General features: G+C 38.5%; 48 protein-coding genes and 1 riboswitch. Of the genes, 4 read left to right on the forward strand and 44 right to left on the reverse strand.

What is annotated here, in order from left to right; genetic code table 11:
• Positions 1–317: 317 nt before the first annotated feature.
• The 18 genes from AC625_RS23990 to AC625_RS24075 all read right to left on the reverse strand — a co-directional run bounded on the left by AC625_RS23990 (position 318) and on the right by AC625_RS24075 (position 18862).
• Entirely contained in the window at positions 318–653 is a 336-nt protein-coding gene (locus tag AC625_RS23990) for a metal-sensitive transcriptional regulator (protein ID WP_049684046.1), read from the reverse strand.
• 260 nt (positions 654–913) lie between these two features.
• Positions 914–1717: a helix-turn-helix transcriptional regulator gene (locus tag AC625_RS23995; RefSeq protein ID WP_049683941.1), complete on the reverse strand. Its 804-nt coding sequence runs from the start codon at positions 1715–1717 to the stop codon at positions 914–916.
• 84 nt (positions 1718–1801) lie between these two features.
• On the reverse strand, positions 1802–2755 hold the full coding sequence (locus AC625_RS24000; RefSeq protein WP_049683942.1) for a PDR/VanB family oxidoreductase: 954 nt from the start codon (positions 2753–2755) through the stop codon (positions 1802–1804).
• Between the two features lie 24 nt (positions 2756–2779).
• Positions 2780–3580 carry a dimethylamine monooxygenase subunit DmmA family protein gene (locus tag AC625_RS24005; RefSeq protein WP_049683943.1) on the reverse strand — a complete coding sequence of 267 codons (801 nt, stop codon included), beginning with the start codon at positions 3578–3580 and terminating at the stop codon, positions 2780–2782.
• 36 nt (positions 3581–3616) lie between these two features.
• On the reverse strand, positions 3617–4597 hold the full coding sequence (locus tag AC625_RS24010; protein ID WP_049683944.1) for a heme-dependent oxidative N-demethylase family protein: 981 nt from the start codon (positions 4595–4597) through the stop codon (positions 3617–3619).
• 138 nt (positions 4598–4735) lie between these two features.
• Positions 4736–5149: a hypothetical protein gene (locus AC625_RS24015; protein ID WP_049683945.1), complete on the reverse strand. Its 414-nt coding sequence runs from the start codon at positions 5147–5149 to the stop codon at positions 4736–4738.
• A 61-nt stretch (positions 5150–5210) separates the two neighbouring features.
• Positions 5211–5852, reverse strand: coding sequence for a 3-hexulose-6-phosphate synthase (gene hxlA, locus AC625_RS24020; RefSeq protein ID WP_049683946.1), 642 nt, complete (start codon positions 5850–5852; stop codon positions 5211–5213).
• Positions 5853–6085: 233 nt separating this feature from the next.
• Positions 6086–6451 carry a winged helix-turn-helix transcriptional regulator gene (locus AC625_RS24025; protein WP_049683947.1) on the reverse strand — a complete coding sequence of 122 codons (366 nt, stop codon included), beginning with the start codon at positions 6449–6451 and terminating at the stop codon, positions 6086–6088.
• Positions 6452–6992: 541 nt separating this feature from the next.
• A complete protein-coding gene (locus AC625_RS24030) occupies positions 6993–7406 on the reverse strand; it encodes a hypothetical protein (protein ID WP_049683945.1) in 414 nt (137 codons plus the stop codon).
• A 116-nt stretch (positions 7407–7522) separates the two neighbouring features.
• Complete coding sequence (locus AC625_RS24035; protein WP_245645127.1) at positions 7523–8320, reverse strand: IclR family transcriptional regulator; 798 nt, start codon at positions 8318–8320, stop codon at positions 7523–7525.
• Positions 8321–8411: 91 nt separating this feature from the next.
• On the reverse strand, positions 8412–8969 hold the full coding sequence (gene hxlB, locus AC625_RS24040) for a 6-phospho-3-hexuloisomerase (RefSeq protein ID WP_049683949.1): 558 nt from the start codon (positions 8967–8969) through the stop codon (positions 8412–8414).
• Positions 8970–8971: 2 nt separating this feature from the next.
• Positions 8972–9613 carry a 3-hexulose-6-phosphate synthase gene (gene hxlA / locus AC625_RS24045; protein WP_049683919.1) on the reverse strand — a complete coding sequence of 214 codons (642 nt, stop codon included), beginning with the start codon at positions 9611–9613 and terminating at the stop codon, positions 8972–8974.
• 485 nt (positions 9614–10098) lie between these two features.
• Positions 10099–11517, reverse strand: a complete 1419-nt coding sequence (locus AC625_RS24050) for a purine-cytosine permease family protein (protein ID WP_049683950.1) — start codon at positions 11515–11517, stop codon at positions 10099–10101.
• Between the two features lie 111 nt (positions 11518–11628).
• On the reverse strand, positions 11629–12384 hold the full coding sequence (locus AC625_RS24055; RefSeq protein WP_049683951.1) for a hypothetical protein: 756 nt from the start codon (positions 12382–12384) through the stop codon (positions 11629–11631).
• A 366-nt stretch (positions 12385–12750) separates the two neighbouring features.
• On the reverse strand, positions 12751–13191 hold the full coding sequence (locus AC625_RS24060; RefSeq protein ID WP_082191315.1) for a cupin domain-containing protein: 441 nt from the start codon (positions 13189–13191) through the stop codon (positions 12751–12753).
• Positions 13192–13433: 242 nt separating this feature from the next.
• Entirely contained in the window at positions 13434–14870 is a 1437-nt protein-coding gene (locus tag AC625_RS24065) for a PTS transporter subunit EIIC (protein ID WP_156187682.1), read from the reverse strand.
• Positions 14871–15100: 230 nt separating this feature from the next.
• Entirely contained in the window at positions 15101–17269 is a 2169-nt protein-coding gene (locus AC625_RS24070; protein WP_049683954.1) for a BglG family transcription antiterminator, read from the reverse strand.
• 576 nt (positions 17270–17845) lie between these two features.
• Positions 17846–18862, reverse strand: a complete 1017-nt coding sequence (locus AC625_RS24075; RefSeq protein WP_049683955.1) for an ABC transporter substrate-binding protein — start codon at positions 18860–18862, stop codon at positions 17846–17848.
• A gap of 445 nt (positions 18863–19307) precedes the next feature.
• Here AC625_RS24075 and AC625_RS24080 point away from each other — a divergent pair, with 445 nt between their 5' ends.
• Entirely contained in the window at positions 19308–19652 is a 345-nt protein-coding gene (locus tag AC625_RS24080) for a hypothetical protein (RefSeq protein ID WP_053178208.1), read from the forward strand.
• Between the two features lie 347 nt (positions 19653–19999).
• Here AC625_RS24080 and AC625_RS24085 read toward each other — a convergent pair whose 3' ends face one another.
• From AC625_RS24085 to AC625_RS24135, 11 genes are all read right to left on the reverse strand, one after another.
• Entirely contained in the window at positions 20000–20410 is a 411-nt protein-coding gene (locus AC625_RS24085) for a cupin domain-containing protein (RefSeq protein WP_049683956.1), read from the reverse strand.
• A gap of 51 nt (positions 20411–20461) precedes the next feature.
• Entirely contained in the window at positions 20462–21103 is a 642-nt protein-coding gene (gene hxlA, locus AC625_RS24090) for a 3-hexulose-6-phosphate synthase (RefSeq protein ID WP_049683957.1), read from the reverse strand.
• A gap of 213 nt (positions 21104–21316) precedes the next feature.
• Positions 21317–21679 (reverse strand): transcriptional activator HxlR, encoded by a 363-nt coding sequence (hxlR, locus tag AC625_RS24095; RefSeq protein ID WP_049683958.1) that lies wholly within the window; start codon positions 21677–21679, stop codon positions 21317–21319.
• Between the two features lie 1120 nt (positions 21680–22799).
• The gene (locus AC625_RS24100) at positions 22800–24209 is read right to left on the reverse strand and encodes a purine-cytosine permease family protein (RefSeq protein ID WP_049683959.1); all 1410 of its coding nucleotides are present in this window, start codon (positions 24207–24209) and stop codon (positions 22800–22802) included.
• A 51-nt stretch (positions 24210–24260) separates the two neighbouring features.
• On the reverse strand, positions 24261–24494 hold the full coding sequence (locus AC625_RS24105; RefSeq protein ID WP_049683960.1) for a hypothetical protein: 234 nt from the start codon (positions 24492–24494) through the stop codon (positions 24261–24263).
• A 624-nt stretch (positions 24495–25118) separates the two neighbouring features.
• The gene (locus AC625_RS24110; RefSeq protein WP_049683961.1) at positions 25119–27080 is read right to left on the reverse strand and encodes a primary-amine oxidase; all 1962 of its coding nucleotides are present in this window, start codon (positions 27078–27080) and stop codon (positions 25119–25121) included.
• Between the two features lie 219 nt (positions 27081–27299).
• Positions 27300–27869, reverse strand: coding sequence for a DeoR family transcriptional regulator (locus tag AC625_RS24115; protein ID WP_049683962.1), 570 nt, complete (start codon positions 27867–27869; stop codon positions 27300–27302).
• Positions 27870–28108: 239 nt separating this feature from the next.
• Positions 28109–28888, reverse strand: a complete 780-nt coding sequence (locus AC625_RS24120; RefSeq protein ID WP_049683963.1) for a creatininase — start codon at positions 28886–28888, stop codon at positions 28109–28111.
• Positions 28889–29069: 181 nt separating this feature from the next.
• Positions 29070–30482 (reverse strand): amino acid permease, encoded by a 1413-nt coding sequence (locus AC625_RS24125; protein WP_049683964.1) that lies wholly within the window; start codon positions 30480–30482, stop codon positions 29070–29072.
• 403 nt (positions 30483–30885) lie between these two features.
• Positions 30886–32124: a M24 family metallopeptidase gene (locus AC625_RS24130; protein WP_049683965.1), complete on the reverse strand. Its 1239-nt coding sequence runs from the start codon at positions 32122–32124 to the stop codon at positions 30886–30888.
• 211 nt (positions 32125–32335) lie between these two features.
• On the reverse strand, positions 32336–33637 hold the full coding sequence (locus tag AC625_RS24135) for an MFS transporter (RefSeq protein WP_049683966.1): 1302 nt from the start codon (positions 33635–33637) through the stop codon (positions 32336–32338).
• Between the two features lie 508 nt (positions 33638–34145).
• Between AC625_RS24135 and AC625_RS24140 the strand changes: the two genes are divergently transcribed.
• Positions 34146–35855, forward strand: a complete 1710-nt coding sequence (locus AC625_RS24140) for a PucR family transcriptional regulator (RefSeq protein WP_049683967.1) — start codon at positions 34146–34148, stop codon at positions 35853–35855.
• Between the two features lie 192 nt (positions 35856–36047).
• On the opposite strand, the gene fabF is transcribed toward AC625_RS24140, so the two are convergent.
• Positions 36048–37283 carry a beta-ketoacyl-ACP synthase II gene (gene fabF, locus AC625_RS24145; protein ID WP_049683968.1) on the reverse strand — a complete coding sequence of 412 codons (1236 nt, stop codon included), beginning with the start codon at positions 37281–37283 and terminating at the stop codon, positions 36048–36050.
• Positions 37284–37395: 112 nt separating this feature from the next.
• Here fabF and AC625_RS24150 point away from each other — a divergent pair, with 112 nt between their 5' ends.
• Positions 37396–38238 (forward strand): helix-turn-helix transcriptional regulator, encoded by an 843-nt coding sequence (locus tag AC625_RS24150; protein ID WP_049683969.1) that lies wholly within the window; start codon positions 37396–37398, stop codon positions 38236–38238.
• Positions 38239–38322: 84 nt separating this feature from the next.
• Here AC625_RS24150 and AC625_RS24155 read toward each other — a convergent pair whose 3' ends face one another.
• The 4 genes from AC625_RS24155 to AC625_RS24170 all read right to left on the reverse strand — a co-directional run bounded on the left by AC625_RS24155 (position 38323) and on the right by AC625_RS24170 (position 45795).
• Positions 38323–40122 carry a hydantoinase B/oxoprolinase family protein gene (locus AC625_RS24155; RefSeq protein ID WP_049683970.1) on the reverse strand — a complete coding sequence of 600 codons (1800 nt, stop codon included), beginning with the start codon at positions 40120–40122 and terminating at the stop codon, positions 38323–38325.
• Positions 40123–40128: 6 nt separating this feature from the next.
• On the reverse strand, positions 40129–42270 hold the full coding sequence (locus AC625_RS24160; protein WP_049683971.1) for a hydantoinase/oxoprolinase family protein: 2142 nt from the start codon (positions 42268–42270) through the stop codon (positions 40129–40131).
• 390 nt (positions 42271–42660) lie between these two features.
• Positions 42661–44157, reverse strand: coding sequence for an NCS1 family nucleobase:cation symporter-1 (locus tag AC625_RS24165; RefSeq protein ID WP_049683972.1), 1497 nt, complete (start codon positions 44155–44157; stop codon positions 42661–42663).
• Between the two features lie 297 nt (positions 44158–44454).
• Complete coding sequence (locus tag AC625_RS24170) at positions 44455–45795, reverse strand: ArgE/DapE family deacylase (protein WP_049683973.1); 1341 nt, start codon at positions 45793–45795, stop codon at positions 44455–44457.
• A gap of 304 nt (positions 45796–46099) precedes the next feature.
• Here AC625_RS24170 and AC625_RS24175 point away from each other — a divergent pair, with 304 nt between their 5' ends.
• Positions 46100–46984, forward strand: a complete 885-nt coding sequence (locus AC625_RS24175; protein ID WP_049683974.1) for a LysR family transcriptional regulator — start codon at positions 46100–46102, stop codon at positions 46982–46984.
• A gap of 234 nt (positions 46985–47218) precedes the next feature.
• Here AC625_RS24175 and lpdA read toward each other — a convergent pair whose 3' ends face one another.
• The 10 genes from lpdA to glyA all read right to left on the reverse strand — a co-directional run bounded on the left by lpdA (position 47219) and on the right by glyA (position 57146).
• Positions 47219–48619 (reverse strand): dihydrolipoyl dehydrogenase, encoded by a 1401-nt coding sequence (lpdA, locus tag AC625_RS24180; protein WP_049683975.1) that lies wholly within the window; start codon positions 48617–48619, stop codon positions 47219–47221.
• Positions 48620–48676: 57 nt separating this feature from the next.
• Positions 48677–48982: an iron-sulfur cluster biosynthesis family protein gene (locus tag AC625_RS24185; protein WP_049683976.1), complete on the reverse strand. Its 306-nt coding sequence runs from the start codon at positions 48980–48982 to the stop codon at positions 48677–48679.
• Positions 48983–49020: 38 nt separating this feature from the next.
• Positions 49021–49899 (reverse strand): lipoyl synthase, encoded by an 879-nt coding sequence (lipA, locus tag AC625_RS24190; protein WP_049683977.1) that lies wholly within the window; start codon positions 49897–49899, stop codon positions 49021–49023.
• 143 nt (positions 49900–50042) lie between these two features.
• Entirely contained in the window at positions 50043–51527 is a 1485-nt protein-coding gene (gcvPB, locus tag AC625_RS24195; RefSeq protein WP_049683978.1) for an aminomethyl-transferring glycine dehydrogenase subunit GcvPB, read from the reverse strand.
• Positions 51520–52872: an aminomethyl-transferring glycine dehydrogenase subunit GcvPA gene (gene gcvPA / locus AC625_RS24200; RefSeq protein ID WP_049683979.1), complete on the reverse strand. Its 1353-nt coding sequence runs from the start codon at positions 52870–52872 to the stop codon at positions 51520–51522. Before gcvPA ends, gcvPB begins: the two co-directional genes overlap by 8 nt.
• 1 nt (position 52873) lies before the next feature.
• Complete coding sequence (gene gcvH / locus AC625_RS24205; RefSeq protein ID WP_049683980.1) at positions 52874–53269, reverse strand: glycine cleavage system protein GcvH; 396 nt, start codon at positions 53267–53269, stop codon at positions 52874–52876.
• A gap of 94 nt (positions 53270–53363) precedes the next feature.
• The gene (gene gcvT / locus AC625_RS24210) at positions 53364–54473 is read right to left on the reverse strand and encodes a glycine cleavage system aminomethyltransferase GcvT (RefSeq protein ID WP_049683981.1); all 1110 of its coding nucleotides are present in this window, start codon (positions 54471–54473) and stop codon (positions 53364–53366) included.
• A 13-nt stretch (positions 54474–54486) separates the two neighbouring features.
• Positions 54487–55368, reverse strand: a complete 882-nt coding sequence (gene sdaAA / locus AC625_RS24215) for an L-serine ammonia-lyase, iron-sulfur-dependent, subunit alpha (RefSeq protein ID WP_049684048.1) — start codon at positions 55366–55368, stop codon at positions 54487–54489.
• On the reverse strand, positions 55368–55880 hold the full coding sequence (locus AC625_RS24220; protein WP_049683982.1) for a serine dehydratase beta chain: 513 nt from the start codon (positions 55878–55880) through the stop codon (positions 55368–55370). Before AC625_RS24220 ends, sdaAA begins: the two co-directional genes overlap by 1 nt.
• A 15-nt stretch (positions 55881–55895) precedes the next feature.
• Complete coding sequence (glyA, locus tag AC625_RS24225; RefSeq protein WP_049683983.1) at positions 55896–57146, reverse strand: serine hydroxymethyltransferase; 1251 nt, start codon at positions 57144–57146, stop codon at positions 55896–55898.
• Between the two features lie 264 nt (positions 57147–57410).
• Positions 57411–57513, reverse strand: a riboswitch (glycine riboswitch).
• Between the last annotated feature and the right edge of the window lie 158 nt (positions 57514–57671).

Raw genomic sequence — 57671 nt, forward strand, 5'->3', positions numbered from 1 at the left:
ATTCCACAGTAGGTAAGCTTCTTAGAATGATGTAAGAAGTATTGTGCAAATATGAGCGTTGGAAGGCCTTGTTTCATAAGACGATCGTTTTAGGGTTTTACTCTTCAAGTTGGTTCACACACAAACATTTCTGGAAAGACATACAAGGGTGAGATTCCCTTCCAGAAATGTTTGTTTTCTTTTGATACTTATTCACTATCGAAAATCGACGTTCACTTTAGCAACACGATCTTACATTTCCATAATAATGAGCCAATGATGCCCCAAAGACAATCTACTACTATTTCATGTGAGAACGTCTACTTTATTCACGTCTCTTATCGTTTCATTAACTTTTGAACGGTTACTAATACCTCGTCAATAACTTCCGTATCGCCCTCATTCAATCGATCTACTACACAGTTTTTCAGATGGCCTTCTAATAAAATTTTAGCAACACTATTTAAGGCACTTTGAGTTGCTGCTATCTGTGTTATGACATCATCACAGTAGGTATCCTTCTCAATCAGACCTTTAATTCCTCGAATTTGACCTTCTATGCGATTTAAACGTGTCGTTAAATTCTTTTTTACTGTTTCAGAATTGTGACTTTTTCTATTCTGAGTGGAGGTTACATAGCATTCTTCTTTAATAGAATGACCATTCTCCTTCATCTCTTTCTCCATTTCTCATCCACCTTGTATATATGATCCTACCCCACCGTTACTATATAGTTCCACTGGCGAAAGAAGTCACCCCATTAGCTTTAATTGCGTCCTGACTTCCCCTTGATAACAAATCAGGTTCTTTTTGAATATTTCGATTCATGCTATGTATAGACGGTCCAAGTTTCACAGTTGACCGCAAGTGAATGTCCAACTTTTAGCAAGGAATCGTCAATGATTTTTTATTTGACCGTACGTTTCAAACTTTTTTACTGATAAAGACTTCCTATAAATTGAGTTGGAGCTACATGTACAAACTTTTTAAATCCCTTAATAAAATGGGCTTGATCATAATAACCATTTTGATACACAATATCCGCTAGATTATGGTGATTGCTTTCAAAAATCATAGCTAATGAATTTTGGAATCTAACAATTTCACTAAATTGCTTTGGCGAAAAGCCAATAGCCTCTGCAAATTTCTTGCGAATATACCGATCTGAATATCCAGTATCTTCCGTTAAATCATTAATACTTATGTTCCCATTTGCTAAGTAAATTTTTTCAATGCAATATCTCACAACATTGCAACTACTACGAGGAGTCAATATGCTATTAACAAATACTTCGAATAGACGTATTCTCTCAACAAAGCTAGTTGCATGTAATATTTGCTCCATAAGAAATGGATCTACAGATATAATATCATCTAAAGGGATTTTTTTACCTAAAAGATCCCTCATTGAATAATTTATTTTCAGAAGCCCCTGCTCAGGCTGAAATCTAACACCAAAATATTCACAGCCTTCTTGAAAATCAAGTTGCTGCTCTCTCCGCTCGAGTGGACTGGTCCAAAGAAAGATAGTTGGTTTTTTTGGACAACAACAAAATAGCAAGTCAAAACAACCATCAGGTATAAGTGCAAAAGGATTTATGGTTTCTTTTTGAGTTTTAAATTGATAATATAAGGCAATATCTTTACCGATGAGACGGTTTACTGGTCTTTGCTCGATATAATGATCCATCTTATACTGGACTTCGGGTTGAGCCGGGAAATAGGTAAGGGCTTTCATTATGTCGCACTCCCCTGATTTATACACGTTCCATACTGTGTACTAGCATTTTATGATTATTACTAAAAAGATTTTCATTAGAACTTATAAATCCAAAACTAAGCATCCTTTTGCTCGTGAAACACATGTCAAAACGACATTTGCCTCGTTCTTTTCTTCATCTGTAAGGAACACATCCCTATGATCCACTTCACCTTTTAGCACATTCACTTGACAGCTTCCACATCCGCCAACTTTACAAGAATACGGTGCGTCAATATCATTTTCCAACAAAACTTCTAACAAAGTTGCTCCTTCAGGAATTTGAAGAATTTGGTTTCTTTGTTTCAATTCCACTTCAAACGCATACAATGGGCCAAAATCCGGCGGTGTGAAAAGTTCAAAATGAATACTGCTTTCGGGATATCCGTATATTTTTGCAGCTTCTGCGAACTCCTTTACCATTCCTTCCGTTCCACAAAAATAAACATGAGTGCCTATCGGTTGGTTTTTCATCACTTCCGTTGTCATTCTTCGATCCGTTCTTGAGAAGTAGAAGTGAGTCTCTTCTGGATAAACAGATGACAGAAAAGGATAAAACGCGCACAATTCTTTTGAAGGAGCTGCATAGTGTAATTCAAACGTTTTTCCTTGCTTTTTCAAATGAGACGCCATAGCGAGAAACGGCGTTATTCCAATACCAGCAGCAATAAAAACATGATGTTTAGCACCAAAGCTAAGAGGAAAATGGTTTTTCGGATAACTAATCTCTAGTTGATCCCCTTCTTTTATAGAGTCATGCCAATAAACAGACCCCCCTCGCGAGTTTGTGTTTCGGCCGACAGCAATTTGATAGTATTCATTTTGATCGATATCATTTGTTAATGAATAATGGCGTTCAAAGAGGGCTTGTTCACTCTGAATCTTTGTCGTAATATGGGCCCCACCGCTAAAACGTGGCAAGGTAGAACCATCTGCTGCTTTTAGCTGAAAACTTCTAACCGATGGCGATTCAATGGTTATTTTATCGACGATAACATCAATTGTACCAGTGGTCATTTTCGTAGATTCTCCTTTCTAAACTTAGACAACCTGGATATAGCCTAGGTATGCATCCAGTCTTTTTGAAAAGTGATTAGAAACGTCTAGAACTGTATGACAATGTTCACATTTTATTTCGCTGCTGTTTGTTTTCTCATTGTGGTTATAACATTTGACACAATACACTTTTTCCTCTTTTTTTCCAATCTCTTTAGTTTGAATTTCAGCATCTGTAAACCCTGCTTCGTATGCAGCTTGTTTTACATCTCGTACCAAGGGCCAGTCTCCAGATATAAACAGTTTTGTACCAATTAATTGTTGATCTAGTACGGCTTGTATATTATCAGCAGTAAAAGAAGATAGAATTTTAATGTTATTGCCATGCTTGTGTTGAAGATAATCCAAAACAGGATCTTTTTCTTCAGCTATCACAAAAACATTGAACTCTATATTTTTTAATGATAGAAAATCAATTTCCGCTAGATTTACAAAAAGGGCCGATTGATCAATAAAAAGCAGCATTTTTTGGCAACCATGATGAAGTTCAAAGTATGGGTCTTCCTCAACTACTAACTCGAATTCATGGTCTCTAAGCTGTTCTACTAATCGTTCTCTTTTTTCTTCTGAGTAAGTTGTTGTATTAATTAAAAGGCGATATGTTCCTTCCTGTTTACCCGTCTCAACCAAATAAACAGGAAGCTTGAACCTATTCTTATTGCATATAATTTGGTTCGCAAAGCCGATCATTTGAGAATTAGAACCTGCATGCAATTTTACTTCTGCTACATAACCTTGATCAAATGAATTCTCTTCTTGTATTATTTTCCCTTTAATTGTATTCAATTTTCCTCATCCCTTTGGTTAATTTGAAAAAATCTCTTACAGATTTCTTTCCAAATATGTTATTAATTTATCTTTATAGAAAAGTAATCCTTTGTATTCTGCAATGTCATCTGCCAAATCAACTAGTACATTGCGGAGTTGACCCGTCCATTTACGGTTTTGGGATAATTCTTCTAGTGAAATAAAATGGGTATGGATGCTGAACAAAATTCCATTGCTACGTGGGAGTCGGAATAATCTCTGATCTTCAACTCTAAAATATACTAGCTTTCCTGCATTTTCACTTGTTACATCGTCTTTTTTCGGTCCCCAATCATCATACGTTTCAGGTGATGTACCAAGAATTGGCTCAACGGTCATTGTCCAATTATATCGAGTCCACGGTTTTCCAGCTTCCATTCTTAAAATGAATCCGCGGATTTTCTCAGCTAACCCTGTATTCGTAAAACGGGATGGCACAGGAAAATGAATAGATAAAAAGTCCATACCTAGATCGAATGCTAGCGACCAATTGGCTGGGAAACATAATTGTCCTGCGTCAAGGTAAAGATCACCGTCTTTTTGTGCAAGATAAATCAAATCTGCTTGTACATGGCGACCAATAAAATCTAAAGGTTCATATGGTAAACTTGAACTATCTCCGAAAGTAAATGAATATTCTTCTTCAAGGATGTTATTTTGGAACGTCCACTGATTTCCATTTTTAAGGACATTGAAATAATTCGGGTGGATAGATGCCATCTCATCCATAATCATCTCTAAGATTTCCCATTGTGCTTCCATAGAATGAGGGTAAGATTGATAGGTTTGTTCTTTTTTACTATCTAGAAGTTTCCGCTTTAGCTTGATTTCTTCAATATATTCAGGTGTAATATCAAGCACAAACGGCGGATCAAGTGGTGTGGAGTTGTTAGAAAAATCATGGGAGTCTCCCTTAAATGGGAAAGGGAAACGTTCTACTATAGGTTGATTAGGTATTTTTCCTGCTTTTATAGGGGTAGGAGTACTTTTTTCCATTATTTTCTCTCCTTGATAAAAGATTAGTCTTTTTTAGAAAAAACATTCTATAGGAACGATCTACCTATAGAATGTCTTTTAGTACATAATTTTTTTGTCATTCGTACATGCCAGCTAAACTTTTAAATTGGGTGATCCTTATTTCATAAATGCAGCATCAGCAGCAGCATGTTTCGTGTAGATCGCTTCTCCATCACTTTCACCATCAAAAATAACTGGAACATTCGGTGTGAAGAGAACGACATCGCCTGCTTCAGCTATATATTTGTTCCCTTGCTTGTCACGTAAGACAAATTTACCTTTTGTGATTACTTTATACTCTAAAAATTCATATACGAATTCAAATTCATCTCCTGGTTGCATAGAGAAGAATCCAATTGTAAGTGGATTAGCAGTTGCTGTAACAGGGACATCAATGATTTGGCTATTCAAATCTGGCTTGCCTAAAAGTCCATCCAATTCAATCTTGTCAAAAGTACCTGGTTTAAAAATTTGGATTCCTGGTTTTTGGCTCAAATAGCTATAGTTTTTTGCTTCTGTTGATTGGCTCATTTATTAACACTCCTAATATTTTTTATATTATTTTCCTTATATTCACTGTCATCTATTTAATTTAAACGGTAACTGCTTGTTTAATTAAGCGTTGCATTTCTGCTGCTACGGCTTTTTTGTCATCTTTCCCTGTGATGCCTCCGCCAACGATCACAAGATCAGGCTGTGCTTGAATCACTTCAGGAAGCGTTTCCAATTTAATACCGCCTGCTACAGCTGTTTTTGCGTTCTTCACGACGCGTTTGATCGTTCTCAATTGTTCAAATGAGTTTTCACCCGCTGCTTGTAGGTCATACCCTGTATGTACACAGATATAATCAACACCTAGAGCGTCTACTTCTTTCGCACGTTGTTCAATGTCTTTCACATTGATCATGTCGACAAGAATTTCAGATCCGTGTTTTTTCGCTTCTTCTACTGCACCTTTAATTGTCGAATCATCTGTTGCGCCTAACACCGTTACAATACCGGCACCGGCTTCAGATGCTTTCATCACTTCATACCCGCCTGCATCCATGATTTTTAGATCCGCGAGGACTGTCAAATTAGGAAATGCTTCTTTCATTTCTTTCACGGCGCGAAGTCCTTCGTTAATCACGACAGGTGTACCGATTTCAACGACATCGATGAACGCCTCTACTTCTCTAACGACGCTAATGCCTTCTGGAATATTGACTAGATCAAGAGCTAATTGTAATTTCATGAATGGGACACTCCTTATTAAGTAGTTATTAATTGGTACTAAATCTATTATAAATCTTAATTTTCAGAAAACAAAGTACGCACTTTATTATCATATTGTGTCATAAAATATACTATTGTGATTAGTAAGCAATTTTCTTCCTATTATTTTGTCTATATTACTCGAACCAACGCTGTCTCTTCTCCATGTATATGACTATTTTTAGTGCCTTTTTTGCAATAAAAACCACTTTATCATTTAGAGTTAATTCGTTTTTCTAGTGTATTATTTAAAACGCTTTCCGTGTACTCTTTCCCCCATACATACATAGACTCGAGAATTGGTATTAAAGTATGTCCTCGTTCCGTTAGTGAATATTCGACTTTTGGTGGAACGACAGGATACACTTTACGACTAACAATGAGATCTTCTTCCAGTTCTCGAAGCTGACTAACAAGCATTCTTTGGGTGATGGCAGGAATGAGAGATTTCAATTCTCCGAATCTCTTTGTCCCATCTTTCCCTAAATGCCACATAATCAGCATCTTCCATTTCCCACCGATAATAGAAAGTGTTAATTCTTTTTCACAATTAAACGTCTTCTCTCGAGTATGAATCATTTGTTATCCCTCCCCTATAATGATAACATCCATCATTAAAGTATGATTTCTTACACTATATAACAAAAAAGTACGTATTTACAAGCGAAATTCTGATAATAGAATATTTTCTAAAAATATTTTTTCAAACAGAATGAATATATGTATCGCAAACCTACTTTTACGTGATAAATCTTATAGTAAGAGATTACAAGAACAGCTAAAAGACATTTTTCGCAAGAAGGATAAATAGACTAGAAGAAAAACACGAAGAGCGGAAATGTCACTTTCTATTCTATGATTACTAGCTCGAGCTACCCTCCACTTCATTTCCTATGGTGAATATAAAGTGGGGGATCCTTACGAACACTCTATCCACTAGTTTTTGAGTAGACTCCTCGGGTTAGAGATCCTATATCTTATACGTTGCAGCTCTCCTAAAGCCGATAACAAAATTAAGCAACCTTCGCCCGTATGAACTGGACGAAAGCTGCCTAAACAAGCTCATTTATTTCCTGACTTCTAACAAAGACTGATCCTGATGTTTGATAGTCTACTTTTCTTATTTCATGAATGCAGCATCAGCAGCAGCATGTTTCGTGTAGATCGCTTCGCCATCACTTTCGCCATCAAAAATTACAGGAACATTAGGTGTAAAGAGAACAACATCTCCTGCTTCGGCTATATATTTGTTCCCTTGCTTGTCACGTAAGACAAATTTACCTTTTGTAATTACTTTGTATTCTAAAAATTCATATACGAATTCAAATTCATCTCCTGGTTGCATAGAGAAGAATCCGATTGTTAGAGGATTTGCCGTTGCTGTAACAGGGACATCAATAATTTGGCTGTTCAAATCCGGCTTTCCTAATAGTCCATCCAATTCAATTTTGTCAAAAGTACCTGGTTTAAAAATTTGGATCCCTGGTTTTTGGCTCAAATAGCTATAGTTTTTTGCTTCTGTTGATTGGCTCACGTTTGACACTCCTATCAATTTAGTTTTTTAATTTCCTCTGAATCAAGCACTATTTCTTTACAAAAAATATAAAGATATCTATTCACTAAATTTCCGAAAAGTTTAGTGAATAAAAATTAACTGGATTTTAACCATCCTAATTCTTCAGAAATGACCCCTGCTGCTTTCTTCACTTCATTCATCAAATATTTAGATTGGTGATCCTTGAAATTTGTTTCCGAAAAAACTATGCTGATAGAAGCAACCACTCTGCCCTCCCAAGAAAAAATAGGTGCCGCTATGGTGACAGTTCCCTTGAAAATTTCTCCAAAAGAGTTGGCGATTTTCCACTTCGCAATAAGTTTTAATTCGTTTTCCAAATTTTTCACATCACGTATCTCACCCTGCTCAATAAGTTTTTGTATAATCTGCTGTTTGATATCTGCACTTAAATGAGACAAAATAGCTTTATTGGATGCACCAACACATAATGGAGTTCTCATCCCAATCTCATTCTCTTTTGAAAGCACATTCTTATTAAGACAGTCAACAATTACTCCCTCAGTACCTTCTGGAACGGTTAAATAAACGGATTCTCCGGTTTTCTTCATCAGTTTTTCCATAGTGGGAAGTGCACTATTTCGAATAGATAAATTATCCCGTATCAAGAAACCTAGATGCATCAAAGTAAATCCTAAGCGGAACTTTTTGGTTTCATTATTCTGAAATACAAAACCATATTCAGCAAGACTTGAAAGTAATCGATGCACCGTTTGAATAGGAATATCAAGTTGGCGGCTTACTTCAGTCGCACTCCACTCCTCTTTATCCTCAGTTGGCACGATGGTGGTGAGTAACGCAACAGACTTCCGAATAACCTCCGACATACATTTTCTCCTTGATTGAGATATTAATAAGTTGCTGTCTTGATACAAAAGAATACTTCCAAAATGAATGATCTAGAAATTGGTGTGCTAATCCTTACTAGTTAATTAAAGGAAGAATCGAACCACTAAGGATTTGCTACTATTCTAAATTCGCGTGGCGCCCGTACATTTTGTCGGAATCCATGCCTTTTTTCTCCATGAAGCGGAGAATAATAGAATCATAGAATAATAGAAGGCTTTGTTCGAACAGAGAGCCCATTGGCTGAATCGATTTATTCCCCGTATCGACGCCAGACTTCGCTTGAGCAGGAATTTCAATGACGATATCTGCCAAATCACCGATTGTTGAATTCGGGAATATGGTTACCGCGGCCACTGTCGCTCCGATGCTTTTTGCCTTTTCTGCCATGGCAACTAGACTTTTTGTTTCACCAGATCCGGAGCCGATGATAAAGATATCTCCTTCTTCCAAATTAGGTGTCACGGTTTCGCCTACAATATATGGATCTAGTCCCATGTGCATCATACGCATAACAAAACATCTAGCCATGAAGCCTGATCTGCCGGCTCCTGCTACAAACACTTTTTTTGCACTCAGAATGCCATTTACGAGTTGTTCGGCATCTTCATCGCGAACGAGCGCTGCTGTTCGTTGAAGCTCTTGCAAAACGAGTTCAGTATATTGAGTTGTTTGCATAATTAAACGGTCACCGCCTCTTTAATTAAACGTTGCATTTCAGCAGCTACAGCCTTTTTATCATCTTGGTTAGCAATACCGCCACCTACAATGATAAGGTCAGGGTTTGATTTAAGAACTTCAGGAAGTGTTTCTAATTTAATACCACCTGCGATTGCAGTTTTTGCATTTTTCACAACGCCTTTAATTGTTTCAAGGTCCTTAAATGAGTTTTGACCTTTTGCTTGTAGGTCGTAACCTGTATGTACACAAATATAGTCTACGCCCATTGCATCAACTTCTTGCGCACGTTTAGCAAGATCTTTTACAGCAATTAAATCAATAAGAATCTTTTTACCTTGTTTTTTTGCTTCTGCAACTGCGCCTTTGATAGACTCATCTTCAGCTACAGCTAGAATAGTGACGATATCAGCGCCATGTTCAGATGCTTTTAAAACTTCATAACCTGCTGCATCCATTGTTTTCATGTCAGCTAAAACTTGTAATTGAGGGAATGCTTCCTTCATAGCTTTTACTGCTTGAAGACCTTCAATTTTAACAACCGGTGTACCAATTTCTACGATATCAATGAAATCTTTAACTTCTTCCACCAATTTAATTGCTTCTTCAGTATTTACTAGGTCTATCGCCAATTGTAGTTCCATGAATAAGTCACTCCTTCATATAATTTGCGGATTGGTTGATTTATTAGTACTACCATCAGTATATGTCCTAATTTTCAGAAAATAAAGTACGCACTTTATTAACATATGGTGTTAAATATTATACTATTAAGAGTTCCTTCTTAATGAAAGTTGATTGAAGTATTGAATTAATCCATTAAAAGAGTGTTTGAGATTTATTGAATCGACTCAAATCTGTCATATGGAATACACAAAAATACAGACAGTCCTTTGCAAAAGAGAAGAATGTGATGTATTTTTTTTTCGGATACTAAAACCAGTCTTCAACCTTTTCTTTAGGGAAATATCGTTTACATTCTTTAATCAATGTGTCGCATTTTGCTTAATTAAGTGGTCAAAATAAAAATCCTTCTTTTTAAGAAAACAGAAGAAGGATTTTTGTTCATAGCATACAATCATTTGCTTAACTTGATAGCTATGGGGTTATTCACCTTGTCGTTGTGAACTTAAGCGATGTACTCTTCTACTGGAATATCTTTCGCGTCTTCTCTAACATAATATTTCCCTTTTGTAGCAATCGCCATAATAATTGTGACTACAAACGCGATGATAAAGGAAAAGAATGCAGATGTATTTTGTAAGAACGTCCCCATATATCCGAAGCCAGCAATGGAACCAAATATACTCGCTACTACAAAAGCAACGACGCCAACTGGATTCCATTTAAATAAATTCTTTTGTCTATGTTCATAATAAGTAGGGCCGATTTTTAATACTTTTTTAACAATGAATGCGTCACTTATTAAGATGGCCGCCCATGCCATTAGGAAAATCCCTTGAGCGATTAGCACACCACTTAAATGATCTAGTATGCCACCTAGCATTAAAGCGATTGAGGTTACTCCTGATACGACCACCCAAAACGGTCTTCCTGGTTTAAATTTAAACACGTTCTCAAAAAAGCTGGACAGAGATAATGAACCGCTGTATAAATTCGTAATGTTAATTCGGACCTGTGTCAGAATCGTAAAGAATACGCCGCCTATACCTAGGAGTTGAACCATATAAACACCAGGGTTAGCTTCTCCCATACGAACTCCAAACCAGATTCCGATAAGACCCATGATGAAAAAACAAAGAAGCTGAGGGAAAAACCCGATAATATACTTCCCTACCTTAACGTCATCTTTTTTAAGAAATCTCGCATAATCTGATGCAAGTAAAGCCATTAGACCTAATAATCCGTTTTGCATGCCTATGCAAAGAAGCAAGGCCGTTCCTCCAAATTTAACCCCATCTGGCACATAGGTCAAAAAGTTCCCGTCATAAGCTGATGGTTTGAGGAAAGATACAATTAAAGCGATTGTTAACATAATGATAAAGATCGGCAATGTGAATTTTTGTATTTTATCCAGTTGCTTAATCCCAAACCAGTTTAAAGGAATTACAACCGATCCAAAGAAAACAATTAACGCCCACATTGGAATGGCCGGTAAGAATTCATTCACGGCATATACCATGAGAATGCCTTCAAATGCACAGTACATAATAAAGTTTGAAGCATAAACAAGCGAGGTTAATGAAGCACCAATATAACCAAATCCTCCGCCCCTAGATAATAAGTTTACATTCATTCCTGTTTTTGCGGATAAATAAACAATAATTGTACTGATGATTCCGGCAACAATTGTTGCATAAATACCTGATACCAACGCGTTCATCGCGCCAAATTTAATGGCCATGATGCTCCCCATTTGAAAAAAGAAGATGGCTGTAGAAATACCTAACGCGATGTTTGCAACGCTTAGTAAGCCCATATTTCTTTTTTCAGTAGGCACTTTACTTAATGAATAATCATCTTTCATTAATTCTTTTTCACTCAGACCCTCTTTTGGTCCGGTTACATTTACTGACCCACCAGCCATAGTTTCATCTCCTTATGGAATACATTTAAAGATTTTGAATTATCAGTTAATTGAAAGGGTAATTATGAATGAATATATCCATTTAAACCTTACAATCATTTTTTGAGGCGTTTACGCTTCTACTTCAGTTTCCAGTTCTAATAGAGCAAAGTAGCTTCGTGTTGTTGGACCTGGTTCAATATTGTGAGTGAGCATATGCAAAGCGTTCGCTACTTCAATGCGGCGATAGGTTTCTGTTACACGTCCGTTCGTGGTGAGTGATTCTCGTCTTTGAAACAACTCTTCAAGTACTTCATTAGATAGACCTTCTGACATCTTGAATGAGTCCTTAACACATTTTTCTGCTTCTTCACAACTCGTGATCTTTACATCACTATTTTCCACGCAACCTTTCGGTGAATAGGCCAATGCACTAACGATTCGATGTTTAGCAGCATTTAATGTTTCCCTCAAAAAAGTGGGCTGTATAGGCTCCATGTCTTCTACAAGTAGACGTGTAATGCCACGGTCATTAATCGCCTCTAGTATTTGCTCAGGATCGTCTTCTACGATAACTTCTTTATGTGGTGGCCATATGTCCATCCAATAATGAGTCATATGCTGTTCACCGACATGAAAGACGAAGAATTCAGGATAAATAAACTGCTTCCCAGGCTCTACGCCAAGATCAGGTCGAAAAAAATCATAAAATCTTGTTAGCGCTGACATTAGTAAGGCACTTGCCCCTGTTCCACCACCAGCTTCCCTTACAACAACTCCTACACGGTCATGTACATTAAAACCTGGGAAAATATCTTCCAATAAAGCTTTCTGGCCATCTAGCTCAAAATCAAAATCTTGATAGCTCATAGCATTTACTGTATGCATTGTTTAATAACCCCTTTTCGTTTCATAGATTATAAGAACACTTAAATGGAATATCTCTATTTTTTAGATAGGAAAGGAAATATGGCTTCATGTATTTAACTTGAGATTACATATTAATTATTTGTTGAATTAAGTTTAGCCCATGCTTACTTTACCATATATTGTAATCGCTTTCTTTTGAGGTTTGATCATTAAGTGAACTATTTATTTTCTTATTTGATAAAACGACCTTTATTTCCATTGAATTACAAGAATATTCAAAGTTTTCCGATTTCACGAGAGAAAAGTAACCCGTTTGCGCAACGCTTTCATTTGTGCAAACGGGAACATCTATCATTCGACTTTAAAATCTAGTTAAACAATCGATTATGCAAATATAGGTTCTGGCAATCTGTGTGCAACATAAGTTGCTACACCATCACATTCAGGGTGGAACGTAACGGTAGTACCAGCGTTGATAATAACTACATCACCAGCTTCTGCTATCATTCTATCAGTCCCTTGATCATCACTAAGTATAAATTGACCACTAACAACAGTTTTAATTTCTAAGTAATCATATTTAAAATCAAAGCCTTTTTCGGCTTTTTGCATTGCATATAGACCTAATGTTACAGCACCTTCAGCTTGGGTAATAGGAATATCAATAATTTGGCTTCTCACTTCTGGGATTCCTAGTATCGCGTTGACTTCTTTTAGTTCTGTAGTACCAGCTTTAATTAATTGTAATCCTGGACCTTGACTTACATAAGTATAGTTGTCTTTTGTAGCTGTTCTGCTCATTTTTTTCACTCCAATTAATTTCATTATTTTTGTTTGAATATTCTATCTTTTTTAATTCTAGCATTATTAAATGATATTTACTTGCTTCAGTTTCATCAGTTTTGTCGCGTTCAACGTGCGACAAAACTGATGATAGTGCTGATTCTTATGCAAAGATAGAAGGGTATACTTAGACACTAACAGCCATATTACTTTTTAACTGGTGTGGAACCATGCTATATCTACATAACGTATGCCTGAACTTAACTCATTTTGGTCATCGGCTATTAAACAATATTGTTTATACGCTCCACCAGTTCATCATAACCTTTCATATCTGTGAAAGACCTAAGCGAATAGCAGACTTTATTGGGTACCGTTTTTTGTACATCAGAAAGGAACTTCTCGTGGCAAATAATAAGGTCTGCATATTCGGGAATATCACTAATAGAGGCATTTCCAACTTCTATAGTCAAATTTGCTTGTTTGAGCTTCTTTTTTAACATCGCAGCTCCCATTGCACTTGAACCCATTCCTGCTTCACAAATAAAAACGATGTTTTCAAGCTTATCTATATTGGAAAATGCTGAAATAATTTCTGTCTCACCTCTTTCTTTATTCATAGATGGATCAGTCATTTTATCCATCATCTCTTTTGTAATTGGTTTTTCATCTTTCTCTACACGTTGAAACTTTACATATTCACTATTTTCCAATAAAAGAGGAGAATCTGGCACTCGTTTTAAAAGAATCACACTGCAAAGAAAGGTGGCTATAGCTGAAAGCAATATACCTAAAATGATAAAGAGTATATCCTCTTTTGGCGCCAGACCGATAAACAAGAAGATACTGGCTGGCGATGGAATAGCGACAAGACCTACATCAAACATTTGAAATGTAAATACCCCAATCATTCCTCCTACAATAAGTGGAATAATTAAAAGTGGATTCATTAAAACATACGGGAAATAAACTTCCTGTACACCACCAAAAAAATGGATAAAAATAGCCAGTTTTGCACCCTTCCTTTGTTCAATCCCCATTTTCAACCAACAAGCAACAAGAATACCTAGTCCCGGGCCTGGATTTGCTCCTAACATGAAAAAAATAGATTTACCGAGTTCTTCTGCTTGCTGAACTCCAAGAGAGCCTAATACACCAAAATTGATAATATTATTTAAAAATAGTACTTTTGCAGGTTCAATGATTATGGCCGTCAGTGGGAGCCAGCCTGAGTAAATAATGGTTTCTAATAGCTTTGTGAGCCATTCCACAACAGCAGAAAATGTTTGTCCTACATAAAAAAAACATAAAATCGTGAGTATAGTAGCAATCATCGCAGCTAAGATATTACTAATGAGCAATTCATATCCAACACCAGGTAATTTCTTTTTTACGATATGATCAAGCTTTTTTATTAGCCAACCTGTTAATGGTCCGATAATCATGGCACCTAAGATGGCAGGAGTAGAACTTGATAGTATTAATCCATATGTCACGATGGAAGCTACAACAGCTCCCTGCTGTCCCCCTATTAATCGCCCACCTGTATAACCTAATAAAATAGGCAATAGAATGTTATTAATAGGATTCAATAAAAGTAAAATTCTATCATTATACCACCATCCATAAACCCCAAAGACTCCTTGAATGATTCCTGCGACTATAATGACCGCAATATTTTGGTAAACGATAGCGCTCAACAATTGGCCTAGTTTCTTCATCAGATTCACGCAGGAAGACCTCTGCTTCAAACACAGAACAGGCAACGTCCAGTGTTAAACAGAGGAGGAATGGCGCTTTTGCTAGCAATAATATCTCCTGCACTTCCTCCTTTCCGTAATAGAATGGGTAGAGGAGTAAACCGTTGGATGACTGATGTGAACCATTAGGTCAGTAAGGTACTCCTTTGTTTGTTGACAGCTTAAAGTAGGGGCCAAAAGAGTTCGCATTATCAAGAAGTTGACGTTCCCTGAATCTCCTTTAAGGAACGCGCTGCTTTCTTTTCATATGCCTCCGATAATACAGCTTCCAACGAACTGTTCACGACATCTGCCGTAGATTCTCTTAATACGTTAACAAATGATTCTTCTATTAACATGGAACTGATCTTACTGATCATTTCTATATGCTCTTTTGGCGCCCCCTGAGGTGCCGCCAATAAGAGTACTGTATGAACAGACTGTTGTTCTTCATCATCAGCAAAAGGCCATAAAATAGGTTCTTTCATTCGAAAAACGACAACAAGCAAGTTATTTATTCCTTCTGACTTAGCATGAATCATCGCCAAATCATCTATTACAAACCCTCCTTGCTGCTCACGTTCTTCAAGATCTTTGGAAAGCTTCTCAAAATCACTTACTTCCTCAATATCTTTAATCCCACTAAGAATGCTGGAAATCGTAACAGGTGGTCGTACATAAACATCATTATAGACTTTTAAATTTCGTAAAATTTGAATCATACCTTCCCCACATTTTGCAAGAGACATGACAGAAGATGATTTCCCGTTCGTATTTTGTACATTCTTTTGAATTGGCTTTGATTTATTCACTTTGAACAAGGCATTTTGAATTCTTGATATATCTTCTTGTTTGAGAAATGGGCTTACAATGACGACATTATTATGTTTCACAAAAGGAAGGTTTATTGTCGAAATCAAAATATCCACTTCCGCCTTTTCCTGCAGACCTCCTTCAAGCTCATTCATCGAGACAACTGCTTCTACTTTCAGATTCGGCATTTCAGTACGTAGCCTTGAAGCCAGATATGTTGACGTTCCAAGTCCACTAGAACATACAACAATGGCTTTATACTCGCTTTTTAAAGTGTCTTTCTTCCGAATAAGCGCAGCTCCGATGTGCATCGCCAAATAACCGATCTCATCGTTTGGAATAGGGCCGCCTGTTCTATTTGCTAAAAGCTCACACGCTTTCTTACATGCAGAAAACGTTTCCGGATACCTTGCTTTAATTTTTTCGAGCATCGGATTATGTATTTGAAGCCCGTATTTTAAACGGGTAAAAGCTGGAGCAAAATGGGAAACTAACCCATCAAAAAGCAGTTCATCCCCTTCAAACGATTCATCTAGATGGTATTCCACTGCTCGAATAAAGCTTTGTGTCAATTCAATCCAAGTAAATTCTTCTTTTTCATAGTTGTCCCTTTCTTTTCTGTTAGAAAGGCGGGCCCCTGATAAATGTAGAGCAATATAATTCACTTCAATTTTAGGTATTGAAATGGCAAGAACGGTTTCAAGTCGATCAACAATTTTTTCCGCAAGCGAATAGATTAATTGATCAAATTCAGAGTCTTGAGATACAATAGACACATTGGATGTTTGAATAATCTGTCCGCTTTTTATTCTCTCGACTGCAAGCATTAGATGAACAATTAGATTTACATAGTTCCGGTCTGTTAATTCGATATCTGTTTGCTCTTTTAAGACTTGGTGTATAACACGCTCAACATCCAAGATGTTATGAATTTGAACAAACTTTAGTAAACGATTTCGAATCATCATACCTAACTGATCTAGCACCTCCCCCCCTAACTCTGTCTTTTTATGGAAAAGTTCGAGCCATTCCTCGAACATTATATCCTTGTGAAGCAACCTGGACAACATCGTCCTCCGCTGCTTTTCCTGCCCATTGATATATACACCAATTCCTGGCGTTCGAATGAGTGTAATCCCCCCCTTTTCAAGCCAAATACTCACCTTGTCCAAATCAGAGCTGACAGTCCCTTCCGTAATCCCGTACTTTTTACTAAACACAAATTGCTTAATCGGTTCTTTAGAAAGCAATAAATCATAAGTCATTCCATCCTGCCGTTCTTCTGGGGAGTACGCGGAAAACGTTTTCGCCTGCTCTATGTGTTCTCTTAACCATCTCTTTCCTTCCTCTGATCCTTTCAATTCAAAACCATCTCCAATTCGTTTCCCTACTTTTAAATCGTAGGCCTCCAAGATAGTCTTAAGCGCTTTCATTTCTCTTTGAATTGTTCTTGTACTTAATTTAAACATTTCAGATAACTCTTTATACGTAATAGGTTTGTCAGCTATTAGCAGCGTCCTTAACAGCTCTTTTTGGCGAGAATCTAAAATAGGAATTTGTTGTTTCACTTTGTTTATCCCCCTCCAAATATAATCATTCTATTTATAGAAGGCTATACGCTGGCAGTCAAAAGAGTGACTTCCTATTGCTGCATTGACTATCAAAATTAAATATTAACGATAAAAAGGACTTTCCCTTAGTCCCTTAATAGTTTAACAGCTTCCTGAAAGAAGTCCGCTTCCTCAACGAATATGAAGGGCATAGCCTATTGAGTAGGTGGAGATGTATTTCGGTAGGCGTTAGCCTAAACTGTCGAAAAACACGAACTTTCGTTCTTTCCTGTATTTGTACAAATGCTCTTTGAAAACTGAAGATAGGAGGTTGTAACAGGAAAATCGTCTGTTACGCAAAATCTTCAACGTTCTAATTTCTCCGCACGTATCGAAGTAGCGAAAACCAAACAGAGTAGAGCGTGCGGTAAGTCTAACGCACAAGATCCTAAAAGTTTTCACTGTAGGGGACTACGGATAGAGACTACTCAATAACTAGTAGAATCACTGGTGTTCGTAGGAATCCCCCACTTAATTTTCCATAGAAAATTAAGTGGAGGGTAGTTCAATGCATAAAACAACCCTATTGATGTTTTATTGAAGCTTAGCTTTCACTTTTTTACTTACATTATCGGGAACCCAAGTTGTCCATACTTCTTCATATTCTTTTAAAAACCATATAGCCGCCTCATGTGTAGTTGTATCATATTTCTTCATGTAAGCTAAAAAGTCAGTCGTAATAGCATTGCTTATAGAATAGTTGCTTAAAAACGCAAAAACTTCTGGCACCTGTTCTGGCAGCTTGTTGTGAACAGCAATCGTTAATCTTTGTGAAGGGAACTCTGTACGGTACCCATTTAACCAATTTTTTTCATTGTATGGCGCATCTGTCAGTTCGGTAATATCATACAATCCGGCCGTCCATGTCGGTGTCCATATGTAGCCTACCCATGGCTCACCCTTATCATAGGCATTAATGAATGTTTTAATTAATGCTGTCTGACTAACTGATTCGGAATAATTAAATGTTTTGTATAACCCATAGTTTTTCATTTTTTCTCGAAACACTTTATTAGCATTCCATTCTGGATTCGCCCCATAAATACGTCCTTTATTTGGATCATCCGGATCTCCAAAAATTTCCCAATACTTAGGTAAATCATGAATCGATTTCAAATTAGGGGCCTTCGGTTCAATACCACGCTCGAGGTCCCCTTCAATAACATAGGTTGGAACATAAAGGCCTTGCCGCGTACTTTCTGAATTTACAGATGCTTCTATAATATCACCATTTTCAATGGCAGATTTATATTCTACCGGGTAGCTTCCCGACCAAATCTCCATATAAACATCCATACTTCCCGTACTTATCGCATAAAGTGAAGCTGTTTCAGATCCCGGAATTGATTCTGTTTTATACCCATAACCGTCTTCAATAATAATTCTTGCGATCTCGTTGTGTACTCTAATACTTTCCCAACCTGCATCCGCAAATTTAATTGTCCCAATTGCTCTAGTTGGTACGATAGAGCCACTAGAATTAATACAACCAGCGAGGACAAACGATGAAATAAGAGTTATTATGAAAATGAAGCTCATGCTCTTTTCCATTGGAATCTCCCTCTATCTTCACACTTTCTTCATATAATAGCGCTATCATTCGGCTTAATTCATGAAGATAAAGCGCTAGCCTTACACAAAAGCTTTTTGAATTTTGATTGAAGAAATGTCTCCATATTCTATTAGCTTATTATATATCAAACATTCTGTACATTCAGTTTTTTTTAAAAATTCATTGAAACAATAGAATGAAGTAATTTAAAAAATGAGCGAAAAAAAAGAACCTAGCGTGCATATGTAGTGGTGGGACACTCATACACCGTTATCGTAAGCTTCCTGCGAACACTTACCTGGGCCCTTACTCGTACTCTTCTGCCGTTGATTAGAGCGTGTATGAAGGTTCGTTGTAAGGGGGAAACCGTACCAATTACGGAAAGAGGATGTTTTTATCCGATGCAATAGTAGCGTCTTTTGTTTCGTAAAGGAGTCGGAAAAAATGGAGTTTTTAGTAATTGATAATATCGAGACGTTTAAAAAATACCGTCAATTTAAATCGTTGAAAGATTTTAACAACAACATTGAACATTGGTTGATTGAATACAAGCAGCATTTTACCACATCTGAACGGATCGCCTTAAAATGCTTAATCCGATATGTAGCTAAAGTACCGGGCATTTCAACGGCCAAGATCAACACGATTTTGGCAGCCATCGACGACAAGGCGAATGGATACGGGATAAACAGAGCCACATTTAAGCGAATGTTGTGCAAAGCAAAGAAAATCGGTTTGCTGACCGTCAAAGAGACGGTTCGTTCTAATATGTCGCAATCAAACAAATAGAAGGAAAACAATTCAATCTGTTTTCAACGTAAGGCTCCTAAAAGGCAAGGAAAAGAAGGCTGGCCTTCTTTTCCTTGCCTTTCTAGTAAGCTATCTAATACTCAGCTGAATAGTTACAAACTTCTTTTTTCTAGATACGGTAGGAAATATGGATTAATATACTAATAACAACGCTTTCTCTTTAAGATTAATAATTACTTGTACAACTTCTTTAGTAAGATAATCATGAAAACACCCTATAGTGCATAATAAGCTACTATAGAGTGTTTAATAATGTGTTTACTAGTCAGCTATTTCTTCTAGTAATTTCTGAAGAAGACTTTAATCGCTGAGTGTCTCTTTACCTATTACATAAATGTTGGTTCAGGCAGACGATGTGCTGTATAGAAAGCGTCTCCATCGCTTTCAGCATCAAAAATAATTGGGATATTAGGAGTGAAAATAATCACATCTCCTGCTTCAGCTACATATTTGTTACCTTGCTTGTCCCGCAAAACAAATTTACCTCTGTGTACAAACTTCACTTCTAAAAATTCATACAAGAATTCAAACTCTTCTCCAGGTTGCATAGAGAAGTATCCCATTGAAAGGGCGTTTTCAGATGCAGTAACTGGAACATCAATGATTTGGCTTTTCAGTGCCGGAATTCCTAAAATATCATTTAATTCTAGCTTTTTATAAGTACCCGCCTTAATAATTTGGACACTAGGTTTTTGGCTCAAATATTTGTAGTTTGTTGCTGCTGTTGATTGGCTCATTCGTAACACTCCTCTTTTTAATTTATCTTATATTTATTGTCGTTTTTTATATTAAACGGTAACCGCTTCTTTAATTAAGCGTTGCATTTCTTGTGCCACTGCTTTTTTGTCGTCTTTACCTGTAATGCCGCCACCAACGATTACAAGATCAGGCTGTGCTTGAATCACTTCAGAAAGCGTTTCCAATTTAATACCGCCTGCTACTGCTGTTTTTGCGTTTTTCACCACGCGTTTGATTGTTCTTAATTGTTCAAATGAGTTTTCACCTGCAGCTTGAAGGTCATACCCTGTATGTACACAGATATAATCAACGCCTAGTGCGTCTACTTCTTTTGCACGTTGTTCAATGTCTTTTACATTGATCATGTCGACAAGAATTTCAGATCCGTGTTTTTTCGCTTCTTCTACCGCACCTTTAATTGTTGAATCATCTGTTGCACCCAATACTGTTACGATACCAGCACCAGCTTCAGATGCTTTCATCACTTCATACCCGCCTGCATCCATGATTTTTAGATCCGCGAGGACTGTTAAATTAGGGAATGCTTCTTTCATTTCTTTAACAGCGCGAAGCCCTTCGTTAATAACAACAGGTGTACCGATTTCAACGACATCTATGAACGCCTCTACTTCTCTAACGACGCTAATGCCTTCTGGAATGTTAACAAGATCAAGTGCTAATTGTAATTTCATGAATAAGTCACTCCTTCATATAATTTGTGGATTGATTGATTCATTAGTACTACTACCAGTATATGTCTTAATTTTCAGAAAATAAAGTACGCACTTTATTAACATATGGTGTCATAAAATATACTATTGGACTTAATAAGATTGAGTCTACTATCCTTATTACCTGAATGATAGATATTATTGATCACTCTTATATTTATAGCGCTTTTCATTTCAGTGTTCATTTGTTTGTTCTAGTGTATGATTTAAAACGAATTCCGTATAGTCTTTTCCCCATACGTACATAGATTCGAGAATCGGGATTAAAGTATGCCCTCGATCCGTAAGTGAATATTCGACTTTTGGCGGAACGACAGGATAAACTTTACGACTAACAATGAGATCTTCTTCCAGTTCCCGAAGCTGACTGACAAGCATTCTTTGAGTGATAGCAGGTATGAGAGATTTCAATTCTCCAAATCTTTTTGTCCCTTCTTTCCCTAGATGCCACATAATCAGCATCTTCCATTTCCCTCCGATAATAGAAAGTGTTAATTCTTTTTCACAATTAAACGTCTTTCCACGAATATGACTCATTTGTTATCCCTCCTCTATTCTCTCTATCATACACTATAAAAGTATGATTTTTTATACTATATAACAAAATGGTTAGTACGTACAATTGAACGTTCCTTCTTAACGCCCTTACGGTTGTTTGAAGAAGGTGAGTCCTAAAAATACCAATCTATCGACCAGTTTTAGCTTAGGCAATCCCCTTAGTCCTTACAATTAGAAGCCTTCTCGCTTCATTTCTAAGATTTTGTCCTGCCTTACTACCTCGATCATGCTAAAGGGAAGTCTCAAACTTATTCAATTGTTTTTCAAAATCTTTCAACATATCATCCAAACGTGTATTTTCAAATGGAGGATCGGAATCAATTTGTTTTGTATTCTCTACTTTATTTTTTGTACGCTTTAAAACCAACTTTGTACGGTTTAACCTCGATAAATCCCTATATATCAACGGTTTTCGACACCCGAAAACAATAAAAGATTTAAAACAATATATATAAAAACAACAAAAGGAAGATTGCTTGATTAATAACTATTATTTTTTCATTATCAAACCAAATATGTACGTTGATAAGTCAACAAAATCGATTTTAATATGATTAAATCCCAAAACCACTCCTTTTTTTACACGAGCATTAAGATAAAAGACCTAACTCTTGTCGAATTCTTTTACAATCAAGGAAGATTAGACTTGAAAAAGCAATTGATTTCTCATGATGAAAAAATGATTGAAGTTATAGTCATGAAAACAGATAACAATGATTTTATCTTTCCTCCTCAATTATTTTAAATAGAAGTGGTGAATCCAACAGAAAACTTTAGAAAGATGGAATATACAGGTGGCGCGAAATAATAGGATAAACAATACAATAATAGCCTCCACCATCGACACAACCTGACATATACAAACATCTCCTTTTGTGCACACAAACTTCGCTTATTTTAAAAAATGAGGAAAGGGACGAATCAATGATGGAAAACCAACAAATTGGAATGATAGGAGTTTTAAGGGCAAGCTTTTGTTTGAATTGAAAATCGAGGTTGTTTTCTTTCTCAATCGAAAAACGAGAGGTTCGAGATGACATGTCTCAAGAACCTCTCGTTTAGCTATCTTCCATTTCTGCGAATCATTGTTTCTATAAACTTAGCTAGTTTTTCTTATCGCGATATCAATTTGACTAGCTTTATTTGCCTTCGATCGAAAAATATACTTCGACGAAACATAATAACAACCGCCCGCTACAAAGTACGTTGGGATACCAGCCGTAATGTAAACAAAGATCCCACTTGGCTTATCCAATAATGGATTATACACACTCCAATAAAAGATTGTTCCAACGATTACGCTTAATACAGCTGAAGGATTAATCCCATACCAGTATTTATAAATTCCGTTTGTATCATATAAATCTCGCACGGAGATATTTTGTTTTTTGACAAGAAAGAAATCTACTACGACTATTCCACCAATTACGGACATAATGTATGCAATAATGACAATAAAAACATTCCATGAATTATAAAAAGCTGGAGTAAGGACTAACAAGATTACAGGGACATTCGTCGTTAAAGCAATCCCCCATTTTTGTTTAGGAAAGATCGTTTTAAAACTGATCGCTTGGGCGTACATGAAGAAAATAGCGGCCGTAACATTCCCTAAGATTAAAAGGCTTAATCCCATAACAGCAAGCCAGGCACTTCCCAATTGTGTCATCCAATCAGTTGGATTGATTGAACCTGTGACAAGCGTCATAAAAACAGCTAAAATAGCAGCGACACATAAACCGATTCCATAGCTTAGAAACCCGCCGTTAAAGGCTCCCTTTTCATCTTTTGCAAGACGGCTATATTGACCCAAATAAGGAAGCCATGAAAAACCAAGCCCGACATTTAACTCGATCGCTGTCGCTAACGATCTCCCGACTGAATCATAGGGTTCAATCGGGTGAAGGGCAAACACTTTGTCTAAATTTTGGCCAAATAAAACCACTCCCAGCAATACTAACACTAAAACAAACATTGCTGGTGCTCCGACCCAGTTAAAATATTTAATCATAACAGGACCTTTAGATGTGACAAATAGGCATAAAAGAATTAAAAGGACTGAGAAAAAAGGAGCTCCGAAACTAGCAGTTGTCAATATGTTGCTAAAATGAAACATGTTTAATATCGTTACAATTGCTTCTCCTGACATAAACATCGTAAACGCCGTATATCCTAATGTTGTTACAGCAAACAAACCCCAAAACATTTTAGACCCTAGATACCCTAAAGAACTTCTAAAACCGACAATGGTGTCAATTCCATACCGTGCAAAGTAAATGGAAATCGGTATGATTAATATCATTGGAATCGCATTTCCAAATAATATGGCTCCAATGGAATCTTTCGCGTCTAATAAGGCTCCTGTAGCTCCACCAGTAAGCAAACTAAAGCATGATAAACCTGTCCCAAGTTGAATGAGAAGCAGACTCCAAAACCCTAAAACTCGGTCGTTTTTTCTCGCCGGTAAAAATCCAAATGCTACGTCTTTTGATATGCTGTTATCACCCATATACAAATCCCTCTCCCTCAGAAGAAACCGCTTTCAAATTCCGATTCATCATTAGTTCAAATTCATAATTAAATACACTAAAAAAACACTAATGATTTCTACCAAAAACAAAGATAAAGAAGAATCTTTCCACGTCATTCTTTTCACTTCATGGTCTTTATTTTCAATTTCAGCAAGCCTAACGTCCAAATCAATATACAATTGATCCACAAAGGACTGTTCCGGTGGCGTATACGTTATCTCTTCAAAAATCTCCAGTTTCAACATTGCTTCTTGTTCTCTCATCATTTCACCTCATATAGTTATTGTTAAACTTTTCGTAAAAACATTTTCTCTTGGCAAGTTAACAAACAATAGGCTTTGGTGTCTCGAATCATTATGTGAGTTTTCTGCTACCATTAAAAGGATTTTTCATCAGTGATGATGTTCATGGTCATTTTGTTAAACCTGTTTATCGACCATTTTAATTTACAGTTAGACATAAGTGACTAGTAAATTAGCTGAAATAACAGTTGTAATGTTTCATGTATACGTTCTTAGGTATAAGAGGTAGAGTTTCTTTGTCTTTCTTCAATTCCATATTAATAATTGGCACAATGTACGATAGCTAACACGCCTCCCAGCTAAATAGCTGATAATCTGGCTATCATTCATAGAAATCAAAGTAGATAGTTAGATTAATTAACAGAAAATTCAGATAATTTAAGTGATTATTAAGCTGCTCCTCATACATAATACCATTACAACTATCATGCCAGTCATATTCTTTATTTTCCTCCAAATTGGCCTTAACTTCATAAAAAATACTAAAAGAGGGATTACATTAAACAAGACGATCGCACACTCTCTGTAATAAGAAGGTGAAAAGGGAATTGTAATCAATTCCCTTTTCACGCGACTTTTTATTTCTTAATGGCAGCTTTTACTTTCAGTATTAGAACAGCTCTTGCTTTCGCTCTTAATTGAACGTGGAAGATCCAACGCTGGGTTTCCGTCAAAGAAACCATGAGGCTTTAATTTGAATCCGATATGGTGAACTGGCATTACTGGCCAATCTTCAGGGCGAACAATATGGTGAACAGACATGTTATACCAAACAACGATATCCTCATTGTCAATTGAGCGGTTCGCTTTTACATAATGCTCTAAGCTATCGCTTCCGCCTTTATTTTGGTTTGGATATTTTCCAGAAGCATACATTTGATCACTGTCAAATTGTGTAACATGCAAGTGATTTTTAATAAATCCAGCACGTTTCATAATACTTGACTCTTCATTTAAGAATGGAGAAGCGTTTTCACCAGGTACTAGTTCGTATGCAACAGGCTGATCAATAAAGTTCTTAGAGTTTGGATTAATAATTTTCCATCCTCTACCTGTTTCAAGGTTCATTTTACGCTGTGCTTCCAATTCTGTTTTAAATGTTGTTGTTTCATGGTAGAAACCATTTAAATTTGGATTGTTTTCATCAGGTCGTGTCGCAACTGTATTCGTTTCTTGAACAGAGTTCTTTTGACCATCAATATGCGTATCAATACGGTAGTTAAAGATATGTTGGTGAATTGGCGCAAAGACTTGCGGCGCAACTTCTGATCCATATCTTGTTTTTACGCCTTCTCCTAGTGCACCAACATTCAGAATTCCTGTTAACTTCGCTTCATGTTCAATTCTTCCATCTGTATAGAAGTACCAGAAGAATCCATAATCGTAGTTTGCAACAGTTGTGAAGAATGAGATAACAAGACGGCGTGAACGGCGTACTTCTACATCTTCTGTTCTCCAATCTGTATGCTTCCATGCGATTCCAGCATCTTCTTCGTGAAGACAAACTGCATTAGGAATTCGATGAACGCCACCTTGGCTATCAGCCATTACAGCATCAAAATAGTGAATGTTACCGACACAGTCACAGCCTAGCTCTAAAGAGTTTGCCAATTGACCGATTCCGTATTCACCAGCATCAAACGCACATTGCCAGTTATGAGCAGGATCTGTATCCCCGTAAGGAACAACCATTTCTGATAAAGCTGCACGATATAGAACTGGTCTTTTCTTTCCTTTATCCTCATAATCTACTGTATGAAGAACAAGTCCTTCACGAGCTGTGTATCCAATACGGATATCCCATTTTTGCCATTTGATATTATGTCCTTCAACTGTATAGCTAGGACCTTCTGGCTGAACGATTTCTAACGGTTTTAGATCTGTACGTACATTGATTTCATCATTTAGTTCAGGTTTATAAAGTGCGTTTTTAGGCGCAATTGGTTGTACACCATGATCTTCAATTCTTACAATTTCCATTTTGTTCATATCAACAACTGGAAGTAAACCTGTAAGTGGATGCGCATATGCATTATCTTCAGGATATTCTTTAACAAAACATAGGGCACGTAACAGTCTTCTTCCTTCATCTTCTTCGATTCCAAAGTATCCAACAGACCAAGGATCAACCATAACTAAATTTGGATCTTCAATACCGCGCTTTTTAAGAGCTGCATGGAAGTCAGGATGACTCTTTACTAGTGCCTCTAGTTCAGAATATTCTTCAAGAAGGAATGATGGCTGAACACCTGGAACATGTTTAAAAGAAATCACTTCTTCATTTGTAAGAGATATAACAGCCTCATGTGTAGTGCTATCTGTTCTATTAATTATAATGGCAAAAGCTTCCCTATTAATTGGATCTCCCTCTTTAAAGTTTAAAACAACATCTTTTGGAGGTTCGTGTAATCCAATTTGTTCAAATCGGGCACTCTCATTTAAGTTCTTTTGCGCTTTTACAATTGCAGCAGCTCTTGTAATTTCTTCACCTGTTAGTGGTTCTAGAGGGTGGGCAACCTTTTTTAACACCTGTTCTTGAGTTTCCATGCAATATCCTCCGTTTCATCTAGTTATATTTTATTTATACAAACTACTAATTTTGTAACTTCCTCTGAACCGTTAGACTTCAGCACTAGGCTGAAACTATCATTTGTTAACGTGCTTAGGAAGGAACGATTGTTATAACTAGATAATAACGGAGTCATTGTTTCATGAATTGTAAAAATCGGAACCTTTTTAACCCTCAAAAAAATAAAATCAGATTTTTTAACCAATATGGCAACTTTTACCTGACATGACCTGGTTAACCATTTCAATCGCTTCTTTAAATTGATATATATCGCCGCCAAACCCTAATTGAAATTGCTTTGCTTGTTTAATAGATTCAAAAATAAGCACTTGCGGCTGGCATTGATTCAGTTGTATATCTGCATTAAACAAAAAAGTCGCGATTTTGGCACTTATCGTTGTTTCTTTTAAAAAGTCATAACAAATAATTTGTGAAACTCTTTCTTCTATATCTTGGTATCGAAGCAAAGCACAGTGGGCACAACAAGTATGTTCGATTCGATTATTTACTTTGACGAGTTGTACAGATAATCTGCTGTTTGAATGCTTATTGCAATACGAACAATTTTTAGATGTCACATCGCTCTCTGGTGTATACATCACTCCATTTGATGTTTTGATTACTTTCTGTTCTTCAATTAACTGTTTCAAATCACGATAGACGGTCATGACAGATACATTTAACCTTTTACCAATTTCCGTTATTTTCAACATCTCTTCTTCTTCTAACCATGTTAAAATTTGTTGTTTTCGTTCTAACGGCAACATCTTAGCCCTCCGTTCATTTTCAATAATTCATGATCTTCGTTTTATAATATCCTCAAACCCCTAGTTTGAGTTAAATAGAATTTAGGTTTTTGTTCATTCTTATATTATCTAATTGTTCGGATTCGTCATTGTAAAAAACGGAAAGAAATGTTGAACTATAACAAACAGGTGTAAAATTTAGTTAAAATAGAAAGAGACTCCCCTAAGGAAAGCCTCATCGTTTTAGATGCAATAGTTCGTCAATCTGTGATTTCCACTTTTGCGAAAAATTCCTTTTCTAAGAAAGAAACAATATTGTGTGTAGAATTTCCAACAATTAATCGCCCTTTTTCAGCCGTACTGGATCTTGCCGTATGAAGGCAACCTGATTGTGGAATTAATGTTGGCGATGGCGGAAAACATTGATAGGTAGGTGGACCTTCCATTCCTTCATCTATGATAAACTCTTCACGCACAAGCTCTGGGGCAAAATGCATCATCATCGACGTTTCTGTAATGGCGGCGTGTTCTAAAGCCCATCCTGGGAATTCTATTTCATCAAATATTTGCGGCATGATACTCTCATCTAAATTATCCCACCAATTCGTAAGTAGAATTTTAGGGAATTCATCTGTTCGATTTCTCATAATAAGATCTGCTGCTTCAGCAAGGAAGGCTTCATTTTCATAATGACAACTTACCATCAATATCTTTTTCCAGCCGTCATGTAAAAACTCTTCCAATAAATCAGATACTAAAGAAACGACAGTAGCTCCTTTCAAATCAATCGTACCTGGAAACATAGGTCCGCCACCACTAGCAGGCAAGGACTTATAACCGTACGATACAGTAGGGGCGACGACAGCATTTATTTTTTCCGCAATCGCTAAACTCATGTTTTCAGCTAGCATGGCATCGACACCCAGTGGTAAGTGTGGGCCATGTTGTTCTGTCGACCCAATTGGTAAAATTAAAATACTATCTTTGATTTTAGATTGATATTCTTGCCAAGTCATATTTGCTAGTAGATGTTTATTCATTTCTAACTCGCCTCCAAAATAATAATCTATTAAAATATCACTTTAAGTAGCCATTATAAAAAATTCACTGACGTTTTCTATCTGTGATTAGTTGATTGGATGTTCACATAATTCCTGCACCTGCTTATTAAGGGGGAGAGAGAGGTCTACTCTCCCCCACCACAAGTGATCTTCATCGATGTTATTTCGCTTTAACATCTACTTCAGATAATTCCTCATTCAAAGCATTTTTGGCTGCTCTCTTCCGAGAAATATTCGTTTTAATCACATAAAGGAGAATAACAACCATCGCACTCAATAAGCTTAATATTAACTGTGAACGGGTCGACGCACTAAACGCCATACTTACAATAATGGCAACCATTGCTATGATCGATGCGATGGTCAAGTATGGATAGGCCCACATACGTAGCTTCAGACGTTCTGGCGTTTCACGTTCTATTTTTTTGCGAAGTATCAATTGAGAAACAGCAATCAGCAGGTAGACAAAAAGAGCAATGGCTCCAGAAGAGTTTAGCAAGAATTGAAACACTGTTTCCGGTGATATGAAAGCCATGATCACGGAAATGAAACCAAATATTGTACAGGTCAAGATCGCATTTAATGGTACTCCTCTCTTCGTCACATTCATCATCCACTTTGGAGCATCTCCTTTATCTCCTAAAGCAAATAACATTCGAGATGCTGTGTATATGCCTGAATTTAAACAAGAGAGCACGGCTGTAACCACAACTAAATTCATGATTTTATCAGCATAAGGTATACCAATAATTTGGAGGGCACTAACGTAAGGATTTGTAAGCGCTTGAGAATCATTCCACGGAACAATCGTAACAATTAAAAATACAGAGCCTACATAGAACGTCATAATCCGAACAATAACAGAGTTTACCGCTTTTACCACTGCCTTTTCAGATTCAGCTGACTCCGAGGCCGCAATCGTGACGATTTCAGAACCAACGAAGGAAAAAATAATCGTGGCGACAGCGATAAATACTGCAGCTGAACCAAGAGGTGCGAATCCACCGTGTGCCGTCAAGTTAGAAAAGTCCATTGTTGTACCTGGTAAAAATCCTAAAACATATGCCCCACCAACACCTAAGAACAAAAGAATCGCAACAATTTTTATCAATGAAAACCAATATTCAAATTCACCGAAAGCTTTAACCGAAAAAATATTCGTTATTGTTAGTGCTATAAGCAATAATAGATTTAATAGCCAAAGTGAAATATTAGGAAAGATCCAACTTTTCAATATCGCAGCACCAGCGATTGCTTCAACAGCAATGACGATTACCCAGAAGTACCAGTACAACCATCCTACAGTAAAACCGGCCCAATTTCCCATTGCCTCTCGTCCATAATCTGAAAACGAACCTAGTGAAGGCTTTGCAACAACCATTTCTCCTAGCATTCTCATCACTAGAATGACTAGAATCCCAGCCATTAATGCTGTAAAGACCGCTGCCGGTCCCGTAATTTGGATAATGGCACCACTGCCTACAAACAAGCCAGCGCCAATTGATCCGCCAAATGCGATCATCATCAAGTGTCGTATCTTCAGACTTTTCTGCAGCTTTGCCTCTTTATTCATATTAGAAAGCTCCTTTTTAAAGAGATTATTTATCACACAAATGTAAATGAATTTATTGTGAGTGTAATCCACTAAGCATATCTAAGTAGAATTTTTAATTTAGGATCATCATTTCACTATTAGCTGAGAACTCTTCAATTAAACCGTACACTTATGAGATTTAATGAATTTCTTTTTATTATAGTGCTATATACATAGACTTATTGGCTTGTTCTTTTCAAATTAACTTAACTAAAAATCAAATGAATCCGTCAGTTTCTGCTTCAATGCTTAATATTATTTGATCGTAATGAAGGAACCTTCATGAATCATTTATAGTCAGCTCCCAACCTTATAGTATCCCGCAGCTGGGAGCTGCTTATCTAAAATTGATTTTCGTAAATACTGTAAAGATACGAGTGAATTATTTTTTTATAATGTTATATTCTGGACCAAATGGGAATCTAGTGATGTTCTCTGCACCGTTTTCGCCAATGACAAGAATGTCGTGCTCACGGTATCCACCAGCTCCTGCTTCTCCTTCTGGAACCATGATCATTGGCTCCATCGACACGACCATACCTGGCTCTAGTACGGTCTCGATATCCTCTCGAAGCTCCAATCCTGCCTCACGACCGTAATAGTGGCTCAGTACACCGAATGAGTGTCCGTACCCGAAAGTCCGGTTCGCTAAAAGATTGTGCTCACGGTAGATTTCGTTCAATTCAGCAGCAATATCCATACATCTAGCACCTGGTTTGATCAATTCAAGGCCACGTCTGTGTACTTTACAGTTGATTTCCCATAGCTCAAGATGGCGATCCGATACGTCTTCCAAGAACAATGTGCGTTCAAGGGCTGTATAGTATCCAGCAATCATCGGGAAACAGTTTAGGCTCAGAATATCTCCTTGTTGTAACTTGCGGGAAGTTGCCCAGTTATGCGCTCCATCCGTGTTGATGCCAGATTGGAACCACACCCATGTGTCTCTCAGTTCAGCATGAGGGTACGTACGAGCAATTTCGCGTACCATCGCTTCTGTACCTTGGAGAGCTACCTCGTATTCTGGTACGCCTTCGCGAATCGCTTCGACAATAGCAGCCCCTCCGATATCTGCAATACGGGCTCCATTTTTAATCAGATCAATTTCCTCTCCAGACTTAAACATTCGCTGTCTCATGACATCCTGGGAGATATCTATGAGTTCTGCCTCTGGCAGGGCATCCTGCACCTGACGACGTAAAACTAGCGTCAAATGATCATCTTCTATGCCAATACGTCCACGCGTAAAGCCTGATTCTGTTAAGATCTTTTTCACAGCATATAAATAGTTGTCCCTTCTCCAATCCGTGTAGACAATATTCTCATCAAAACTGCGTCTCCATGGCATACCGGCATCAATATTGGCACTCACTGTTACATGCTTGTCTTGCGTAATAACAAGCGCATAAGATCTGTTGAAAGATGTATATAAGAAGTCACTATAATAATTAATATTATGGTAAGAAGTGAACACAATCGCATCGATTCCCGATTTGGCCATATATTGGCGTAAATTCGTATTACGACGAGTCATTTCTTCTTTTGAAAAAGTAGATTGTACTTTTTTGCCGCCGTTTTGTAAAATCTTTGTTCTTTCAAGATCTGTAATTTGTTGTACCATGTTTATCACCTTTCCTTTTCCATAATTTTATTTCTCATTACTATTACTCTTTCAAATTACCAATCGGTAAAATGACCAGTGCGCTCACTGTAATACGTAGGATCACGTGTGCTCAGGAGATAAATGCGGCAATCTTCAAAACAATGAATACTTAGTATGTGCTACATGGTGCACCAACTCTCTCATATTTAACTAGGTATCGTTTTTCCTGCTACATGGATTTGTTCACTGTCTCTTTCGTTCGTAATAATGCGATGAAAGCGATGAAAGCAGCCGCCATCAAGTAGAAAGCTGGAGCAAAGGTGTTACCTGTTTGAATAATCAAGAATGTTGCAACGAATGGAGCTGTTCCTCCGAAAATAGCGTTACCCATATTGAAAGACAATCCGAAACACGTATACCGTACAGAGGTTGGAAACATCTCCGATAGGAAGGTAGCAAGCACACCATCGTTCCCTGCTAATATGGCACCAAGTAATATTTGCGCCAATATGGCAGATACCCCACCTTGGGAAAGAAGTAAAAATGCTGGAATAGTAAATAGCATAAACAGTACGCTAGCACCAATAAGTACCGGCTTCCTGCCGACCCGATCAGCGAGTGTACCCACGAATGGGAGTAGAATTACGTATGTTGTTAATGAGACAATGGTTGTAAGAATTGCCTTCATACTGTCAAAGCCCAACTCATTAACAAGATAAGTTGGCATGTAGCTGAGAATGATATAGAAGCCGACTGCATTCAGACAGATGACTCCAAATGCAACGAGAAGCTGCTTCCGATTCTGGCGAACACTCTTGAAAATCGGCTCTTGTTGTTCCCCGTGCTCCTTCTCAGTAAAAACAGGCGTATCTTCAAGCTTCATACGGATATAGAGGGCGAATAAACCTAGTGGTCCTGATATAAGAAAGGGAATACGCCATCCCCAGCTATGTAAAGCATCGTGCGTCAGATTGTACTGAAGAAGGACCGCAGTCAATGCTCCAAGTAATAATCCAGCAGCAGTACTTGCTGGAACCATACTGACAAGAAGTCCCCTTTTGGAGTCCGGTGCGTATTCCGCAATAAATAAGGAAGCTCCAGCATACTCACCGGAAGCAGAGAATCCTTGGACGATACGACACAATAAGAGTAACAGTGGTGCAGCAATGCCTATCGTGGCATAACTTGGTATGAGCCCGATTGCAAATGTTGCAAGTGACATCATAATGATCGTTAGAGTTAAAATACGCTTTCTCCCAAGCTTGTCCCCATAATGCCCCCAAACCAGACCGCCTACAGGCCTTGCTATGAAGGATACGGCAAACACTCCAAACGTTCCAAGCAATGCCGCCTTCTCGTTACCAGGAGCAAAGAAGACTGTAGCGATGATCGTGGCCAAATACCCATACGAAGCATAATCAAACCATTCGATCAAATTTCCGATAGCCGCCCCAAAAACGGCTTGTTTCACTCCAGTTGCTTGTGTTTTCTCACTTTCTATGTTCTTTTCTACCTGTTGTTGTATAGACATTCACTTTACCTCCATGTCTTCCGGAATCAACTCGTTATTTCAGAAAGTTTTTAACTTTCAGAAAATTAAAGTTAAAAAATCTTTTATTTCTGCTTCCAAAGGCAGGATTACTACAATAAGGGTCAAAAAAATATACTAACGTTGCAGTTGTTTATCAATGAATGGTTTTATCTCAAAAATCTCACAGACACATTATTAACATCATTAGTACAAGTAGCTTTACGGCTAGATCAGAATAAAAACTATCTTCTGAGCACCTCCATTCCTTTTTAATAAAAAACCTTCTATCTATACTTGTTTACTTTGAACACTTCATTCCAAAATCAGAAATAGAAGTGGATGTTTATATTTGTTAAATTTTAGGAAACTTTGTATAGATTTAATGTAAGCGCTGTCTTATAATGAGAATGATATCATTCTATTAAATCTGAATACAATTGGATATTGCGCTTAAAATTATATGTTTTTTTCTCATTTTTTGTATGATTTGCACAAAGGAGGAAATTAAATGATCACAGTAAAAGAAGCAATACTTCTAACAGGGAAGGATAATGTAACAGTTCGTGCAGGAAAAAGAGGTTTGTTTCGTAAAATCCGCTGGGCACACGTTATTGATCATGATGACATGAGACACTTCCTTGAAGGAGGAGAGTTACTTATGACATGCGGACAAGTATGGCCTCAAGATCCAGCATCAGAAGCTAGACTTCTTAAAGGTTTTTTACGGCATCAAATTTCCGGTATTTTGTTTGCAACCGGCCGTTACTTAGATGAATGTCCCCCATCCGTTTTGGAATTTGGTGAAAAATATGCAATCCCGATTTTAGAAGTACCCTTTCACATGCAATTCATTAAAATAACCCAATCCATTCACCAAGAAATTATGAAACGAGAGTTTAGAAAAAAAGAATTGACCACCCAACTTCCTTCAGAATTGGCCGGAGAATTACGAGTTGCAAATAGTGGTATGGATATTTGTCATATCCTATCCCAGCACTTTAATTGTCCGACTATCATCACCGACACTACGAACAAAGTTTTGAATAAAGTCATTCCAACAGGAGGAAAACGTATAAATCTCCCCAATGTAATGGATCATTTATCCAAGATATTACATGAACTTTTGGATCCTAATTTGCCTGAAAACGAATCGATTCTAAGAGAGGGACATCCTCTCAAAGTATCTACTAACACTTTACCATATGCAATAGCTATACCACTTCACATTGAAGGGAACTATTCTGGAACTCTTTGGCTACTCTACCATGATCAGCAGTTGGTAGAAACGTATAAGTATTCCCTTGAGTATGCAGCCACTATTCTTTTAGATATCCACCTAAATCAACAAGTCGTAGGGGTAACAAGTAGGCAAGTTAAAGTAGAATTAATGGAATTACTATTTGAAAATCCTAAAACAGCCTCTATATTAATGGAAGATAGAGTGCGCAAGCTTGGATTGGCTCCGAACGAGAACTGGATGGCAGGTTTTGTCCTTCCTGGAAAAAAGGAGATACCTATTAGCTTATCTATAGAGATGGATTTTTTGAGTAATGAATGTACAATGTGGATTAACCAAACAGAAGGGATTGACGGCTTCTGTGAGGTATATGAAGGTCGATTAACATTATTGATCTCCTCTAGTCTTGAATATTCGGTCATTAAAGCCCATTTAAAAGATTTATACAGTCATGTGCAAAGGATTTATAAGCAAATCATTCCAGTTCTTGTATTTGGTGAAATGAAGGAAGATTGGCTCTCCATAGTCGAAAGCTATCAGGAGGCAAAATCTTTGACTCCACTTGTTCAGTTTTCAGATCCTGCAGGTGGAGCCTATTTTGCTGAAGAATCACGGAAAGAGCTACTTCTTTATAGAGGGATGGATTCTACGAAAGCTCAAGAATTTCGCAATTTAATTTTACCTGATGAACTTCTTTCTGAACGAGGTTTGGTGCTCTATGAAACACTAAAATGTCTCGCCGCTCATAACTATAATCGAGAAATCGTGGCAAAAGCTCTACATATTCATCGAAACACATTACGCTATAGAATTGACCGGATTGAACAGCATTTGGGAGATAGCCTATCTTCTTCAAAGTGCCAATTTTGGATCCAAATCGCTTTAACTCTTGAATCGCTTGCGAATCAAAGTCACGGACCCACTTTAGAAACAGATATCGATGAAAATAAAGAGGAAAAGATTCCGCACTCTATTATGTAAATCCTTCGCAGAAAATAAATTACACATTGTGAGGATATCGGATAAAAGTGATCATCATATTTGCTGCTCATTAAATAAATTCTAACAAAGCAAGATTGTCCCAAAACAAGCTACTAACATGTTCTATACACCGTTTAATAGTAGTTGATAGTAGATTTAGCTCAGCCGTTTTGGGACAACCTGTTGCATCATTTAATCATATTTTTTCAATACAATCGCAGAATTATGACCTCCAAAGCCAAATGAATTAGATATGCCGATATTTAACACAGCTCTCCGTGCACCTTCTGATACATAATCTAGATCACATTCCGGATCGGCAGTCTCTAAATTGATCGTTGGTGGTACAAGTCCTTCTGTTAAACTTTTCACTAGAGCAATAGCTTCAACCGCACCAGCAGCTCCGAGCATATGACCGAGCATCGATTTGTTAGCTGTAATCGGCACTTGATAAGCATGATCCCCAAACAATTTCTTAATCGCCAATGTTTCAGAAATATCGCCTACATACGTACTCGTTGCATGAGCGCTTATAACATCTACCTCATTTGCAGCTATATTTGCCTTATTCAAGGCACTTTTCATAGCTGAATAAGCACCTCTTCCTTCCGGATGTGAGGCTACCATATGATACGCATCTGACCCTGCTCCATATCCGATTACTTCCCCATAGATCAGAGCATCGCGTTTTAATGCGTGTTCTAGTGATTCTAGCACGAGGATCCCCGCTCCTTCACTCATCACAAATCCATCACGATTCACATCAAATGGTCGACTTGCTAAAGATGGTTCTTCATTTCTAGTTGATAAAGCGGTTGCATTTCTAAAACTCGCCAAAGATAATTTCGTAATGGCTGCTTCTGACCCACCTGCAAATATCACGTCCGCCTCACCATTTCGAATCACATTAAACGCTTCCCCAATGGACGTATTACCAATTGAACATGCAGTTACTGGCGACATAGATGGACCATATGCACCAAATCTAATACTTATTTGAGCTGCGGCCGCATTAGATATCATCATCGGCACTAAGCTAGGGCTTACTCTTCCCGGTCCTCGTTCATTTAACACATTAACATTCTCAATAAACGTATTAATGCCCCCTATTCCTGAACCAACATATACTCCAAACCGCTCTCGATCTAGTTTATCCAGCTGTAATTGTGAATGGTTTAGAGCTTGTTCAGCTGCAGCTAGTGCAAATTGACAAAAGCGATCCATATGTCGCGCTTCTTTACGCCCCCATCTTCCTTCAGCATCAAAATCCCGAATACTACCAGCTATTTTCGTTTTTATATCGGATACATCAAACGTATCAATGAATGAAATTCCTGATTTACCTTTCAATAAATGGTCCCAAACCGTATCAATATCATTCCCTAAAGGTGAAATAACACCCATTCCAGTAATGACTACTCGCTTCATTTAAACTCCTCCTCATCTCGTCTTTATTCTAATTTTATCTGTTTTTTATCCTATTACAATTTGTTGTTTATCCTGGTATAATTTACACTACATTAAAAAAAGGAGTAGGATAATGAATTCAGATACTAGACTTCAAGCGCTATCAGAGTTTTTAAAAACGCGGCGCTCCAAACTCCATCCACATATGGTAGGATTGCCGTTCGGTAAAAGAAGAAGAACGCCTGGCCTACGAAGGGAAGAAGTGGCTCAATTAGCTTCTGTAAGTACAACGTGGTATACGTGGTTGGAGCAAGGGAGAGATATTAAAGTATCGACTTCCGTATTAGAAGCTATTTCCAATGCATTGCAATTAAAGCCAGATGAAAAAAAATATTTATTCGCATTGGCTTTGGAAGAAGGGATCAATAACGAGCTATCATTGGAAGATAAAACATTAATCAGCCCTTCTTTAAATAAAATTTTACAGGAGCTCAAATATTGCCCAACGATTATTTCAGACAGACATTGCCATATTATTGGCTGGAATCAAGCAGCAGCACACGTATTTTTGGATTTTGATACGATTCCATTAGAAGAGAGAAATCTGATTCGATTATTATTTGAAAGAAAAGAATTTAAGAGTTTGGCAGTGAATTGGGATCATTTTGTACAAGGTTTTCTTGCCATTTTTCGGACGTATTATGGACAATATTTTGCTGACAATTGGTATTCACAGTTCATTGAAGAAATGGAACAACGCTTTCCGGAATTTCAAGAACTATGGAATCGGGGCGAAGTGAGCTCGGCTCCAGAAGTATTAATTGAATTTCGGCATGCCAAAGCCGGTAAAATGGTATTTAGTCTCACCTCTTTACAAGTACAAGGGGATCTCGACTTAAGATGCAGTGTTTATACACCGGTTGATCACACTGGCACAGAAGAAAAATTAAAACGCTTAATTGAAAATAATCTATAAAAACTAGATTCGTTGTTTGAATAGGAAAAACAGCCAACGTGTCCTTTGACAGACAATTGGCTGCTTGCTTATCCCTTAAAAACCTTATTGAGTATAGACTGGCAAATCGCCTCGCGTGCTTCTCATTTCTTCTCGTCTTATTTCTGTAGCTCTAATATCAAGCTCCATATCAGAGATGACAACTCCATAATCTCTATAGGCTGTTTCAACTGAGACAATTTCATCTAATATATCTTCAAACACTTGCTCTGCAGGTCGTTCAAGTGGATCCCCGTATCCTCCAGAAGATGGGACTAAGATCTGCACCGATTCTCCAGCTTGGAAGCGATATCCGTTAAGTTTAGACGGAAGTTCCTCAGCTGTACGATCTGGATTTTTAATTAGATTTGCGCTCGTTCCAGGAAGTCCACCGTTATACCCCCACGGTCGTACCGTATGTTTGTCCCCTTCCATCGTCATAAAGCCATCGGTTAAGAAGCGGTTCCACCTTACGATCCCTAGGCCACCTCGCCACTTTCCAGCTCCCCCTGTATCCTCGCGAAGTTCATATTGTTCACATACGAGAGGAACATGCATATCAAGATCTTCAATTGGGTTATTCATCGTATTCCATGAGCTAAAATCTACAGCATCCATGCCATCTTTACCTGGTCGGCCACCATAAGACCCCTCATTGACTTCAATATACACCCAGTATTCATTGTTTTCATCCAGTCCCGCATACGAAGCAAATTGTATATTGGCTGAACTACCTGCACATGTCTGATTCGGGATAATCGGTGCTAGTGCTTTAATAATTAAGTCTGCTACTGTGTTTACTTGATTGGCACGGCTAAATAAAGCCGCCGGTTTAATCGGATTAAAAATACTTCCCTTACGTGCTGTAATTTTAATCGGGCGAAACGCTCCTTCATTCGCTGGAACATCTTCTTCCGTCATAAATGTATCTAAAAAGATGGAACGCAAGACACTATGAACACTTACACAAAGAGCGCCGGAATATGCTACATTAAAGGCCGTGGAAACTTGATCACTAGATTTAGAAACGTCTACTTCCAGTTCTTCTCCTTGTTTTGTCAGTTTCACATGTACTTTAAGAGGTATATCTAGATGACGTCCATCATTATCCAACCAAGATTCTGCCTCATAGACACCATCGGGAATTTTGGCAATTTCTTTTCGCATCATCCGCTCAGAGTAATTCATTAACTCTTCACAAGCTGAAAGCACTGTGTTCTTCCCGTACTTGTCCATCAGCTCAATGAAACGTTTAACCCCTAATCGGCAGGCTGCAACTTGCGCTTCTAAATCTCCAATGACTTCATTTGGTGTCCGAACATTCTGACGAATAACTTCAATTAGGGTTTCATTCCGTACCCCTTTGTCATATAGTTTGACGCCATTTAAAATCAAGCCTTCAGCATACACATCCGGTACATCAACCATCAGCCCAGGCTGTGCCCCACCCATATCTAAATGATGGGCAGTTGCACCCGCATATCCGACCAATTCTCCTTTATAAAATATCGGTTGACATAAAGCAACATCTGGAGAATGAGAAGCTCCGGCATAAGGATCATTATTCCAAATAATATCGTCTGGATGTTGATTATCCCCCAGTTTTTCTTGGAAACCTCGAATATACCCAGGTAAACAACCTAATTGCATTGGGGTAGAATCCGCCTCAGCTAATGTATTACCAAAAATATCAAAAACTCCTGCTCCAAGGTCCTCAGATTCGCGAATAAGCGATGAATAAGCCATCCGGTACATAACATGCGCCATTTCTTTTGCGATTGTCTTTAATGCTCCACCGATTACTTGCAAGGTCACAGGATCTATTTTATTTTGAATAACAGTAGAGCTCATGTGATTAATAGTCATATCTATTTACCTCACCTTCGAGAAATATTTTTCTACTGATTCTGCTGCGCCGCCCTGTGTCACTTTTGAAGCGACAAATAATGTGCCATTATCTGATACAGTCGCTTGCCAATGAGGTGGGATCGAAGTTGTCGTATCACGTTGGACAATGATTGCTGGTCCTTGAATTAAGTCATGTGCTAATAATTTACTTCGATCGTAACGAGGAGTTGAGAAACGTTTAATCTCTCCATTTACCTCATATACAGTTTCTCGCTCATACATAAAGGCAGCCTCTGGATTGATTCGGTTACCACTTTCTAATTTCGGTAAAGTTAATGAAGGGGTTTTTCCAATTGCCACGATTCGTAATGTAATCAGCTCCACAACATTGTTCGGAAAATGATGACCATACTCTTCCTCATGTGATTCATCGAATCTTTGACGAATCGTCTCTATAGATTGATCAGTCAGTATCCCTTCTGGAATGGATGCACGTAATTCAAATCCTTGTCCAGCATAGCGGCACTCGGCAATGCGCTCGATCAAAATATCATCAGGCTTAATGCCATCTTTAATCAATTGAGTATAAGCCTGTTCCTCAAGTTCCTGTAAATCTGCATTCATCGAGTCGATTGTTTCATCTGTTATATTGTCAAGACGACTAATATTCGATTTAATAAAGTCGTATTTAATGTCACCTACTAAGAGACCTGTTGCTGCACTAATCCCTGGATAATTCGGAACAATAACAAGATTACAGCCTATCGTTTCCGCCAAATCAACAGAATGAAGTGGTCCAGCACCACCTGCTGCAAATAAAGCAAATTCACGTGGATCGATTCCTTTACTTACAGATTTTGCACGGATGCTAAGCGCCATAAAGTTGTTAATAATCTTCAAGATACCAAGAGCCGCCTCTTCCGCTGACATGTTGAGCTTAGGACAGAGTTTCTCCTCAACCGCTTTAAAGCTCAATTCAGAATGTAGTTGAAGATCTCCTCCTAGAAACTGCTCCGGATCAAGTCGTCCAAGAATTACATTGGCATCTGTCACACAAGGATTTTCTCCTCCTTGTCCATAACAAGCTGGTCCAGGATGAGCACCCGCACTCTTCGGCCCTACCCTAAATGCACCGCCAGCATCGATATAAGCAATTGAACCGCCACCAGCACCAATCACTTCCACATCAATCATCGGAACCAATACAGGGTAGCCGTTTACCTCGGCATCACGTGGATTGATAATTTTCGGCGTATTATTTGGAATAACAGAAATATCCGCTGACGTTCCGCCAATATCAACACTAATTAAATTAGGAACACCTTCCAACTCTCCCCACCAAGCAGTAGCTAAAACAGCCCCCGATGGTCCAGACTTTAACAAAGTGACTGGCTTTTCTGTCACCATTTCACTAGTGGCCATTCCACCAGAAGATTGCATAATATGAAGATCTCCTTTAACTCCAGCCTCGTCCAAAGCACTAGATAAGTGACTTAAGTATCGGCTGACGCGCGGCGCTACGTAGGCATTCATTGCTGCTGTACTAAATCTTTCATACTCTCGCATTTGAGGGGCAATTTCACTAGAGGTAAAACATTGCACTTCCGGCCACATTTCTTTTACGATTTCCTTTGCCCGTTGTTCGTGTTCATCATTTAAGAAGGAAAAGAGGAATGATACAACAATAATATCCACTTCAGATTTTTTGAGTCTTTCAACCGCTTGACGAACTTCTTCTTCATTCATCGGTACTTTTACTCGACCGTCTGGAGCTTGCAGCTTTTCAGTAATAGGAATACGGTTTCGGCGTAATACTAGTGGGTTTGCTTGCCAAGGGAGATCTTGCTGGATGGAGAAATTCTCTGTCTTTTTATGTCGCGCAATATGCAAAATGTCCCGATAGTTCTTCGTCGTTAACATCCCAACTACAGCTCCATTACGTTCAATGGTAATATTCGTAGCTACTGTTGTGCCATGAAGCACATAATCGATATCTGTCATAGGAACATTAGCATTTTCACACAGTTTTTGGATACCGTTAATCACGCCTATCGACTGATCCTCAAGTGTACTTGGAACCTTGTGTACGTGAATTTGATTCGTTAATTCATCCACAAGTATTAAATCAGTAAATGTACCACCAACGTCAACGCCTATTCGAACCATGCGACCAGCTCCTTTTCTTTGTTACTTCATCAGAATTATAAAGCGCTTTTACCTTTTTCTATGAAACAATCTCTCAAATACAGTAAGCCGTTTACAAAAATGTTGAATATTTAGATCTAATTTTTGTATTGTACTTATTGTCAGGATTCTTTCAATCCCTGGACCAATACTCGCAGATCCTCCCCCTAGACATAGTACATAGTCATCTTAGTTTCAAAATCTAGCGATCATCATGTAGACAAGATGCTTATACTTGAGTTCGATTTTACAAAAATTCACCAATTCTTTGTGCATAGATACATTCTATCTTATTACCAATTTACTATATACTGAATTTTCAATAAATTTTAATTATACATATCGATATCATTTATGCAACAATTGGCTCTATCAATTGCCCGTTTTCATATTTCCTTTCGTCATGTCTTCCAATTGATTGTTCTCTTCCTGATTATTGACAGGAGGGTGCAAACGCATAAAACCGATATAAACGAAAAAGGAAAGAATGACTCCTAAAAACCATGAGATATCATACAGTCCTTTTAACGAAGGAACAAATGCCCCAATTAAAGCGACTGTTGCCCCAAACCCGGTTGCTACAAATGCTCTATAATTATACCCTTTCCAGTACGTGTACTCCCCTTTTAAAGAATAGATATCGTTTATATTAAGCTTTCTTTTACGAATCATATAATAGTCGGCAATCATTACACCGGCTACTGGACCAAGCGCTCCTCCAATTAAGTTAAGAAGAGTAAAGATCGCATCAGCATTTTCCATCAATTTCCATGGCACTGTAAATAGAGCAGCCACCATCGTTATATAAAATCCCGTTTTAAAGCTAATCCACTTCGGAAATAAGTTCGCTAAATCATAAGCAGGTGAAACCAGATTCGCAATAACATTCACTGTTATTGTAGCTACTGAAAGAATAAGAGCTGCGATTGCAATAACAATCGGTCTATCGAATTGTTGGAGAGTAACGATGATATCTCCAATCGGGTTACCAAAAGCGATTGTCGTTGCAGATGTTGCTGCAACTGTAACAACTGTAAATATAGTAAACGTAACTGGCAACCCATATAACTGGCCTTTTATTTGATCTTTCTGAGATCTAGCAAATCGAGTAAAGTCCGGTATATTCAATATTAACGTTGACCAAATTCCAATTATACCTGCTACTGCACCGATAAATGGAAAGATTAATTCTCCAAATGTCTCATACTTTCCAGTTTGGGTAAATATTGGTTGAATCCCACCTGCCGTATCAATCGCCCACCAGAGCAAGCCGATTAATACGATATATACTAACGGACTGGTAAACGCTTGAAATTTCTTGAGGGACTCCATCCCTCTCTTTAACACTAAAAAGTGCATGGACCAAAACAATACAAAGGAGAGTAAACCCGGAAGCCCAATCCCTAAAAATGTCCAGTCCCCACCAAGAAAAGCAAAACCTGGCCAAAGAAGTGTAATCGCGATATTAAACGCCGCACTTCCTGCATACGCTTGAATACCCAACCACATGATTGCAATGATTCCACGTAATAACGCTGGAGCATTTGCACCTTTGATTCCATAAGAAGTCCGCACGAGTACTGGAAATGGTATTCCATATTTAGACCCCGCATGACCGTTAAGAGATAAAGCTCCATAGAGGATCATTGAAGCAATAAATATGATCATGATAACCTGCAATGGGGAAAACCCTAAAACAACTAATCCTCCTATTGTTGCATATGTCGGGATATTATTAATAACCCCCATCCACATAGATGCAAAGTTTTGAGTTTTCCAAGTCCGCTCCTCCGGTCGTACTGGTAACAAATCATGATTACTAAGAGAATTTACCGTCTCTTCTTGAAAATTAGGTTGGTTCACAGCCATATTCCTAATACTCCTTTAAATTTTATATGATTCACGGAACAAGTCTTATAAAAGTTCCTCCTTAATATTAAGCGCTTACAATAAAGCGAAAATCTTAAGCTTACATATAGGAGTTCGTGGTTGCTTATTTTCAAAGAGAGGGACTGGGCAAAATTTTTGTAATTCTTTACTCAGTAACCGCTTATTTAAACGACTCGATTCATAAAAAACGACTTCACTCCTTTAATATGATTGTCCCCATTTTGGAGTGAAGTCTTGTCTCTTGGATAAATGTCTCAAACCATTTCGTCTCTATGTTTACTTTGTGACCTCTTCGTAGCCACACCATTCTAAAATGTTTAAAACATTCGTTTCAACACAATCTAACCAATCTTGGACATTTACCCATTCATCTGAACCGTGAAGATTTCCACCTTGTGGACCATAGATGATGGCAGGCATATTCATGTAAAGGAGTGGAAAACGTATATCACTAAATGTCGGCATTCCGAAGATTTCTGTTTTTCTACCAACCACTTCATCAATATTGGACTTAACCATCTGAACAAAAGGATGATCAGGACTTATCTCAGCTGGACTTGTATGCCATTCATACGTGATTTCCGGTCGGTTTTTGGATAGCCACTCATCAGCATCAGCCACTTGATTTACAACTTCCTCAATTTGAGCTTTTACCTCTTCAAGTGTTTCATTTGGTGGATAGCCAATTGTCCCCGTTAACTCACATTCAGCTGGAACTTTATACGCCCATTGACCAGCATTGATCATCGCTGGAGTTAAATTACTAGAACGAACTTGCATGCCACTAGCAGCGAAATAACGTTCAAATGGAGCATAGCTAACAGTTTCTACCCGTTTATTGTCTAAATCAATTAGTGCATCATAGATTTTCATCGCCTTACCAATTGCATTAATTCCAACTTGACCGTTTAAGTTGTGAGCAGCTACTCCTGTCACTCTTATCTTAAAGATTAATCCACCAGCACAAGCGATCTGAGGTCCTGCTCCCGTTGTTAATGGATGTGGATAAATACATGCATCCGCTTTAAATCCCTGTTCTTCAAGATACTGTGTCATCGCTACTGCTCCCCCGGCACCTCCTACTTCCTCGTCGACAACCGAAATAGCCGTAATCGCTCCTTTTGGTTTCAATCCTAATTCTTTAATCACTCCTAATGCTGCAAGGAGGGAGCCAAAACCACCTTTATTGTCAGCTGTTCCTCGGCCATACATCAATCCATCTTCAATGACTCCTTCATGTGGTGAATAGTTCCAGTGGACCAAGTCTCCTACTGGTACTGTATCAACGTGAGTAAATAGTAGAAGCGATCGATCTTGATCGGTCCCATCCCATTTACCAACTACGTTTGGACGACCTTTAAACCCTACAAGACGTTCTACTTCTGACTCCGTATATTCTGGATGACGTCTAACTTTTTCTGCATCAGCAGTGAAAGTATCTACTTCCAGATCGAGCCCTAACATAATTTGTTTGATATGTTCTTGAACAGGTCCTTCATACCCAGTTTCACTAGGTATTTGAATCAACTTCCGCAGTCCTTCTATTAATTCTTCACGATTCTGTTGCATATACGCACTCACTCTTTGACGTACTCCATTTGACAACAAAATTTCCATTTCCAACACTCCTAAATTTTTATTTAGTACTTTACAAGAAACTAATCATAATTGATGGGCTTACTAGATTTGTATCATATTGAAAAAGCGAGTTGCTTTTTCAGTCCAGCACTAAATCCCCCCTGTTTTTTGTGCCTAATTCACACGATTTATAGAATGAATATATAAATCTAGCAATGACACATATCAGAATATTCACAAATTTCATAATATTTGATAAAATAAGCATACAACGAGTGCCCATTTTTTTCTAATACATCTTTGTTTACCGGTTAATACTTTAAATATATGAAGAGGTGTCTACATGGAATTACGGCATTTAAAATACTTTATTGCAGTTGCAGAAGAGCTTCATTTTGGTAGAGCAGCACAACGCTTACAGATGGCACAACCACCTTTAAGTCACCAAATTAAGCAATTGGAAAACGAATTAGATGTGCTTTTATTTTCCAGAACGAAGCAGCGCGTGGAATTAACGAAAGCTGGTGAAGTTTTTTTAAAGAGGGCTTATGAGATTCTAAACCGTGTACACTTGGCCTGTGAAGAGGCGAAAAGTATCGATCGAGGGGAAGCTGGTCAATTAGTATTAGCCTTTACTGGATCAATCGCGTTTGAACTTCTTCCTCTATTACTACGAAGGTTTCAAGAACAATACCCAAATATTAATATCGTCTTACGACAATTGTCATCAACAGAACAAATGGAAGCGCTGCACGACAGCTCCATTCATGTCGGCTTATTGATTCTCCCGATTGAAAGTGGATCGTTTCATGTAGAAATGCTACGGGAAGAACCATTTATTGTTGCTTTACCTAAAACACATCGATTAGCAACTGAAACAGAACCTATCGATGTCTCTATCCTCGCGAACGAACAGTTCATCATGACACCTAGAAAAGCAGGAGAAAGCTATTATGATGCGATCATTAGCCTTTGTCAGCATGCCGGATTTAGCCCTAAAAAGACCCAAGATGCCCTGGAGTTACATACAGCATTATCATTTGTTGCCTCTGGAATCGGTATTGCTTTACTTCCGTCTTCCATTCAATTTGTAAAAAACGACGATATCGTCTACTTACAACTCAAAAAAAGTTATACAACATGCAAAATTGGCGCAGCCTGGAACAAGAAAGAAACGTCTCCAGTTGTCCATTCCTTTATTTCATTTTTACAAGAAACAATCATTTAACTCTATTGAAAAAAGAGAAAATGGAGAAAGTTTGACGGTACGAGTTTCTTTATATAATCATTGTAAACGAAGAAATTAGAAGATTTTACGTGAGGATCAGTCAGGATGGCATGTTCTAAGTCCCCAAACCCCCTTTACGTTTTATTTAAAAGAAAATCCTCTCCCCCTATCATTTTTTATTGCCTTTCTTAGATGGAGGAAGAGGTGTTTACGGCTATTTATTCATCCACTTTCCTAAGCGTGGATTTCTTTCCCATATACAGCTAGGGCTGCCTCACCAATCGCTTCTGCTAATGTAGGGTGAGGGTGGATCGTATTGGCAATATCCATGGCTGTTGCCTCTAATACTTGCGCAAGACCTGCCTCTGTAATCATATCTGTTACATGTGGTCCAACCATATGTGTCCCTAACAACTTATTAGATCCTTCTTCCACAACAAGTTTGACAAAGCCATCTGACTCACCAAAAACAAGAGCTTTTCCAATCGCACGGAACGAGAATTTACCTGTTTTTACTTGATATCCTTTTTCCTTTGCCTCTTCTTCTGTTAATCCAACACTCGCAACCTCTGGGCTACTATATACACATTTTGAAACAAACGTTGGATTCAACGGCGCCGGATCTTCTCCTGCAATATGTTCAATGGCGATAATGCCCTCATGTGAAGCAACATGGGCAAGCTGTAAACCGCCAATTACATCACCAATCGCATAAATATTAGGTTCATTCGTTTGATAATACTCATTTGTTTTTATAAAAGCACGTTCGACAACAACACTCGTATTTTCTAGATTTAACCCTTTTATATTCGGCATTCTTCCAACCGATACTAATAGTTTATCAGCTGAATAGGATGTTTCTTTTCCTTTTTGCTCCGCTTTAATAGAAACACCTTCGCCTTTTTCCAACGTTTCTGGAAGTACTTTTGCTCCCGTAATGATTTTCACACCTTTTTTCTTCATTAATCGTTGGACTTCTTTTGAAATCTCTTTATCTTCTGTCGGTAAAATCCGATCTGCATACTCAATTACTGTGACTGATAATCCAAAATCAACAAGCATTGAAGCCCATTCAATTCCAATTACTCCTCCACCGACAATCAGAATCGATTCTGGAAGCTCTTGCATTTGTAGCGCTTCATCCGATGTCATCACGTACTCTCCGTCCGCTTCTAAACCAGGAAGAGTCCGTGGACGAGAACCTGTTGCTAGGACAATATTTTTGGCGATTAAAATCACCTCTTGATCATCCTCATTCAATTTTACTAACACATCTTTTGTCTGCAGAATACTGCCTTTCCCCTCGTACACATCGATTTTCCCTTTTTTCATTAAATGCTGAACACCTTTAAATAAGCGTTCTGTGATTTCTTCTTTCCGAGCTTGTACTTTTTGAAAATCTAGACCTACTTCAGGAGCAATGACTCCATACTTCTCTGCATTTTTTGTATTCGCATATACTTCTGCGCTTCTTAATAACGCCTTGCTCGGGATACAGCCTGCATGTAGGCATGTTCCACCAAGTTTTCCTTGTTCAACGACAGCTGTCTTTAATCCTAATTGCGAGGCACGTATAGCTGCAACATACCCACCCGTTCCGCCACCAATAATGACTACATCATATTCTTGATTCATCTGCTGTTTCCCCCTTTTGTTTCTATTTCTTAAGAACTGCTTGTAAACTTGAATCTATTAATCTATTTCAATTGCACAGGCACTAGATGTAAACTGGTCTCCGACGATAAAGCCTTGTTCATCTTGATAATCAATTTGAGTCTCTTGATCTAAATATCGTTTTGTAAAATGGTCCAATCGAATCTGAAGACCCTCATATTCAATAATCGTGTCGTTTCTTCGAGGCTCGTCCCACACAATGGAAAACTTGACTGACAAACCGCAGCCACCTGCAACATCAGCGTCAATTCTTGGAACTAGTTTTTCTTGGGACACCATTTCTTGCAATTTATTCATGGCTACCTCTGATATTTTGATGACCATCAAATTCCCCTCTCCTCTAGCCGCCTATTTTCCCATGATTATACATTCACCTTCACAGCACGGACTTGCTCATCTGCATGATATGAGGAGCGTACGAGCGGACCTGCTTCACAGTGACTAAAGCCTTTGGACATCGCAATGCTTTTCAGTTCTGCGAACTCTTCTGGACTCCAATACTTTTGAACTTTCAAATGCCGTTTTGTCGGCTGCAAATATTGGCCAATTGTCATAATATCCACATCGTTAAAACGAAGGTCATCCATCGTTTCGATAATTTCTTCCTTTGTTTCCCCTAGTCCAATCATAATGCTTGATTTCGTTGGAATTGTAGGATTTATTTGCTTAGCACGTTTTAAAAACTCTAGTGAACGTTCGTATGTGGCACGTGCTCGAACTCTTGGCGTTAAGCGTTTCACTGTTTCAATATTATGATTCAAAATGGCTGGCATAGCATCCATTAATATTTTTAAGTTATCGTATTCTCCATTCATATCAGAAGGAAGAACTTCAATGCTACAAAATGGATTTCGCCGTCTTACGGCTCGCACCGTTTCGGCAAATACCTTTGCTCCGCCGTCTTTTAGATCATCACGGGCAACAGCTGTTATGACGACATGCTTTAAGCCCATTTGTTCAACAGACTCTACAACACGTTCCGGCTCTTGCCAATCAAGTTCGGTTGGAAGTCCTGTTTGAACGGCACAAAATCGACAAGCACGGGTACATACACTTCCTAAAATCATGAAAGTAGCCGTTTTTCGGACTGCCCAGCATTCATGAATATTCGGACACTTTGCCTCTTCACAAACGGTGTGTAGTTTTTTTTCACGCATCATTTTCTTTAGGCCCGTATATTGTTCATTGGTATTTAATTTAATCTTAAGCCATTCAGGTTTACGAAGCTCACTATCTGTCATAAGGTACTCACTCCTATGAACGAATGGAATTTTTATTTAATCGGAAAAAAACTGGCATCTACACTCATATGAAACCACCGAGCGTGAAATAATGAGAAATTGATTTTCTCGCTATTTTCATTCCCGGTGGTTCAATTATCCTTTTAGGATTTTACCGTTTCTTTCTCAACTTCTACCGCTTTTTCATAACGTAAAATAGGTTGTCTCGCTGCTTGTACTTCATCCAAACGACCAATGACTGTGGAATGTGGGGCTTCTAGAACGATCCCAGGATTTTCTTCCACTTCCTTGGAAATTTGAATCATCACATCCGCAAAAGCATCGAGCGTTTCTTTCGACTCTGTTTCTGTCGGTTCAATCATCAAACATTCCTCTACATTCAATGGGAAGTAGATGGTTGGCGGATGATACCCGAAATCAAGCAGTCGTTTGGCCATATCCAGTGTTCTTACCCCTAGCTTTTTCTGTCTTGAACCCGATAGGACAAATTCATGCTTGCAAATTTGTGCATATGGCGCTTCAAAATATGGCTCTAACCGTTTGCGCAGGTAATTCGCATGAAGGACGGCACTTTCCGATACTTGACGCAATCCTTCTGGCCCCATTGTGCGAATATAAGTATATGCACGTAAAAGAATGCCGAAGTTTCCGTAATATCCTTTTACTCTGCCGATTGAGAGCGGATGATTTGAGTTCAACACATAATTACCACCGTCTTTTTCAACGCGCGGTACCGGCAAGAAAGGAATTAATTTCTCTTTCACACCGACTGGACCTGCACCTGGACCTCCACCACCATGAGGCGTCGTAAATGTTTTATGAAGGTTTAAATGCACGATGTCAAAGCCCATTTGCCCTGGTGTCGTTTTACCTAAAATGGCGTTCGCATTCGCTCCATCATAATACAATAAGCCTCCTGCCTCATGAACAACTTGAGCAATTTCTACAATTTCCTTTTCAAAAAGGCCAAGTGTATTCGGATTTGTCAACATAAGAGCCGCTGTATCAGGACCAACATGTTTCTTTAACTCTTCTAAATTCACTAATCCATTTTCATTGGATGGAATCGTAATCGTTTCGAAACCCGCTACCGTTGCACTTGCAGGGTTCGTACCGTGTGCAGAGTCTGGAACGAGTACCTGCTTTCTCGTTTCCCCTTTTTGAGCATGATAGGCTTTCACCATCATTAACCCTGTCCATTCACCTTGAGCTCCTGCAGATGGTTGTAATGTAACCGCATCCATTCCTGTGATAACTGCTAACTCTTCTTGTAGTTCATATAACACTTCTAATGCACCCTGTACCGTCTCAACAGGCTGATATGGGTGAATGCGGCTAAACCCTTCCAAACGTGCGACATCTTCATTGATTTTCGGATTGTACTTCATCGTACAAGAACCAAGTGGGTAAAAGCCGTTATCGATCCCATGGTTTTTATTAGAAAGCGCTGTATAATGTCTTACAAGTTGCAACTCTGATACTTCCGGGAGTTCTGCAGGAACGTCACGAATTAAATGCTTCGGAAGTTTGTTTTGAATATCAACAGATTCCACATCACTTTCCGGAAGACTTGAACCGATACGTCCTGGACGACTAATTTCAAAAATCAAATCATTGTATTCAACCATGTACAATCGCCTCCAAAACCTCTACAAATTGGTCAATCTCTTCTTTTGTTCGTTGTTCTGTCACAGCAAGTAACATTTGATTTTCATGACCGTAATCGATTTCCAAATCAAAGCCACCAATGATCCCCGCTTCTAGTAGTTTCGCATTGACTTCCTTGACTGGACGAGGAAGCTCGACAACAAACTCATTGAAGAATGGAGATTGATTGAGAATGACAAACCCTTTCTGTTTCAGCGTTTTTGCCATATAGTCTGCTTTCTCCAAATTTAATTGAGCCATCTGACGAATCCCTTGTTTCCCAAGTGATGACATACAAATGGAAGAGGCAAGTGCATTCAATGCCTGATTCGAACAAATATTGGATGATGCTTTATCACGACGAATATGCTGTTCACGTGCTTGCAGTGTTAGCACAAAGCCGCGCTGGCCTTTTTCATCTTCCGTTTGACCGACAATCCGGCCTGGGATTTTACGCATAAATTTCTTACTGACCGCAAAATAGCCACAATGTGGACCACCAAATGACATTGGGATGCCTAATGGCTGCATATCACCGATTACAATATCAGCCCCGAGTTTACCAGGAGCCTGCAAGAGCGCAAGTGCGAGTGGGTTGGCGCTTACAATGAAAAGAGCCTTGTTTTCTTCTGCAATTTTCTTAATCGCCGTTAAGTCTTCAATTGAACCGAAGAAATTCGGATATTGAACAATGACAGCTGCCGTGTCTTTATCAATTTGTTCTTGCAGTTTCCCTAAATCGGTAATCTCGTCTGTAAGATCGATTTCTTCAACCGTATACCCTGGTCCATCTGCTACTGTACGTAAAATAGCACGAGATTCTGGGTGGACCGCTTTGGATACAAGGACTTTCGAACGTCTGGATGATGCGACAGCAAGTGATGCTGCTTCTGCAAGCGATGTAAAACCATCGTACATAGAAGAATTCGCTACATCCATTCCCGTTAACTCACATACCATCGTTTGAAATTCGAAAATCGCTTGTAATTCACCTTGACTGATTTCCGGTTGATATGGCGTATATGCCGTGTAAAATTCAGAGCGTGAAATCATATGGTTGACCACACTTGGAATGTAGTGATCATACGTACCAGCACCGAGAAATGTTGGGTAATGATTCGCATTTTTATTTTTAGTAGCAAGTTGATTCATTTTCTTCAATAGGAGTGGTTCAGGAACCGCCGGTGGAATGTTTAGCTCCCCTTGTAGACGAATGTCAGCTGGAATATCTTCAAATAATTCATCTATGGAAGAAATCTGTAAAAACTCGAGCATTTCCTCTTGATCTTGTTTCGTATCAGGGAGGTACCTGTAAGTTGATGTCATATTATTCCTCTCCTTCATTCGTAAATGCTTCGTACTCTTCTTCGTTAAGTAACGATTCCAACTCTTCTGGGTTGGACACTTCCACTTCGACTAACCATCCAGCTTTAAATGGATTTTCATTAATCGTCTCTGGCGCTCCTTCTAATTCTTCATTTACAGCCACGACTGTACCTGAGACAGGTGAGTAAAGTTCAGAAACTGCTTTAACGGATTCGATCGTTCCCATGGATTCATTAACGATTACTTCGTCATCAATGGCTGGATTTTCAACAAACACAATATCCCCTAACGCCTTCTGTGCATAATCAGAGATACCAATCCGGACACGATTTCCTTCTAATTGTTCAACCCACTCATGCTCTTTGCTATATAGTAAATTTGCTGTCGCTTTTGTCATTGTTTTTCGTCCTTTCAGCTTTTGAATATTCTTATATGAGATCGATTCACTAGCATCATCCTCATCTTTAACATGATGCTAGTAAACTTAGAAATTACTTTTTATAGAATGGTGTTTTTACAACAACAGCTTCAATCTGCTTATTACGGATTTCTATTTTTAGTAGTGTTCCCACATCAGCATGATCCACAGAGATCAAAGCAAGCCCGATGCTCTTTTTCAAAGATGGTGATTGCGTTCCTGATGTCACTACTCCGATTTCCTTCCCATCTTCAGATAGTACTTTATAGCCATGACGGGGAATGCCCCGGCCTGTTACTTCAATCCCTACTATTTTTCTCGTTAATCCTGCTTCTTTTTGTGCAGAAAGCGCCTCTTTACCAATAAAATCACTTTCTTTATTGGTTTTTACAACAAAACCGACTCCTGCTTCTAGTGGACTAATTTCGCTGCTAAGTTCTTGACCATATAGCGGAAGACGCGCTTCTAGGCGAAGCGTATCACGAGCACCCAATCCGCACGGTTTTAAACCTTCTGATGTTCCTACTTCTAAAAGCTTTTCCCAAAGTGCTGCCACTTGGTCTTTTTGTAAATAGAGTTCAAACCCGTCTTCTCCTGTATAGCCTGTCCGGGATACAAGCACATCGGTAATTTCAGAAATGTTAACTTGTTGTGCAAATTTAAATACACCAATCGCTGATAAGTCGGTATCCGTTACCTTTTGTAAAATCGCTTCTGCCTTTGGTCCTTGAATCGCTAGTTGAGCGATGTCATCGGAGATATTTTCAAGTTTCATATCTCCTTTGACATGCTTCTTCATCCATTCAACATCCTTTTCAATATTTGCAGCATTGATCACAAGTAAATATTTTTCATCTGCCAATTTGTAAACTAATATATCATCAACCGTTCCACCGTCTGGATAGCACATTGCCGTATACTGTGCCTGATTGATCGCTAGTTTCGTTATGTCGTTCGTTACAAGTTGATTAATATAAGCACAAGCATCTTTTCCTTCTACAAGCACTTCCCCCATATGAGAGACATCAAAAAGGCCTGATTCTGTTCGCACCGCTTCATGTTCTTCTAAAATGCTCGAAAACTGAACTGGCAAAGCCCAGCCACCAAAATCAATCACTTTCGCTCCGTATTTTCCGTATATTTCAAAAAGCGGTGTTTGCTTTAATGCTGTTTCTGTACTCATGATTTACCCCCGATTAAGATTTTCTACAAAATAGTCGTTCTTTTACCTCTTTACCTGTTTCGGTCATCGCTAGCCCACCAAGAGCTGTTTCACGAAGAGTCCGCGGCATATCTTTTCCAACTTTATACATCGCTTCAATGACTTCGTCACAAGGAATACGACTCTTGACTCCAGCAAGGGACATATCAGCCGCTGAAAAAGCAATGGAAGTACCGATTACATTTCGTTTGATGCAAGGAACTTCAACAAGCCCTCCGACCGGATCGCAAACTAAGCCTAAAAGAGATTTCATCGCAATGGCTGTTGCATTTACGACTTGCTGTGGCGTCCCTCCTTTTAACTCAACGATGGTCCCAGCCGCCATCGCTGTTGCAGACCCGACCTCTGCTTGACAGCCTCCAGCTGCTCCTGAAATGAAAGAGCGATTCGCAATGACAAGTCCGAGCATACTTGCTGTAAACAACCCCTTGACTAGCTCATGATAGGGCGTGCCATCATTTTTATGAAGTGAAAATAATACGCCAGGCAAAATACCTGCTGCTCCAGCAGTTGGCGTTGCCACAATGACACCCATCCTGGCATTACTTTCAGAAGTTGCTAATGAAAAGCTCATGGCATTGCTTATATAATCTCCTGACAGGGATTTACCTTGATGAACGTATTCAGACATCTTCACGGCATCACCGCCAGAAATCCCACTTGGCGCAGTTGATGCATCTTTAATCCCACTATCCACGGCTTCTTTCATTTTGATCAATCGCTCTTCCATCATGCTGATAATCGTACCTTCGTCTTTTCCTGACTTTTCTGCTTCCATCATCAACATGATTTCACCAATCGACTTTTTCTCTCTGTGACAAGCTTCAATGAGCTCTTTCATAGACTGAATTTCCATCATATGGCCTTCACCAGTGCTTTCCCCTTTGGTTGATAAGGACTCGCAAGTATAGAAAAGTCATCTCCAGCACTCAGACGAATCGCTACCATCTCATCGTCAATCAAGAAGATTTTGGATAAACCACCTCCGAGTGATACGCCACCAACCTTAACCACACGATCACCACGTTTTGCTGTCACGATGGTTGTATTAGGATGGTCTATATACTCACAATCGTTTTCGAATTCAAACTGGTACTGCATGCCACACTCTTTGGCTTTTTCCAATGCGTATTTGATTCGGGAATCATCGGTATCCATCCCAAGCAATCCGCCAATAAGCGCTTTATCTGTTCCATGTCCTTGATAGGTTTCAGCAAAGGAATCATAAAATACAATGTTGGTCTCTTGTGGATAATCTCCTAACAGTTCATAAATAAATTTTCCGATAGATACGACACCAGCTGTATGAGAGCTCGACGGTCCGACCATGATTGGGCCGATTATGTCAAAACAACTTTGAAATTCCATGATTCTCCTCCTTTTTTACACCGTAACTGCCTGTTGAAATAATGGGTAGGCACTACAAATCGCTTTAGTTGTTTCTTTTGCTTGCTCGAGAACAGCTTGATCGCCTTTATTTGTTAGAACAGCCGCAATCACTTTGCCGATTTTCACCATTTCTTCCTGCTTCATGCCTCGAGTTGTTAAGGCAGCTGTTCCTATACGGATTCCACTCGTAACAAACGGTTTTTCTGGATCAAAAGGAATCGTATTTTTATTTACGGTAATGCCTACATCTTCTAATAATTTCTCTGCTTCTTTTCCGGTTAAGTTCCACGGACGCAAATCTAACAGGACAATATGATTATCTGTTCCATCGGAAACGAGGGCAGCTCCTTCGTTTTTTAAGGTTTCGCCAAGTATTGCCGCATTTTCAATGACTTGGTTGGCATAATCTTTAAAACTTGGTTGTAAAGCTTCTTTGAACGCTACCGCTTTTGCAGCAATAATGTGCATGAGTGGCCCGCCTTGAATGCCAGGAAATATCGATTTATTAATCGCTTTAATAATCTCTTCATCGTTTGTTAATACGATACCACCACGTGGGCCTCGCAATGTTTTATGAGTCGTACTTGTCACAACATCGGCATATGGGATGGGAGATGGATGAAGTCCGGCCGCTACTAGCCCTGCAATATGCGCCATATCGACCATAAGTTTTGCCCCAACTTGATCGGCAATGTTTCTAAAGCGGGCAAAATCGATCGTTCTTGGATAGGCACTTGTCCCTGCAATAATCAATTTCGGTTTTTCTTTCTTCGCGATTGCTTCTAATTCATCATAATCAATCCTTTGCGTATCTTCTCTCACACCATAAGAGACAATGTCAAACCATTTTCCTGAAACGCTAACTGGACTTCCATGTGTTAAGTGTCCACCATGTGAAAGGTTCATTCCCATTACTTTATCTCCAGGCTGAAGCAGGGCGAAAAAAACAGCGAAATTTGCTTGTGCCCCTGAGTGCGGCTGAACATTTGCATATTTGGCTCCAAATAGCTCTGTTACGCGCTCGATAGCTGTTTGTTCTGCCACATCAACAAATTCACAACCGCCATAATAACGCTTCCCTGGATATCCTTCTGCATATTTATTGGTCATCACGCTTCCCATCGCTTCTAATACATCTTCGCTGACGATATTTTCTGAAGCAATTAACTCAAGTGTTTGTAGCTGGCGTTCCCGTTCCTTTTCAATCGCTCCAAAAATTATAGAATCATTTTGCTGTAAACTCATCTGTACTCCTCCTCGTATTTTTTGTATGACACAATCTTTTGATAATTTCAGTATAGCTAGTGACACTACTCTCTCTTAACCAATCTTCTTTTCCAAGAAAACTGTGGAGATACGCTCCCGTTTTTTGCACGCAAAAAAGGACAGAAAAGGGTAGCGTGTTTTTCTCTACCCTTCTCTGTCCTTTTACCTGAGAGTTTAACCCTATGTTTCATAGAGTCGTTCCCCTTTGGTGGCGTACTACTTTATACGCGCTCTCCAGAGGTGCGTCCGATTGTGGTTCCATCTACCTGAGAGATTTGTTCCAAGGGTCTTTTTGGAACTTGCTCCTTCGGTGGCTTGTCGCATTGCACTCTCCCACAACCGTCATTCGCTCATATTTAGTTACTGTTATATTCAGAATAATCACATAAACTTAATCTGTCAAGGTTATTTTGAAAACGCTAACATTTATTTGAGTTTAATTTACTAAAATCAATGATTGTCGCCTTTTATTTACATGAGTGGATGGTCAGAAATACTTTCTCT

The sequence above is a fragment of the Peribacillus loiseleuriae genome, assembly GCF_001183985.1.
In the GTDB taxonomy this organism is placed as follows: Bacteria; Bacillota; Bacilli; order Bacillales; family DSM-1321; genus Peribacillus; species Peribacillus loiseleuriae.

Excerpts from the sequence above, each read along its gene's own strand:
- AC625_RS23990 (WP_049684046.1), bottom strand. The coding sequence starts at position 653 with ATGAAGGAGAATGGTCATTCTATTAAAGAAGAATGCTATGTAACCTCC.
- AC625_RS23995 (WP_049683941.1), bottom strand. The coding sequence starts at position 1,717 with ATGAAAGCCCTTACCTATTTCCCGGCTCAACCCGAAGTCCAGTATAAG.
- AC625_RS24000 (WP_049683942.1), bottom strand. The coding sequence starts at position 2,755 with ATGACCACTGGTACAATTGATGTTATCGTCGATAAAATAACCATTGAA.
- AC625_RS24010 (WP_049683944.1), bottom strand. The coding sequence starts at position 4,597 with ATGGAAAAAAGTACTCCTACCCCTATAAAAGCAGGAAAAATACCTAAT.
- AC625_RS24015 (WP_049683945.1), bottom strand. The coding sequence starts at position 5,149 with ATGAGCCAATCAACAGAAGCAAAAAACTATAGCTATTTGAGCCAAAAA.
- hxlA (WP_049683946.1), bottom strand. The coding sequence starts at position 5,852 with ATGAAATTACAATTAGCTCTTGATCTAGTCAATATTCCAGAAGGCATT.
- AC625_RS24025 (WP_049683947.1), bottom strand. The coding sequence starts at position 6,451 with ATGATTCATACTCGAGAGAAGACGTTTAATTGTGAAAAAGAATTAACA.
- hxlB (WP_049683949.1), bottom strand. The coding sequence starts at position 8,969 with ATGCAAACAACTCAATATACTGAACTCGTTTTGCAAGAGCTTCAACGA.
- hxlA (WP_049683919.1), bottom strand. The coding sequence starts at position 9,613 with ATGGAACTACAATTGGCGATAGACCTAGTAAATACTGAAGAAGCAATT.
- AC625_RS24050 (WP_049683950.1), bottom strand. The coding sequence starts at position 11,517 with ATGGCTGGTGGGTCAGTAAATGTAACCGGACCAAAAGAGGGTCTGAGT.
- AC625_RS24055 (WP_049683951.1), bottom strand. The coding sequence starts at position 12,384 with ATGCATACAGTAAATGCTATGAGCTATCAAGATTTTGATTTTGAGCTA.
- AC625_RS24060 (WP_082191315.1), bottom strand. The coding sequence starts at position 13,191 with ATGAAATTAATTGGAGTGAAAAAAATGAGCAGAACAGCTACAAAAGAC.
- AC625_RS24065 (WP_156187682.1), bottom strand. The coding sequence starts at position 14,870 with ATGAAGAAACTAGGCCAATTGTTGAGCGCTATCGTTTACCAAAATATT.
- AC625_RS24075 (WP_049683955.1), bottom strand. The coding sequence starts at position 18,862 with ATGGAAAAGAGCATGAGCTTCATTTTCATAATAACTCTTATTTCATCG.
- AC625_RS24080 (WP_053178208.1), top strand. The coding sequence starts at position 19,308 with ATGGAGTTTTTAGTAATTGATAATATCGAGACGTTTAAAAAATACCGT.
- AC625_RS24085 (WP_049683956.1), bottom strand. The coding sequence starts at position 20,410 with ATGAGCCAATCAACAGCAGCAACAAACTACAAATATTTGAGCCAAAAA.
- hxlA (WP_049683957.1), bottom strand. The coding sequence starts at position 21,103 with ATGAAATTACAATTAGCACTTGATCTTGTTAACATTCCAGAAGGCATT.
- hxlR (WP_049683958.1), bottom strand. The coding sequence starts at position 21,679 with ATGAGTCATATTCGTGGAAAGACGTTTAATTGTGAAAAAGAATTAACA.
- AC625_RS24100 (WP_049683959.1), bottom strand. The coding sequence starts at position 24,209 with ATGGGTGATAACAGCATATCAAAAGACGTAGCATTTGGATTTTTACCG.
- AC625_RS24105 (WP_049683960.1), bottom strand. The coding sequence starts at position 24,494 with ATGAGAGAACAAGAAGCAATGTTGAAACTGGAGATTTTTGAAGAGATA.
- AC625_RS24110 (WP_049683961.1), bottom strand. The coding sequence starts at position 27,080 with ATGGAAACTCAAGAACAGGTGTTAAAAAAGGTTGCCCACCCTCTAGAA.
- AC625_RS24115 (WP_049683962.1), bottom strand. The coding sequence starts at position 27,869 with ATGTTGCCGTTAGAACGAAAACAACAAATTTTAACATGGTTAGAAGAA.
- AC625_RS24120 (WP_049683963.1), bottom strand. The coding sequence starts at position 28,888 with ATGAATAAACATCTACTAGCAAATATGACTTGGCAAGAATATCAATCT.
- AC625_RS24125 (WP_049683964.1), bottom strand. The coding sequence starts at position 30,482 with ATGAATAAAGAGGCAAAGCTGCAGAAAAGTCTGAAGATACGACACTTG.
- AC625_RS24130 (WP_049683965.1), bottom strand. The coding sequence starts at position 32,124 with ATGGTACAACAAATTACAGATCTTGAAAGAACAAAGATTTTACAAAAC.
- AC625_RS24135 (WP_049683966.1), bottom strand. The coding sequence starts at position 33,637 with ATGTCTATACAACAACAGGTAGAAAAGAACATAGAAAGTGAGAAAACA.
- AC625_RS24140 (WP_049683967.1), top strand. The coding sequence starts at position 34,146 with ATGATCACAGTAAAAGAAGCAATACTTCTAACAGGGAAGGATAATGTA.
- fabF (WP_049683968.1), bottom strand. The coding sequence starts at position 37,283 with ATGAAGCGAGTAGTCATTACTGGAATGGGTGTTATTTCACCTTTAGGG.
- AC625_RS24150 (WP_049683969.1), top strand. The coding sequence starts at position 37,396 with ATGAATTCAGATACTAGACTTCAAGCGCTATCAGAGTTTTTAAAAACG.
- AC625_RS24155 (WP_049683970.1), bottom strand. The coding sequence starts at position 40,122 with ATGACTATTAATCACATGAGCTCTACTGTTATTCAAAATAAAATAGAT.
- AC625_RS24160 (WP_049683971.1), bottom strand. The coding sequence starts at position 42,270 with ATGGTTCGAATAGGCGTTGACGTTGGTGGTACATTTACTGATTTAATA.
- AC625_RS24165 (WP_049683972.1), bottom strand. The coding sequence starts at position 44,157 with ATGGCTGTGAACCAACCTAATTTTCAAGAAGAGACGGTAAATTCTCTT.
- AC625_RS24170 (WP_049683973.1), bottom strand. The coding sequence starts at position 45,795 with ATGGAAATTTTGTTGTCAAATGGAGTACGTCAAAGAGTGAGTGCGTAT.
- AC625_RS24175 (WP_049683974.1), top strand. The coding sequence starts at position 46,100 with ATGGAATTACGGCATTTAAAATACTTTATTGCAGTTGCAGAAGAGCTT.
- lpdA (WP_049683975.1), bottom strand. The coding sequence starts at position 48,619 with ATGAATCAAGAATATGATGTAGTCATTATTGGTGGCGGAACGGGTGGG.
- AC625_RS24185 (WP_049683976.1), bottom strand. The coding sequence starts at position 48,982 with ATGGTCATCAAAATATCAGAGGTAGCCATGAATAAATTGCAAGAAATG.
- lipA (WP_049683977.1), bottom strand. The coding sequence starts at position 49,899 with ATGACAGATAGTGAGCTTCGTAAACCTGAATGGCTTAAGATTAAATTA.
- gcvPB (WP_049683978.1), bottom strand. The coding sequence starts at position 51,527 with ATGGTTGAATACAATGATTTGATTTTTGAAATTAGTCGTCCAGGACGT.
- gcvPA (WP_049683979.1), bottom strand. The coding sequence starts at position 52,872 with ATGACATCAACTTACAGGTACCTCCCTGATACGAAACAAGATCAAGAG.
- gcvH (WP_049683980.1), bottom strand. The coding sequence starts at position 53,269 with ATGACAAAAGCGACAGCAAATTTACTATATAGCAAAGAGCATGAGTGG.
- gcvT (WP_049683981.1), bottom strand. The coding sequence starts at position 54,473 with ATGAGTACAGAAACAGCATTAAAGCAAACACCGCTTTTTGAAATATAC.
- sdaAA (WP_049684048.1), bottom strand. The coding sequence starts at position 55,368 with ATGGAAATTCAGTCTATGAAAGAGCTCATTGAAGCTTGTCACAGAGAG.
- AC625_RS24220 (WP_049683982.1), bottom strand. The coding sequence starts at position 55,880 with ATGGAATTTCAAAGTTGTTTTGACATAATCGGCCCAATCATGGTCGGA.
- glyA (WP_049683983.1), bottom strand. The coding sequence starts at position 57,146 with ATGAGTTTACAGCAAAATGATTCTATAATTTTTGGAGCGATTGAAAAG.